Origin of the sequence: Mesobacillus thioparans, from assembly GCF_965138835.1 — a bacterium.
GTDB classification, from domain to species: Bacteria; Bacillota; Bacilli; order Bacillales; family Cytobacillaceae; genus Mesobacillus; species Mesobacillus thioparans.
Map to the genome: position 1 here is coordinate 1 of NZ_CBCSFH010000006.1, position 57,281 is coordinate 57,281.

Below are 57,281 nucleotides of genomic sequence, written 5' to 3' on the forward strand. Positions count from 1 at the left end.
CTTGATTGGTACCCTTATAGAGATGAAGTTGACTACATAAGGGTANCTTTCCNCTTGAATGATGCCCTTATAGAGGCGAAGTTGCTTCTATAAGGGTATCTTTCCTCTTGAATGGTGCCCTTATGAAGCGAAGTTGCTTCTATAAGGGTATCTTTCCGCTTGATTGGTACCCTTATAGAGATGAAGTTGACTACATAAGGGTACCTTTCCGCTTGAATGATGCCCTTATAGAGGTGGAGTTGCTTGCATAAGGGTATCTTTCCGCTTGATTGGTACCCTTATAGAGATGAATTTGACTACATAAGGGTACCTTTCCACTTGAATGATGCCCTTATAGAGGCGAAGTTGCTTGCATAAGGGTATCTTTCTGCTTGAATGGTGCCCTTTAAGAGGCGAAGTTGCTTGCANAAGGGTATCTTTCCTCCTGAATGGTGCCCTTTAAGAGGCGAAGTTGCTTGCATAAGGGTATCTTTCCTCTTGAATGATGCCCTTATAGAGGTGGAGTTGCTTGCATAAGGGTATCTTTCCTCTTGAATGGTGCCCTTATAGAGGTGAAGTTTACTACATAAGGGTATCGGTGCCCCTTATAAAGGTGAAAATGATGACCGCTCATGATGCAACATTACAAGTCAGGACACCATAAACCTAAATAATAAAGCCAGCTCATAAATAAATTGAGCTGGCTCTAGTCTTAATCCTTTTTAACAGGTAATCCTTCTTTTTCCCATGCGGAGAAGCCGCCTTCGAGGTTGAGTACGTCCTTGAAGCCGTTTTTCAGAAGCAGGCTTGTTCCGATTGCGGAGCGTGCGCCTGACTGGCAATGGGCGATGATTTTCTTGTCTTTTGGTACTTCGTCAAGTTTGTCGGTCAGGTTGCCGAGCATCATATGATGGGCACCGGGGATGTGGCCGCTGTCCCATTCGCTCTGGTTGCGGACGTCGATGACGAAGTAGTTTTCGTCTTCCATCAGTTCTTTTGCCTCACTGGCGGTTACTGATTTGTATTCCTCGTGGCTTCCGCCGAGCTCTTTCGGATCGACATACCCTGTTACCTGATCCAGCCCGATTGACTGCAGGGATTTTTTTACTTCCGGCAGTTTTTCCGGATCTGCGATCAATACGATGTCCTGGTTATAGCTTAACAGCCAGCCTGCCCAGTTTGTGAAGGATTTATTGTACGGAATGTTGATTGTTCCTTCAGCATGCCCGTTAGCGAATTCACTTGCCGGCCGGGTATCTACCACTGCAGCATCTCCTGTGTCGGACAGTGCCACTTTAGGGGTTTCCTCGCGTCTGAGCAATTCAGGGCCTTCTTTGTTCAGCTTTTTCATCTGGGCGAAGTATTTCGGAGGCTCCGGCTGTCCGGCTAGCAGCTCCTCAACAAATTGATCCTCTTCTTTGATCTGGAAAGCCCAGTTGAATTTTTTCTCATAACCCAGAGTCGACATCGGGACAGCGCCAAGGGATTTTCCGCATGCGCTTCCTGCTCCGTGTGCTGGCCATACTTGCAGGAAGTCAGACAGCTTTTCCACTTTCCGGAGGGATTCGAACATCTGGCGGGCTCCTGCCATCGAGGTATCCTTGATGCCTGCCGCTTTTTCGAGTAAATCCGGACGGCCGACATCGCCTACAAACAGGAAGTCGCCCGTGAAGATGCCCATCGGTTCATTGGCGCCGCCGCCCTTATCCGTCAGCAGGAATGAGATGCTTTCCGGTGTATGCCCAGGGGTGTGGAGCACTTCAAAATGAATATTCCCGACATTGAAAGTCGATCCCTCAGTCAGCAATTCATGCTCATACTGGTCGACATATTGATACTTCCAGTCCTTATCCCCTTCATCGGAAACATACAGCTTTGCTCCATGGTGGTGGGCAAGCTCCCTTGCTCCTGACAGATAATCCGCATGGATATGGGTTTCAGTTGCGGCAGAGATCGTGAATTCTTCTTTTTTGGCAATATCCAGATAAGGCTGGATATTCCTTGCCGGGTCAATGACGAGCGCCTCGCCCGTCCTCTGGCAGCCGATCAAGTATGACATATGTGCAAGCTGGTCATCAAAAAACGACTTAAAATACATAAGAATTCCTCCTTCATTTTTTAATAGGTTTATGAAGAACATACTCTGTTATACCCCGTACCATATTTTTTAAAAGTCAAAAAAAATACCAGCGCCGGGTGCTGTTTAAAACCCAATATATACCTATATCTGTATTTTACTCTGTTAAAATCTCTTCTTCAAATAAAAGAACCTGCTTCAAAGCGAAAGCAGGTCTAGGTTCTTGCGGTCTTTTTCATCATCAAAATATAGAGAATGATCGAGGCAAAAACGGAAATGGCAGAAGCGATATAGATGCTTCCATATCCAAGCCAGTGGCCAATCTGGCCAAAAGCCATTGCACCGACACCGACACCTAAATCGAAAAAGGAAAAGAAGGTGGCGTTCGCCATCCCTTTCCTGTTCATCGGAGCATCCTGGACAGCCCACGCCTGCAATGCGGGCTGGACGGAACCAAAACCGAATCCATACAGGCCCGCTGCAATGAACATCACCAGGCTGTTCGGCAGCCAGGCCAGGAGGATCATGGCAATCAGGATTAAAAGTGTTCCAGGCAGGAAGACTGCACCATGTCCTTTTTTATCATAAAGCTGGCCGGCAAATGACCTGGACAGCATCAAGGTCATCGCAAAAATGAAAAAGTACCACTCGATCCCGGCGATTCCCTTCTGCGCTGAGTAAAGCGGCAGGAATGAAGCGATGCCTCCAAAGGTGATGGTTATGAACAATAACAGGAAGGACGGCTGCAGGGCAGACTTTTCATATACATCCCATCTGCGCTTCACTGTGTCTTCTTCTGCTTTCTCCGCCTTTTTATAGGTGATCCTCGAAGCTAGGAGGAATGCAGCAAGGCCCAGAACGGCGCTGATTAAAAATAACTGCTTGAATGTGATCGCTGCAGCAAGGGCAAGACCAAGCGTCGGCCCCATCGCGAGTGCAACGTTCCCGGAGAGCCCGAAGTATCCCATTCCTTCTCCTCTGCGCCGAGGCGGAATTAAATCCGTTGCGATCGTACCGGATGCTGTCGTCGAAAATCCCCAGCCAACCCCCTGGATAATCCGCATGAAAAACAGAAAGGCGATTCCGGATGCAAACCCAAACGAGCCGACAGAAATCACGAAGATGACCAGTCCTATCAGGTAAATGAACCCTCTCCCTTTCGTTTCCAGCATCCGGCCGGCAAATGGCCGAACGAGCAATGCTGAAAACGTGAAAATTCCTACGACAAAACCGATCAACTGGTCATTTCCACCCAAATGCTCGACAAATAGCGGAATGGTAGGCAATGTCATTTGAAATCCCAGGAAAATAAAGAAATTTGCCAGGAATATAAACAAGAAATCCTTGCTCCATATTTTTTCAGTGCCCTGATTTTGTTGAGCTCCTTTTGCTGATTGATCCATCTGCTTTCATCCTTTCTGACTTAATTTTTAAGGCACTGTTGCCACTTCTTCCTTTAAAAAGGCTGTTATCGTAAAGATTGTTGTTAAAATCCTAAAGCCGATTTTAACGTGATTATAGTCATTTTATATGTCGGTACTAAGTTTGCAAGCTCTTTTCTCATAATAAGCTTTAATTGCGTGAATAATCTTAGATAATACAATCCTATTTTGTAGGCAATAGCAACAAAGTTGATAAAAGAGCCTTTAAAAAAGAATCGTGTTCAATATTCTGTCAATTTGTTGTTGCGGTTTTGTGAACAGATTCACAATTCTCTCATCTTTCTTTCGGATTCTGATATATTGTAAGTGTAATCAATATTTACTTATTTTTGAAGGGAAGCGATTTAGATGTTAGCGAAATGGTTAAGAGAAAACAATATTGCTGCTGGCCTGTTGACTGTCATAAGGGTATGGCTCGGATATAACTGGATGACTGCTGGTTGGGGAAAATTGACTGGTGAAGGGTTCGATGCTACTGGCTATCTGAAAAATGCGGTTGCCAATCCGGTGAAAGGTCCAGACGGACACATGGTTTATGGATGGTATGTGAACTTCCTTGAAAACTTTGCACTTCCGAATGTCGACCTGTTCAACTTCATCGTTCCGCTTGGTGAATTCCTGATCGGTCTTGGATTGATCCTTGGTTGCTTGACTACTGCTGCTATGTTCTTCGGACTTGTGATGAACTTCAGTTTCTTCCTTGCAGGCACTGTATCTCATAACCCAACTGACATCTTCTTCGGCTTCATCCTTCTGTTCGCTGGCTACAATGCTGGCAAATACGGTTTAGACCGCTGGGTGGTTCCTTTCATCCGCAAGACTGTTTTAAAAAGGGAACCGGAAACTGCACATAAAGCCGTTTAACTTAAAAGTCTGAAAGAGCCTGTGTCATGCAGGCTCTTTTTCTTGGCTTTGAAATCCTTCCTCGTTCAAAATCCTGACAATATGTTATTGCTATTTTGTGAACAGCGTTCTCAAGCACTCATCATAATACAGAAAACCAATATAGTGTAGTGTAATCAAATATCAGTCATTTTGAAGGGAAGCGATTCATATGTTCGCGAATTGGTTAAGGGAAAACAATGTCGCAGCTGGCCTGCTGACAATCATTCGGATCTGGCTTGGATACAACTGGATGACAGCCGGATGGGGAAAATTGACCGGAGAGGGATTTGATGCAACAGGGTATTTAACTAACGCCATTGCCAACCCCGTCAAAGGTCCAGATGGAATTGTTTATGGATGGTATGTATCTTTTCTGGAAAACTTCGCACTTCCAAATGTTGACTTCTTCAACTTCATCGTTCCTGTCGGTGAATTCCTGGTTGGTTTGGGCCTGATTCTCGGCTGTCTGACAACAGCAGCAATGTTCTTCGGATTGATCATGAACTTCAGCTTCTTCCTTGCAGGAACCGTATCCCATAACCCAACAGACATCTTCTTCGGCTTCATCCTCCTGTTCGCAGGGTATAACGCAGGACGATATGGTTTGGACCATTGGGTGATCCCATTCATCCGTAAAACAATCTTTAGGAACAAAGCAGCAACGAAATGAATAAGCAAGCCTCCTGAGTGAACTCAGGAGGCTTTTTTCATTCCATGTCGATGCTCTAATTGGTCTCACATTCACATGACAATGAGTTTGAAGACGGTTAATCCAAGGCCGATCAGGAAGCCGCAAACCGCGCCATTGACCCTGATCCATTGCAGGTCTTTCCCGACATTGTTTTCCATCATGTCAATGAGTGTTTCCGTATCAAGCTTATCCAGGTTTTCTCTGACAAGCTTCCCGATCTTTGAATGGTTCCTTTCAATCAGCCCGGCAATTTTCGCATGCAGCCAGCTTTCGATTGCTGCTACTTTCTCGTCATCCGCTCTGATTTCCTCGATGAATTTTTTCACAAGTGGAGTGATCGTGTCATCCACAAAACTGTCCTTTTCGATAAGCACAATCACACGATCCTTTGACTTGGCCAGGACTCCCTTGATCTGTCCTGTTAAATCCATTTCCTCGACCATTTTATTTTTCCAGGACTGGATTTCAGTCATAAGGGCTTCACGCTCACTGATGCCACCCAGCTCTTTGCGGATTTTATCCAAGATCATGTGGCGGTATCGGTTATCATCCTGCTGCAGGTTTTTCATTCTTTTTAAAATGAATGATTGCAAAATATTGCCGACCTTTTCTTCGGTGATCATATTGCTGAATGATTGAATCGCGAATTTCATGAGACCATCCGCTTCAGTTGTATCGATTGCCTGCTTTCCAAGCTTGCCAAGCACCATTTTCGCTTCAGCCTGTGACGCCCATTTTTCCGTCTCTTGCAGGACATAGTCAAATGCAGCTGAATCATATTGCTTCGCCAGGATATGGTCGGAAGCCTTTTGTAGTAACTCGGAAGAATCCGCCGATAAAAGGAAGCCCTTGATTTCTTGTTCGATGGCTGGAGCAAATCTTTCAACATCCACTTTCCTTGCGACATCCAGACTGAACGCCTGGATACTGTTTTTCACAGATTCAGAGTGAAGCTCCTTCTCGACCGTCTCAAAAATTTTATCCAAAATATGAATCTGCTTGAACTTTTCCATGATGCTTTCTTTCGTGAGCCAGTCATTCTCAAGCATATTGATTAATGCGCGCGTTACTTTATCACGGTTTTTCGGCAAAAGTGCCGTATGCGGAATCGGGATGCCGAGCGGATGCCTGAACAGCGCCGTCACAGCAAACCAGTCAGCGAGTCCGCCGACAAGACCGGCCTCAAAACCGCCCATCAGCAATTTCCCGATCAGCGAATCCTGAAAAGGAATCATCGCGAGGAAACCCGCACCCATAATCGCCAGTGAAATAGCTGCCAAATGTCTAGATCTGTTATTTCGTTTATCCATATATCTCCCTCTGTTACTGTTTGATTGAAACTTGTGTAGTTCTGAAGCTCGCTTCTGTTCCCCATCTTGTATGTGAATTCTGGAAAAGAGCCTCTTCAATATTTTACCCAATTTATAGGGGGGAAAGCTATAAAAAAGGAAAAGTCCCAGGAGCATCGGCTGCTGGGACTTCCTTATTTCACACTCTTACTCCATCCACTCTGGCTTTCCAAAACCTTTGAAATCATTATCGATGATTTTTTCAAACTCATCAGACTCGACGACTTCCTTGATGTCCTTTGTAAATTGGGCATCCTGGTCCTTGGTGTTAATGACGACACGATTGCGATACTGATCAGGCATGTTTTCAAGCTGAAGCGCAGTCAACAGATCCATTTTTGCTGCGAGGGCGAAGTTGCCGGGTACAGCCGACAGGTCAACGCTTTCGACGGCTCTTGGAAGCTGTGCTGCTTCGATTGGCTTGAACTGCAGGTTCTTGACATTATCTTTAACATCTTTTTCAGAAACAGTTAGCGGATCAGCATTAGGATCAAGCTTGATCAGGCCGGCATCCTCAAGGATCAGGAAGGCACGCGCTGCATTGGTTGGATCGTTTGGAATCGCGATGGCCGAACCCTCTGCGACTTCATCCAGTGAATCGAACTTCTTTGAGTAAATCCCCATTGGCGCTGTTGGGACGACAATCACTTCAGACAGCTCAAGATCGTGTTCTTTTGCGAAGTTTTCCATGTACACCTTGTGCTGGAACAGGTTCGCGTCAAGATCCCCTTTTGACAGAGCCAGGTTTGGCTGGATGTAATCGCTGAATTCGACCACTTTCACTTCATACCCTTTTTTCTCAAGCAGAGGCTTGATGCCTTTTGTGACCATATCGCTGTATGGCCCTGATGTCGCTCCGAATGTAACTTGCTTTTTGTCAGCCTTCGCATCGCTGCCTGAGGCTGAGTCACTGCCGCATGCAGCCAACAACCCGATTGATAAAAGTAACAGTAAAGAGAACAATAATTTCTTCATTTTAATAACCCCCAATTTTTATCTTTTGTCTACTAATTTAGCAATCCTGTCGCCGCCAAACTGGATCAGCTGGACAAGGCATATCAGGATAATCACTGTTGTAATCATGATGGTATTGTCGTAACGGTAATAACCGAAACGGATTGCCAGGTCACCGACTCCGCCGCCGCCAACAATCCCCGCCATTGCCGAGTAGGCCACAAGGCTGATGATCGTGATGGTGACACCCTGGACGATTCCCGGCTTCGCCTCCGGAATCAGGACATCCTTGATGATCATCCACGGAGTAGCTCCGGTGGCCACCGCTGCCTCGATGACCCCTTTATCGATTTCGCGCAAGCTTTGCTCGACGATTCTCGCAAAGAACGGAATCGCCGCAACAGACAATGAAACGGATGCGGCTGTCGGCCCGATTGTCGTGCCGGCGATTAAATTCGCAAGCGGCAGCAGGGCGATCAACAGGATGATGAACGGAACCGACCGGATCATATTGACGATGAAACCGGCAATATTTTTAAAAAGCTGGTTTTCAAGGAACAGGCCTTTATCGGTGACAAAAAGAAGAACCCCTGTCGGCAGCCCAACAATGATCGAAACAAGGATGGAGATGCCGACCATATAGATTGTTTCAAAGAATGCCTTATTCAGTTCCGGCAGCAGTGCGACCAGGTTATCAAGCAGCATCTTCAATCACCTCCAGATTTCTTGTCCTTGATGCGATATAGTCAATGGCCCTGTCGATTTCAAGGGTCTCGCCCGAAACTTCCATAATGAAAATCCCTAGTGGGATCTCCTGGATATACTCGATTTTTCCGTGGAGGATGTTTCCCCTCACCTTGAATTTTTGGAATACATCCGAGATGACACCCTGCTCGGCAATCTCGCCCTGGAAATAGATCTTGATCAATTTACCTTCCCGCTCCTTCCTCAGTCTTTCCGGCAATTCGAATTGAAGGATGGAGTTGACGAAATCCTTTGTCAGCGGCTCCTGTGGATTGGCAAAAATATCGTAGACATTTCCCTCTTCGATGATTTTTCCATCCTGCATCACGGCCATCCGGTCGCAAATCGTCTTGACCACTTCCATTTCATGCGTTATAAGCACGATTGTGATTCCTAACTCTCTATTAATCTTTTTAAGTAGAGATAAAATAGAGCGGGTCGTGCTTGGGTCAAGAGCGGAGGTTGCTTCATCGCATAGCAGGACTGATGGATTATTCGCCAGCGCTCTGGCTATGCCAACACGCTGTTTCTGGCCGCCGGACAACTGGGCAGGATAGACGTCTTTCTTGTCGGAAAGCCCCACCATATGTAAAAGCTCTAGCACTCTCTCATTTATCTCTGTTTTCGCAGTGCCGGCAGCTTTTAGCGCAAAAGCGATATTTTCACTGACTGTCTTTGCGCTTACAAGATGGAAATGTTGAAAAATCATCCCAATTTTCAAACGGGCTTTCCTTAGCTCGCCCTTGCTTAAAGAGGTGAGCTCCACGCCATCAATATAAATCTCTCCCGATGTGGGCTTCTCTAGGAGATTAAGGCATCTCAGCAAAGAACTCTTGCCTGCTCCGCTATATCCGACAATCCCGTAAATTTCGCCCTTTTCTACTTTTAACGAAACATCTTCAACACCTGTCACCGATCCCTTTTTCGTTTCATATACCTTGACCAGGCTCTTCACTTCAATCATTTTTGCACCCCCGTTTTCTCTCAATAAAAAAAGCCTCTTTCATTCAAAGAAAGAGGCATCGTAAATATCTATACGACTTATCTTTCAGAATGAAACCATTCTGCAGGAAGTGGCACCTTTCCATAAAGGAGGTTGCCGGACGTCATCGGGCCTAATCCCTCAGTCTCTCTTGATAAGTAACTTATTAAGTTCGTTTCGATAATTGAAATATTAAAACTATCTGATATATTTGTCAACAAAGTTTTTTTCAATGATTTCCATTGAAATCGTTTACACCGTTGTGGCTGTAAGAGAATTTATTTTCAAAAGAAAAACCCTTGTTTAAGCTAAAACAAGGGCTCCATAGACGAGCGCACCAGCGATCACATAGGCCGGGTGCACCTTCAGTTTCTCCATCAGGACGAAGCTGATTCCGCCGATCAGGATGGTCTGTGTCATGCCGACACCTTCATAGGAGGAGAAAAAGAAATCATAGGTCATGACTCCAAGGAGCACGGCAATCACAGGACGGACGATGATTGTCAGCCTTTTGACACGAGGGGAATCCTTGTATTTCATCAGCAGTCCCAGCAGACCGATCATCAGGATCAGCGATGGTGCCACGGCTGCAAACACACCGACAATGGCGCCGAGGATTCCTCCTTCTGAATAGCCAATATACCCGGCCATCTTCGTCGCGATCGGTCCCGGGAGTGCATTGCCCATCGCGAGTACTTCACTGAATTCATTGACCGTCATCCAGTCATATCGGTCGACGACTTCATTTTCAATCAACGGGATCGAGGCAGGACCGCCGCCGTAGCCTAAAATACCGGGAATGAAAAACGCTAAAAATATCTGGAAATAGATCATTTTTGCTCCCCTCCCATTTGTTTTTGTTCAGATGGTGAAGAGTCTTTTTTTAATAAAGCCCCAAGCAGCAGGATGAAAATTAAAATTGCAGGATGTACATTCAGGATTTGGAGCAGCACCAGGCTGGCAATCAGCGCAACAGCTGTCCAAGCCCAGCCAAGCTTCGATTTCCCCGATTTCTTGATGAAGTCCCAGGTCAGGACAGCGAGCATGACGGCAACGACCGGTACGACAGCATCGGCCATTCCTTTTACCCAGGGCTGATCTTTGAATGAATTCAGGGCAGTAAGCAGGAAAATCATCAGGACGATTGTCGGGACCATCGTTGCGGCCAGGGCATTGATCATTCCCACGACTCCGCCCACTCGATAGCCGATATAGCCTGCCATCTTCGTCGCGATCGGACCAGGGAGCGCATTTCCCAAAGCAAGAATATCACCGAACTCATCAGAGTCCATCCATTTATATTTATCTACCACTTCCTTATGTACAAGCGGAATCGATGACGGCCCGCCGCCATAACCAAGGATTCCCACGCGAAAAAATGCCAGGAATAAATCTCTTTGTTTCAAAACTTCACCTTCTCTTCTGTTTTTAGCCGTATGCAGTCGCTTTCTATAATTCTTATTTCTTTTATTTTATTATAGACTCATATATTTGAAACTGCATGTCAAATTCAAGGAATTATATCGTCTTTGGGCAGCATTCACCATTATTTCTGCCATTTCTCAGGCTTTGATTTGCTCCATAATTCAATATTCTGGCGATTTTTTCATTTATTCGATCACATTTTTGATTATTTCGGCCACATTCCCCGATATTCCGACCACTTTTTCAATTAATTCGACCAAGTACCGATTTTGCAATTAATTCTTCGCTTTTCATCCCCATAAAAAAAGTATCACAGCTCCAGGCCATGATACTCTTAAAATCATTTATTAAACTTAAAAATAGAAACTGATTCGTTCAATTCGTTGGTCAGTTTCCTCAACTCTGTTACCTTTTTCGAAAGGTTGCCGAATGCCGTTAATTGTTCCGTTGTGGAAGCTGAAATTTCTTCGCTTCCAGCTGCTGTTTCTTCGACGACAGCACTGATGGATTCAACATTGTGCAGGACCTTTGCTCCCAGCTCCTTGGAGGCTTCCGTTCCTTTCACAAGCTGCACGATTTTTTCCGAGATGCCGCTGACTCTGGCTTCTATATTTTCAAAAGCTGACATTGTCAGGTTCATCGATTCCATTTGCTCATCAGCGATGACGCCGCCTTTGTTCACCGCTTCCCCGATTTCGTCGAGACCCGACTTCAATAGGTTGACCATATCGAAAATTTGCGTTGTGGCCAGGTTTGACTCTTCAGCCAGCTTCCTGACTTCTGATGCAACGACCGCAAATCCTTTTCCAGCCTCTCCAGCCCTTGCCGCTTCGATTGCTGCATTCAATGCAAGCAGATTGGTCTGGGCTGCGATTGCCGAAACGGATTTGGCCATGTCTTCGATTTTTGCAGCATAACCAACAAACTTGCCCGTTGCTGTCTGGATGGAATAGGAAGCCGCTTTGTTTTCTGTAATCAATACTTTTTGCCCCTCAATTGCCTTTCTGCCTTCACCAATCGCTTCCACCGCTTCCTGGCTATATGAGGAAGACTCCTGGCTGTAGTCCAAGTTCAGCATGATTTCTTTATCCATTTCGTCAATCAGCTCAACGGATTGCTGGAGATCTTCCGAGACGGTTTGGGCACCTGCTGATAGCTCATCCGTCGAAACAGCGACCTGATTCGAAATCTCGGTAAGCGCTACATTTTCCTGTTCGATTCCCTCTGCAAAATCTTCTACTTCCTTGCTGGCCCTGTTCACTTTTTGCAGCAAGGACGTCAATTGAGCCGCCATCATGTCGAAGGACTCATTCAAGGTCCCCAGCTCGTCCTTATGCTTATATGGGACTTTTTCAATCATTAAGTTACCCTTGGCGATTTCCTGGGCATTGATGGCAATCTGCTTCAACGGCCTTGTGATCGAGCTCGTCAGCCTGATCCCGATTCCCCCGGCAACAAGAACAAGCAGTATGCTGCCGATGATTGCCGAAAGGATAATGAATTGAATCTGGTTCTTCAAATCCTTCTGAAGATAATCGTAATAATCATTCACCTGGATATTCAAGAGATACAGATCATTCAGGATCCCCTCACTGCGCAGCGATTGCCGCTTCACTTCTGCACTGATTTTATCATCAAGTGCTTTCTCCGCTTCGGACTTGAGTGCATTGAACTTTTCAAAAGCTTTGTCCAACACTTTCTTGCTGTTTTCCTGCTGAATCAATCCCTCTGCCTGAGCAAAAATTTTAGAGGTCTTCTCCATTTTCGCTAATGCATCCTGCCTGTTCCCTTCGGTCGGACTGAAGGAAAAATTGCTAAGCGATTGTTGGGTTGCCGATGTTTCAGCCTCCAGGTTCTGAACGGTCAGCAGTACCTGAACATAATCTTGATTGGATGTCTGGACCATCAGCATTCTGTAAATGATAAAAGAAATCATCACAATTGATAAGCCAATGGCGAGCAATAAATTCAATAGTAATTTCTTTTTGATTGTCATGTCGGTTCCCCCAGTTGCAGCTGTTAATCTAGCTGAATTGAAACTCCATTTGTTGATAATTTATCTTCCAAGTCTTTCAAGGTTTTTTCCTGTTCTGGACTCAGCTTAATGACCCGGATTGGTGCAAGCCCGACACCCTGTTCATTAATGCCCAGTTCGATTTGCCTTGATTTAAGCTTCTTCTCGGATTGGAACTCCTTAACTGCTTCATAAAGTGCGATATCCACATTCTTCAGCATGGAAGTAATAATGGCCTTTTCGGCAAAAAAGTATTGGTCGCTATCTACACCAATCGCAAACTTTTTCCTGGCTTGCGCTTCCTTCAATACACCTACTCCCGTAAAACCTGCCGCAGCATAAAGAACATCTGCACCTTCATCGATCATTCCCGCAGCAATCTTCCCTCCAAGGTCTGCATTGCCAAAATCCTCAGAGTAGGCAACCTTTATCTCAGCATCCGGCTTGACTGCTTTCACACCCTGCTCAAATCCCGATTTGAATTTGCGGATCAGCGGCACATCCGCACCGCCCACAAATCCGACAACCTTTGATTTGGTGGTCATCCCGGCAACCGCGCCGGCGAGGAAGCTGCCCTGTTCTTCTTTAAAAATGATCGATGTGATATTTTCCATTTCTGATACCGAATCGACCAGTATAAACTGTTGTTCTGGATATTTTTTTGCAACTTTTTCCAGATCCTCAAGAACCATAAATCCAAGTCCGATGACAATATCATTTCCGTCCTCCACCAGCTCAGTAAATCCCTTTTCATAGCTGCCTGCTTCCTGCAGCTCCCGATAATCAAAAAGAATATCCAATTCATCCCTTGCTTTTGTCAGTCCGGCAAACGCCGCATCACTAAACGATTGGTCACCAAGTCCGACGTCAGACAACATGATGCCAATCTTCACCCTTTCCTTTGCCTTCAACTCTGTGTTGGCACAGCCCGCAAGTCCCCCTGCGAGTAAAACTGCGATAAAAAGCACATACATAATTCGTTTCATCTTGATGCCCTGCTCCCTTTTCCAGTAAATTTATATGTATTTCATCGGCCACAGCCTATTTTTGTTAATGGTAGAAGAGAAAGTCTATCTTTTATCAATTTTCAAAATAATAAACAAATAAAAAAGCAGGCTGTCATCTCCCAGCCTGCTTCCTGTCATTATTTTATTTTCGTGAATTTGTTCAAGTCGCCATTTTCGCCGAGGACAATCAGGATGTCTTCTGCTCGCAGCGTCTTCTCCGGGTCTGGTGAAATATCGACTTTGTTTGCGGTCTTGACGCCGATTACGGTGATATTGTATTTGGCACGCAGATTGATTTCGATCAGGTTTTTGCCGGCCATGCTCATAGGCAGCTTGATTTCCTCGATGCTGTAGTCATCTGAAAGCTCGATGAAATTCAAGACATTCGGGGATGCCATCAGCTGATGGGCAACCCGTTCACCCATGTCCCGTTCAGGGAAGATGACTTTGTCCGCGCCAACCTTGAACAATACCTGTGCATGGTGTTTATTAAGTGCTTTGGCCACGACATTCGATACGCCCATCTCTTTTAAAATCAGGACGGTGAGGATACTTGCCTGGATGTCGTCTCCTATGGCAACAATGACGGTCTCAAAATTCCTGATGCCAACAGCCCTCAATGTCTGCTCATCAGTCGAATCCCCGATTACTGCATGTGTTACAAACTCTTTATAGTCTTCGATATGCTGCTCACTTTTATCAATCGCCAGTACTTCGTGTCCTTCATGATAAAGGGTGGTGGCAACACTTGATCCGAAGCGCCCCATCCCGATTACTGCATATTGCTTTGCCATAATTATTATCCTCCTACCCAATCATCACTTTTCCAGCTGGATGCCGATAATGAGTTTCTTTTCTTTTTCTTGCCACTGCAAACGCAAGTGTCAATGGACCAACCCGGCCCGCAAACATCGTTATAAGAATCAGGATTTTTCCATATGATGACAGTTCAGGCGTCAAGCCCATCGATAGGCCGACAGTTGAAAAGGCCGATACAGCCTCAAAAAAGAGCATCAAAAAGTCTTTCCCTGGTTCCGTAATCGTCAAAACCATTGTAATCGAACCTACTAAAAATAGCGCAATCAGCGTAACCGTCAGTGCTTTCGAAATAATGCTGTAGTCCACTCGTCTGCCAAAAAAGGTGACATCTTCGCGGCCGCGAATCTGCGACTTGACTGCGCCTAACAGGATGGCGAAGGTAGTAGTCTTGATGCCTCCGCCGGTGGAACCTGGCGATGCACCTATGAACATCAGGAAAATGATCAAAAATAAGGTGGACTGTTTAAGGTCCGGGATATTCAGGGTGTTGGACCCTGCTGTTCTTGGTGTTACGGCCTGGTATAGCGCCCCGAACATTTTACCAGTCATCGACATAGGCTTCAAGGTCGATGGGTTCTTGTATTCAAGAATGAAAATCATCAGCGCGCCTGCGAACACAAGGATACCGGATACGCTGAGGACGATTTTCGAATGCAGCGATAGCCTTCTAGTCCTTCGATATTCATACAGCTCGTTCATGACAATGAAGCCGATGCCGCCAAAGCTGATCAAAGTGATCATCGTGATATTGACGATTGGGTCTGAAGTATATGCGGTAAGCCCTTTGTATCCACCCATTATATCAAATCCGGCATTATTGAAGTTCGAAATCGCGTGAAAAAACCCATAGTAAATGGCTTTTCCTGCAGCCATATTCTGTGAAAATCGCATCGATAGAATGACTCCGCCTGCAATCTCGATTACCGCTGTAAAAAGGAAAATCCGTTTGACAAGCCTGACAATCCCTTCGACCGTCTCGTTATTCAATGACTCCTGGATAATCAGCCTTTCTTTGAACGAAATTCTTTTTCCTAAAATAAATGCAAGCAGTGTGGCAAAGCTCATGAAACCAAGCCCGCCAATCTGGATCATCGACAGGATGATCATTTCCCCAAACTTGGTGAAGGTATCACCTGTGTCGACGACAACAAGGCCTGTTACACAAGTTGCGGATGTTGCCGTAAACAAGGCATCCAATAACGGGAGGCCTCTGCCATCAACTGTGGCGGATGGCAAGGTAAGCAACAATGTCCCCAACAGAATAATCAAGCCGAACCCGAAGACAAGCACTTTTGGCGGGTCCAGACTGAATAACAATTTACTGCGCATGGCCCTTCCCTCTTTCCTTAGTATGAGGAATTATGCGTCTAATATTTCTTGCAGGGACTAATGCTTGATTGGCTCCTGATATAATTGGAGCATCTATAATCATGCAAAACAAAAAAGCCCCCAGAGGCTAAAAGATATCAGCCTTGTGGACTTTTGGATCATCGTCACACAAGCTTCATCTTCCTCTTCTGCAACGCTTGCGAAGTTAGCTGTCGGATTAGGGCTCAGAATAGCCCCGCCTTAAGAATAAGGCTTCACCCCAAGTGGACGTATCCACAAAATTGGTTCCCCCGCTCCTGCCGGATTTAGCGATTTAGAAATATGAAACTCATTCTGTTTTAGGTTCCAGAAATATGAAACTGTTGTAATCATACTCCTCCGCATTTCGGTTGTAAACATGAAAAGGAAGGCAAAAATGACGTATTCCATTCATTTTTTTCCAATAATGACAAAATATCAATGAGTTTCTCACTGAATCGCTGTTTTTCTTTGTTTTACACTCCCGTTAAGTCAGTAACCAATCTGTCCGCCCTTGGGACGCGGTTTATAGTCGGGGAATTAAAGGTAAATAATAGGGTTATCAAAACTGTTTGGAGGTGGTTTCGGATGAAAGCGATGATTATATTGAATCCTTCTTCAGGAAAAGAAAAAGCGAATGATTATGCAGAAAAAATAGAAGAAACCTTGCGAAGCAAATATGAGGAAATAGAGATCAGAAAAACGGAAAAAGAGGGCGATGCCGCTGCATTTGCGACCGAAGCCTGCGTTGGTATGTATGATGCAGTCATAGCTATGGGCGGCGACGGAACAATCAATGAAGCCATCAACGGACTAGCCGAACAAGAACACCGGCCTGCTTTTGGGATCATTCCGCTCGGGACAATCAATGATTTTGCCAGGGCGCTCAATATCCCGTTGGACCCTTATAAAGCAATTTCAATTTTGGAGGAACAAAATCCTCGTCCTGTCGATATCGGCAAGGTTAATGAGTCTTATTTTGCTAATGTTCTTGCCGTTGGAGCGATTGCAGAAGCCTCTTATAATGTGAGCGCCGAACAAAAAACCAGGCTCGGTCCACTGGCTTATTTTATGGAAGGAGCTAAGTCCTTCCTGAATGGTGAAGCGATTGAAATCAGTGTAGAACACGAAGGCGGGAAATGGGAAGGAGAAACCTACCTTTTGCTAACAGCCCTGACAAATTCCGTTGGCGGATTTGAGGCACTTGCTCCTGAAGCAGACGTAAATGACGGTGAATTCCATACATTTATCATCAAAAAGCTATCCATCCCAAAAATCGCTACACTCATCCCTTCCCTTTTAAAAGGAGAATTGGAAGAAAGCAAAGAGGTCGAATATATACGTTCATCCTATCTGAATGTAACCTCCGACAAAGCGCATGTGGTGAATATCGACGGAGAAGAAGGAGAACCGCTGCCGTTCAGTGGAAAAGTCCTCCCGGGTCATCTCGATATTTTTGTGCCATCTAATCAAAAAACCTGAACAGGGACTTCACCCTGGCTCAGGTTTCTTTAAGTCTTATTTTACACTTGAATCAAAGTTATAGAAGAACTTCGCTGTGATGGAGCCATCTGCATTTTCCTTGATGCCGGTTACATGGATACCGGAATCAGCAGGTGTAGCACCGTAACCTTTCCAGAAGTAGTAAGATCCTGTGTGTACATTCCCGGAAACAGGAGTGATCTTGCTGCCAGACTTGAAGAAGTCACCAGCATCACCGCGGTTAAGGTTCTTCTCAAGATCATATTTCCCGTCTGCCTGCAGGACAGATAGGCCGTAGTGAGTTACCACATCGCCATTGCTTGCCGTCTGTGATTGGTTGTACTGGAAGCGCTTGTTCATCCAGTTTTCAACGTTGTTCGGACGGAATCCGGCTGTCTGGTAGAGGTTGATGACATTTTCATCAACATGCCACGCAACTAAACCGTGAGCATCTTTACCCTGACGGACCATACCTTTGTTGAAGCCATCCTGCTGCATGTTTTCAAACAGGAAGTATTCAGTGCCATTCGAACCCGGAACTTCCATCTTGACGATTCCGTTGTCAGCAGTTGCTTTGTTTACAGCTGGTAAAGTGATTTCTTTTACACCACTTTTAGGTGTTACTTCGATTGGATTAGCCCATCCCAGGAAAACCTTTGAGAATGGATCGAAGTGTGTCGGTGAGTTTCCGCCGTACTCAGCTTTATCCGGATAGCGCATCCATGAACCGCCTGCCATCATCGAGTAGTTTCCTACACCTTCTGATGAGTACAGAGTGTCATAGAAATCAGGCAATCCTAAAGCATGTCCAAATTCATGGGCATAAACGCCAGTCTGCACGGGGAATGGACCTGTTTTCGCTTCTTCTTTATACGTGTTAGTCGCTGCATCGAAACCTGCTACGTTACCGCCGATTCCTGGCTGGATGTTGTAGTTGTTCACGACTACGCCATCATAAGTCATATCTTCTTTAACCGTTTTTCCAATCCATTCTGACTGGCTCATGCCAGCATAAACATCTGCAGGCTTTCCAGTTTCATAGTATTTTCCATAGTAAAGCGCGCTGAGCAAGCTCCACTTGTGTGACCAGAACTGTGCCGGGTCACGGCTGTATTCAGCTCCAGTACCTTCATGGATCACGAATACGTTTGGAACTTCGCCATCTTCATCTGCATATTTTGAGAAATCGACTTGATCATCTGCTGCTTTCAACAGGTCACGGATGAATTCGCCAGTATGGGCGTCACCGTTTACGTTGCCAAGCTTGTACACTCCGCCTTCAGCATATGTTCCTTCCTGATCAAGGTAGTAAGACGCTCCCTTAGGAAGCTCAACCCATACAAAGTCGGTATCTTCTTTGCGGACCAGATTGGTTTTTCCGTAACTTGATTCCTTATATGCATTCTGCATCGTTCTGTCTTTTGGAACATCTGGGCCATCATACTTTTTGAATTGCTCCAGTTCATACGGATTGTACTCTTTACCGAAAATGAGGTCTTCGTAGTAATGTGGCGGAACCTGCCCTGGCATGTCGCCAACCGGTTCATCTCCATCCTTATACTTTGCCAGAATGACCAGTACCGGAATGTCGCCATTTGCTTCCTTGTATGCAACATGATTGTCGCCCGGCTGCTGGAATTTCGCACCATTATTTGCGATTTTCTCTGCAGGATCAACCTTTGAAATATCGATTCCTAATTCCTTCGCTCTATCAACAAGCTCAGGAGCAGCACCTACATGGTGAGCAAGGCTTAGTTCATATTTACTTTGCTGCTTAACCGCGTAATCATTTGCATTAACACCCGCAAACACTGCGCTGCCCGCTAAAGCAAGGGATAGTGCCGAAGTTGAAAGGACTTTTAACAATACATTCACTCCCTATTAGAATATTTCCATTTCCTAAATAATATAAAATATTCAGTATATTCTAAATAGGGATAAATGCTTATTTAATAGGTTTTCCGATGTGCCGAAAGGCTTAATTCTATGGTTATTTTTATAAAATTTAACTACATTACCCTAATAAACCATTTAAAAGATTACTTCTACTTATCTTAAGTTTTTACTGCTTATGACAACTTTTTTTAGCCCTACCTGACTTTTGACAGATTGGAGATATTCATCATGAAAGCTGTCAAAATAACGCTGCTTTCTTGGCAACTATGAGCCTTTCCTCTTGAAACCTGTCAAAATAACCAACGCTCGTCCAAAAAAAAAATAAAAAGACTCCGCCACAGCGGAGTCTTTACGATAAATGAATTTTAAAGGATATCCATCCAGATTTTGATTGCTGTACCAAGGATTAGTACTGCGAGGATGTATTGAAGAATCTTTGTGTTTACTTTTTTACCAGCGTTTGCACCTAATGGTGAGGCGATCAGACTTGCCACAACCATGATCATTGCTGGCACGAAATCTACTTGGCCAGTGGCAATCTTACCTACTGTTGAACCGATAGATGAAATGAATGTGATTGCCAGTGAAGTGGCGATCGTCATCCTTGTTGGGATTTTCAAGACGACGAGCATGATCGGTACCAGCAGGAATGCTCCCGCTGCACCAACGATACCGGCGCCAACACCTACGATCAAAGCGAAGAATGCGGCAAGCCATTTGTTGAATGTTACCTGGTCGAGCGGGATGTCATCGACGTTTTTCTTAGGGATGAACATCATGACGGCTGCAATCAATGCAAGGATACCGTATACAAGGTTGATGCCGCCTTCAGACATGAAACGGGAACCGTAGCTTCCGATCAAGGAACCAACAAGGATTGAGGATCCCATGTAAATGATCAATGTCTTGTTCAGGTATCCGCCTTTACGATAAGCCCAGACACCACCGATGGTCGCGAAGAAAACCTGGACCGCGCTGATCCCTGAAACCTCATGGGCGCTGAATGCTGCAAGGCCGAACAATGGCGGAATGTATAATAGCATAGGGTATTTAATGATTGAACCGCCAATTCCAACCATCCCGGATATATAAGAACCGATAAAACCAATTAAAAATATAACGATAATAAATGATAAATCCATCAGGTTTCCCCCTTAATTTAAATAACTGAACTCTATAATCTTTATAACCACAAGAAAAGGGAGACAAGCTCTCCCTTCGTTCAATTAGGCCTTCTTCATCCAGAACTTGAACACACCGTTTTCTTCTTCGTGCTTCAGTAGTTCGTTTCCAGTTGATTGTGCCCAGGCTGCAAGATCTTTTACAGCGCCTTTATCAGTTGTATGGATTTCAAGTACGTCTCCGGATTGAAGATCAGTGATTGCCTTCTTTGTTTTTACGATTGGCATTGGACAAGCTAGTCCTTTTGCGTCTAATACTTTTGCTACGTTCATGTAAAAATCCTCCTTGGTTGTATAAAAAGTTGTATTTTCCGGGGAGCAAAGCCCCCCCTTGCCTGATTTATCTTACCGCACAGCGGTTTGGTCCAATTTCCATTTCTCTTTGTTTTTCATCGTCTGGGCTGATTTTACCCATATTTGTTTCACGGATTTCCTGATATGCATTTGGCTGCGGTGGCAGGTTCTCCGTTACAAGTCTGCGGAATTCAGCCTCATCTTCGATATTCAAACCGTGGTTCTTTGCAAAAAGAGTACCTAATTTTTCAGATACGCTGCCATCTTCGTTCAGCTCTTCGATGATCATGAAGTGTGCTGGAAGAACAACCAGTTCATCAGAAAGCTGCTTGTAGCGATTGTATAGTGAGTTTCTTAAATCTGCTACCCAGTCTTCCGCTTTACCAGCCAGGTCAGGACGTCCAATTGAGTCAATGAATAGTATATCTCCTGACAGAAGATATTTTTCATCTACCACAAATGAAGTGGAACCGATTGTGTGGCCTGGTGTGTAAAGCGCGTTGATGTCGATGTTCGTTTCACCAATTTTAACGTTATTGCCATCTTCTAGAGGCTGATAGTTGAATGTTACTTCGTCAGCATCTTTTGGAGGTAGCCAATATGTTGCTCCTGTTGCTTCGGCAATTTTCCTGCCGCCGGAAATGTGGTCTGCGTGCAGGTGAGTATCGAATACATGCTTGATTTCAACGCCAAGCTCCTTAGCGAAGTCAAGGTATACATCTGTCATTCTTGTAGCGTCAATCAAAGCAGCTTCACCGTTTGAAACAACTGCATAAGATAGGCAGCCTTTGCCGATACGGACGAACTGGTACATAGATCCGCCATCATTAAGCTCTCCAACCTTAACTGGCTCAAGGTGTTCGCTCCATGCTTTCATTCCGCCTTGAAGATAAGATACTTCGCGGCCAGCTTCGTCAAGCATTTCAGCGACCATCACTGAAGAACCTTCTTTTGCGCAGACAACAAGTACTTCTTTGTCAGTTGGCACTTGATCAAGGATTTCTTCTACTCCATCCAGAAGATCGAAGTATGGGATGTTAAGGTATTCGAAGTTCTCGCCTTCGATTTTCCAGTCATTGAAGTCGCTCTCGTTACGGACATCAAGGATGAATAATGGTTCTTTATCGAATACTTTCTTTGTTACTTCTTTAGACGTCATTGCTTTCATAATCTATTGTACCTCCCTGGGTATGATTTTTTCTAAAAAAAATAATTACTGTACTTTCGTTTCAGTTGGGCCATTCCATTCAGACATGCCTGGTACGACGTTCCAAACCTTATCGAAGCCTTTGCTTGCAAGTGTCTGTGAAGCTATGTCACTTCTGTTCCCTGTACGGCAGACAACAAGGATGGTCTTCGATTTATCTAGTTCTTCAATTCGGTTTTCAAGATCGCCGAAAGGAATCGAGACGGCATTTGGAATATGTCCAAAGGCATATTCAGCTGGTTCCCTTACATCAAGGACTAGAACATCTTCGTTTGCTTCAAGCTTCTTCAGAACCTCTTCGTTGGAAACAATGTTCTCGAATTTGGTTTCTTCCTGCTCTTCACCTGAACCGCCTTTGCGGATGTAGTGCTTAAGAACATCGCCTTCTTCAATCGTTCCAAGGTACTGGTTGCCTGAGCTCTTGGACCAGGCCTGGATATCTGCCCTAGAACCTTTATCCGTTGCAAGCACTTCTAAAACCTCGCCCGGATTCAAATTATTGATTGCCTTCTTTGTCCTGACGATTGGCATCGGGCACGCAAGGCCTTTTGCATCGACAGTTGCATTCGTTTTTACAGTTTCCATTTATTGACCTCCAATTATAGTATCAATTGGCTGTTATGACCTTGTACAGCCGGTCTATTAGATGAACAGGTTGACGTTGCCGTTTTCCGCATCAGCCAGATACGCTGCTACCCCAGCAAATTCGACACCTTCCATAATTTCTTCTTGTGTAAGACCAAATAAGTCTACAGTCATTTGACAGGCAACAAGCTTTACGTCCTGTTCCTTGGCCATTTCGATCAAATCCGGAAGCGGCATTGCATTATGCTTCTTCATGACGTCCTTGATCATTTTTGGTCCGAAGCCAGCGTAGTTCATCTTGGATAATCCCAATTTGTTCTCGCCTCTTGGCATCATCTTGGCAAACATCTTTTCAATGAAACCTTTGTCTGCCTGGATTGGCTCATCCTTCCTTAAGGCATTCAAACCCCAGAAGGTGTGGAAGATTGTCACCTCATGATCATAAGCCGCTGCGCCATTGGCAATGATGTAGGCTGCCATGACCTTGTCATAATCCCCACTGAATAAAATGATTGTCGTTTTTTTCTGTTCTCCCATTATCTAACTCCCTCTCTTTAATTACGGTAATGGGTATTTTAGACGGCAAAAAAATATAATATCTTTTCTAACGTGATTACAGTGTTAAATACCTCACAGGGTATATCTTATAAAATATTCATCCCATTGTCAACCGTAATTATGAATTTTTTATGTCTTTTTTCATCCGAGAATGTATTAAGCCGAGAAAAACCGCAGCCAACACGGATATAACCATCATATGCACCGCTCAGCAAAAGTTGATAAGAGATTCCATAGATATATTAAAAAAACAAAATGGATGTCGGTTTTGCTATGCGTTTCTATTTATATAGAAGAAATTAGTTTTTTGGTATAAAAATGAAGATACAATTTGAAAGGATTTTTAAATCATCAGAAGAAAATAAATGCGGAAAAATAAAAAAAAAAATCAAAGCCTGGCATGAAAAATCTTTAAATTAGCAGATTGTAAAGATTGTGCTCCAGGCTTTTTAGTCTTCGTCAAGCATTCTATATTTAACAGTTTCATCGTATAGACCGTTTTTCTTGCTCCATGCCCAAATCATCCCAGCAGAAGCGGTGAAGGCGATCATGACGATAAGTAAAATCCATGCTCCCGGTGCCATTTCTACACCTCCTTTTATATTATCATCATCACTATCGAATTACTCTAACAGAAATTCCGGAAACCGTCCAGAGTATATTTAAGGGGTTGTAAAATAAAAACCATCGGATTACAATGTGGTCAAATAATGAAGGAGGTACAAAAATGGACCATCAATCCCTTGGCTTTTTCTTCGATCTCTTCTATTACATCGGAGTGCCCATCCTGATTATCTTCATCCTTGATACACTTCGTAAAAAGAATAATAAAAATGAAGAACAAAACTAAAACTTCCCCAACAGAGCGAATGAAACTCGCTCTGTTTTTTTTTGCCATAAATGTTAAAAAGGGCTCATTTTTACCAGCTAGACAGCTAGTATAAAACAATTGGATAACACTATAAAAAAGTTGAATAACTTTATTTCTTATTGGGATGTATCATGTAACATAGCAGATTGTGAAGAAATTGTGAAATTTATGTGGTTATTTTATGAACAAGGGAGTGTCAAAATGTTTACAGACGAAAAATGGAGTTCTTCGAAGAATTGGTTCATTGCTGCTGTTTTCTGGATCATCATCGGCATGAGCATGGGACTTCTTACTGCAACAAAACAAATCTGGCCAGAATTGTTGAACAATCGCTGGACAACTTACGGACATATTCGTTCGGCCCACGTCATGCTCGTCATCTATGCGTGGTTATCAATGGCTTATGTAGGATCGATGTTCTACATGATTCCCAAGCTCGCCAAAACTACCGTTTATAGCGAAAAGCTGGGGAATTTTTCACTAGTATTTTATAACATTGTCATTTTGGAAGGTTTCTTCGCATTGCTATTCGGACAGACTTCTGTCATCGAGTACGGAGAATTCCCTCTCTGGGTTGACGTCCAGCTTCTTGTCGCAATTGGACTTGTAGCTTATAACCTTTTCAAGACGGTTGGACAAAGGACAGAAAAAATGCTTTATGTCAGCCTTTGGTATTTCCTCGGCTCATTGCTGTGGCTGCCGTTGACATGGATTGTCGGAAACTTCCCGCCACAATGGATTCCAAGTGGCGTACAGCAAGGGTTGATGGGCTGGTTCCTTGGACATAACGCAATCGGCCTCTGGATGACAACAGTCGGTGTCGGACAGATTTATTACCTGCTGCCAAAGCTGACAGGACGTCCGCTTTACAGCCACCAGCTATCCATGATCGGATTCTGGGCAATCGCTACCTTCTATGTATGGAATGGTCCTCACCATTTGATGAATGGCCCAATTCCTAGCTGGATCTCAAAAGCAGGTGTCATTCCATCAATCGTTCTATTAATCCCGGTTTGGGCCGTTTTGGCTAACTTCTGGGGAACGATGAAAGGTTCATGGTCACAGACAAGGACGAGCGTGCCGCTTCGTTTCACGATGGCCGGTACGATTTTTTACCTGTTCGCTTGCCTGCAGGGACCACTGCAAGCTCTGCCATCTGTAAGTTCAGTCATTAAATTTACACACTGGACAGTCGGTCATGCGCATATGGGACCATTCGGCGCATTTTCTTTCACATCGTTCGCAGCAATCTACTACATCCTGCCAAAGATCGTAGGACGTGAAATGTTCAGCAAGAGAGCAATGGAAGCACACTTCTGGTTCTCTACTGTCGGTTTCCTTGTCTTCGCATTCTCTTTATGGATCGCTGGTGTCGTCCAGGGATTCGCATGGATCGAAGGCGTGCCATTCCTGCAGACTGTAATAATGATGGAACCATACGTACAAGGCCGCGCAATTGGCGGAACTATGATGTATGTAGCTCAGTTCTTCTTGGCATGGAATATGTATAAGACTATTAAACTTGCAAAACTTGAGAAAAAACAGCAAGCACAGCAGCAAGCTGCTACTGCTTAATGAGGAGGGAACACGTTGGAACGTAAACCATCAGCTGTACTAATCGTTGCATTGATTTTATGGATGTTCGGTGTAGCCGGAACGGTCATCCTTCCCCTCTTTGACAATGAAATCAACTCTGCGACTGCAAGCGGTGAACTCCGCAACTATCCAGAGGATTCTGCTGAAGCAAGAGGAAGAGACATCTATATCCAAAACGGCTGCCAGACATGCCACACACAATTTGTCAGGGCATTGCCAGCTGATACGAACCAAAACCTTGGACCAGTATCAAAGGGCGGCGACTACAAATATGATTTGCCACATCTTTTAGGTTCTAATCGTACTGGCCCGGATTTAATGTGGGTTGGCCTGAAGTATAACGAAGACTGGCAGCGCCAGCACTTGATTGATCCTCAATCAACAAGCCCAGGTTCTATCATGCCATCCTTCGATTACCTGACCAATCAGGAACTCGATGACCTTGTCGCTTACTTGATGGGCCTCAAGCCAACAGAAGAAAGATTGGAAGAGTACCAGAAAGAGCGTGAAGAAGCAAAATCAACAAACAATAACTAAAATCCATTAAATGCTCATTGCCTTGAATCCCAGCGATTTAAGGTGATGAGTCCCTATAACAGCATTTAAAGGCAGGTGTAAAACATGAAAAAAGAATATCAGCAACATGATAGCAAAGATGAGGATATTGTCTCCGGTATTAAAATTGAACACAATAAGGTGCCGAAACTCCTGGTAGCTGTATTTTATGTTGTGGCCATCTGGGCGATTGGCTATGCGATCTTCATGCCTGGAAAGCTTGCAGTCGAACCTGCGGCGGCTCCACAGGATAACAAGGGAGAGCTTATTTTCACAGGAACATGCCTGAACTGCCATGCTACTGGTGCTGCCCCTGACTTGAAGGGTGTTACGGACAGGATGTCGGAAGAAGACATTAAAAATGTCATCAAAAAAGGCCGCAACACGATGCCTGCAATTGGACACCTTTACACAGAAAAAGAGATCGACAAGGTTTATGAATATTTAGAGGATTACAGATAAGGAAAGGAGGATTTACGTGGGTAAAACAATAACTAGATGGGCATTTTTCATCATTATTTTCACACTGCCGTTCTGGAACGGTTTCCGGATGGACATCGACAATGAAAAGCTTTACTTGTTCGGCTTCCAATTATCCTACGAAGCTGGCTATTTATTTTTCGTTTTCTTATTCTTGTTCCTGATGGCTTTCCTTGCACTGTCAATGATCGTGTACAGGGCTTTTTGCCAGTATGCATGCCCGCATAATACCTTCAGCATGCTTTTGAACAAAATTGAAGCGAAGCTGGGTGACAAAGGCAAAGCAGTTACATTCCTGCTCGCTTTGGTTGTCAGCATCTTCATGGCTTACTCGACTGTGAGTTACTTCTATAACCCGATGACAGTCTGGGATTCACTCGCCAACTTCAAAATGGATAAATACTTCTTCCTTGTCACTTCCACGGCGGCTCTATACACAGCGCTGTCTTACAAGGCAAGAAACTCTTTTTGCAAGGTCTGCCCATACGGACTTGCCCAGGGCATATCACGTGTGGATGACAAAACAAAATGGCTTACACATCCTGGAGTATGGATCACATGGGGTACAACAACTGCCCTTGTACTTGTCCTGCTTGTTGGATGGTTCTAGTCAAATTTCAAAGCGAGGTGAAAACATATATGAAAAAGATCTTGAAACTATCTGCATTCGCTTTACTGGCCGTCTCACTTACAGCATGTTCAGAGGCCGCAGTCAAGGATACATCACTTGATGATAAAAACAGCAAGGAACTTCCTCCACTCCATGAGGACTATTCTTCTAACTGGTGGAAAGATCAGCCGAACGGAAACGCAGATCCCAATACGAAGTGGGATGGCGAAGGCTGGATCCTGTCATCCAACGAAGTTAGTAATGGTGTTGCCATTGCTGATATCAAAACCGGAAATCCGGTGAAGTATATTCAAACTTCCGGCACACCGCACCATGTTCATTTAAATAAGGACCAAACATGGGCTTTTGCCACCCAGCGTTACGGAACAAGCGTACTCGCTATCAACATGGAAACACTCGAGGACCATAATATCGATTTCCCTGGCTTCGACAGCGATCCAGCCCCTCAGCACCTGACTTTTTCAAGAGATGGAAAATACGCCTTCACCTCTTTGAATGCAGTCGGCGCAGTAGGCATGATCGATGCTGAAAAAGCCAAGCTTATTAAAGTCTTTAAAGATGTAGGTAAAAAGCCAAGGGATATGAATGTCACCCCTGACGGAAAGAAATTGTTTGTCAGCCTTCAGGCGGAACCTTACATCACTGTCATTGACATCGAAACTGGTGAAATGAGACATCTTGAAAGAACTGAAACGGACTATGGAAAAGGAACAGGCTCCGGACTTGATATGTCAAACGATGGAAAGTTTGTCGCCGTTTCCAATACAGCTGATGATGAAGTCGCGATTTACGACTCTGAATCAGAGAAGCTTCTCAAGAAAATCGGGGATATCCCTAAACCAGTTAATGTAAGCTTCATGGGTAACACTCATATTCTTGCGACTGGCAACCGTAATGATGGATCCATCTCGATTATGGATGCAGAAAAATTACAGCTCCTTAAGACGATTAAAACAGGCCCAGGAACAAATATTCCTTATCTCGGTCCGGACGGATACTGGTACACTTCCCAGAATGGTGCAGGCTATCTGACTGTAATGGACCCTGAAGACAACTTTAAGATCGTAAGGAAAATCTGGGGTGTCCAGAATATCCACTGGCTGAACTGGAGTCCGGATGGCAGCATGATGTTCGGATCCAACTGGGGTGACAAGACGCTCACAAAGATCGACTTGACGAAGAAGAAAGACTTCAGAACCACCATCCAAGTTGGGTTGAACCCTAATGGAATCGCGATCAAGTCAAATGTTCCAAAAGAGCAGCTAGTAAAATACCAAAAAGAAATCAATGCAGAAGAAGCAAACCGGATCAAGAAAGCTTCAACCCTCATCTTCCCCGATGCAAGGGATATCAACGAAGAAGCCTTCCTTGGCACTTGCCTGCAGTGCCACGATATCGGACGGATCATGAGAAACAACAGTAAAGGCCCTGAAGCATGGACTTCTGTTGTTGACCGGATGAAGGGGAACGGAGCAAAGATGAACGATGAACAAAGACAGCAAATCATCGATTACCTTGCTTCTGACCAGCACAAGTCACTCTCTATTCAAACCGAACTAGAGGCTGAACTTGCGAAAGAGAAGAAGGATAAAGAATAACAAAGAACAAAAAGCGCAAGCGCCTCGTTCAGCCCCGACAAGCGCTGGAGGGCCGACCGGTGAAGTCGTTCTTTGACTTCATTGGGCGGACCGAAGCGACTCGAGGGGCTAGGCGCTGGAGCTGGATTAAGATAACCTATTTAGTTATCCATAACGAAATTATTTTAATAATTTCTTAATCAATGAAAAATCCTAATGCCCTCTTTAACAGGAAGCATTAGGATTTTCATCTAGATTTCTTATATGGTCCCATACTCGTTCATGGAGGACTGACTTGAACTGCTTATCCTTCCTCAACAGGTAGAATGGGCGGAAACGCTCCCTGTCCTTGAACGGACTGACAATTAGCTGCCTGGATTGGACCTCGGGACAAATGGCAAGCTTTGAAAAGACGGCGACGCCAAGGCCACTCTTGACCCCTTCCTTGATGAGTGTGTTGCTGTTATAAACAAGGACGGATTGCGGTTCGATGTTCAGACCTTTCCATAAGTCCAGCGTTGCCTGTCTCATCGCGCAGCCTGGTTCACGGATCAGCCACGTCATCTCTTCAAGCATGGCAGGATCCTGGTTTTCAGGATTGACTCTGAGCTGCGGGGACACGCCAAGAACGAGCAAATCATCAAAGAATTCATGGGAAATAAAATCATATCGTCCAGCTTGTCCCTCAACAAGAGCAAGGTCAATTTCGGATGCATAAAGCAAATCTGTTATTTCGACGGATGTTCCGATTGTGACCTGGATCTGATGGCTTGCAATATCAGGATTCAATTTAATGATATCCTGGATCATTTTGGATATGAGGCATTCACCAATTGTATTGCTGCAGCCAATCTTGATTGTTTCACTGGTATTTCCTTCAGCCAGGAGGTTTTCCAGTTTCTCATTTAATGCCAGGAGCTGCTGCCCATGCTCATACAGTGTTTTACCTGCCTCTGAAAGCTTTATTTTACGGTTGGCCCGGATGAACAGCTGCTTATTATAGTAGGTCTCCAACTGGCTGATCTGATGGCTGACTGCTGGCTGGGAAAGGTTCAGCATCTTACCTGCCTGGGAGAAGCTCTCATATCTTGCCGCTGCTATGAATGTCTTAAGATGTTCCAGATTCAATATGATCGCACCCCTTTACTAATAGATTGGAGGGAAAAAAATGAAGAAATTAGATATCGCCGTTACAGTCATCGTATTATCAGTATTCATTTTCGGTTTAATGTACTTCACCAAAGATGATTCCATTAGCTATCGCGATGTTAAATTCGAAATCGCCTCAATGGTCATTTTATCTACTGTATCCCTGTTCACTTATTTCGGCATCAGACGAAACTTGAATCATTAATTGGCATTATACCATACAGGGTTTAGATGTGTAGATAAACTTTAAGAATGAAACCTGGGAGACTTCCTGGGTTTTATTTTTTTTATTCAGACAGTATACTAACAAGCGAGCGGGATTATGATTTCTTTCGGCATCACAGAGAAAAAAATTGAAAGTCACACTCAGTCATTATACAATAAATCCATGTATATACCAACAGGGGTATAAAAGGAGTTCTTTCTTCATTAATCCTTAACAAAGAAAAGCCAATATAGTTGATAGAAAAGGAGTGATCATGAATATGTCAGATATAGGTTTATTTTTTGCTTTTACCGCGGGGATCCTATCGTTTTTCTCCCCTTGCGTTTTCCCTCTCCTACCTGCTTACATAACTCATTTGACAGGAGGTAAGATTGAGGGGTCAAAGGTCGCTGTCGATCGGGCTACGCTTTTTACCCGTTCATTCGGATTCATCATTGGCTTTAGCCTGATTTTCACGATCATGGGAGCTTCGGCATCGTTCCTCGGACAGGTTTTCGCCAATTACAGAACGATCGTTATGCAGATTGCCGGTTTGCTGATCATCATTTTCGGCTTGCAGATGGCCGGCTTGCTGAATATAAAATTCTTGATGATGGAAAAAAAGGTTCATTCCGAAACGAAATCGAAAGGCGTTTTCAGTTCTGTATTCCTTGGCATGGCGTTTGCGAGCGGATGGTCACCGTGTGTCGGGTTGGCTCTATCCTCAATCCTGCTGCTGGCAAGCTCGTCCGATACTTTATATCAGGGAATGTATCTGCTGACCTCTTACTCTCTTGGAATGGCTGTGCCTTTCCTGGTCATTTCTTTCGTCATTTCCTACTCACTGAAAGCCATCAAGAAGATCAATAAATACTTATCAAAGCTCGCTTTTGTAAATGGTATGATCATGGTAGGCATGGGCTTTCTCGTTCTGTCGGGCCAGATGCAGAAAATCAGTGCATGGCTGTCAGCATACAGTTTATTCCAATTCTGATCATAACAGGATCCATTTTAATGCCTGAAGGAGTGACCTATTTTTGTGAAGAAAGAACTGATCGGCAAAAGTGTATTGGTAGTTGAAGACGATCCGAAAATAAGGACGCTTGTCAAAATCTATTTAACGAATGAGGGCTATGAGGTTCTCGAAGCGGACAATGGAATTGACGCCCAGGAAATGATTGAAAAATATGATCCCTGCATCCTTATCCTTGACCTGATGCTTCCTGGCAAAAGCGGTGAAGAAATATGCCGCTGGCTGCGGAACGATCTGGAAAGCATGATGCCTGTCATCATGCTGACTGCAAAGGCTTCTGAAAAGAGCCGGATCGAGGGGTTCAATCTTGGCGCTGATGATTATGTGGTAAAACCATTCAGTCCGGCTGAGCTTATGGTTCGGATTCAAGCAGTGCTGAGAAGGACGGCAAGCAGATGCGGGAAGCTGACCTTTACCGGGCTGACCCTCAAACCGGCAAAAGGACAGGCATTGGTTGATGGCGAACCACTGGATTTGACCAATTTTGAATTCAGGCTTCTCCATATGTTCATGCAGCATCCTGGACAGATCCTTTCGCGGACGCAAATACTTGATACCATCTATGAAAATAATGAAAAGGCCGTGACGGAGCGGACAATCGATGTCCATATCAAGAATCTCCGTGAAAAAATCAAAGAAAAAACGCCGAAGGATTATATTCAGACAGTAAGAGGAATGGGGTATAAATTTGCGGCGAATTAAAAGCATCGCGAACTTGTTAGTATCCAAGCTGGTTGCGGTCAACAGCGTCGTCATCCTTCTTGTCATCATGCTGGCCGGGATATCGGTGAAAGATTATGCCTGCTTCCTCGTCAATCATGAACAGGTGACCGGCCAGCAGCTCGTTGAAACACTGAATTCATTCCTGATCAAAGTGAGTGTCATCGCTTTTATCGCGGCAGGTCTTTTGCATTACTTTTCCGTGAAAAGAATCGTCAAACCCGTTAAAGCAATGGCGGCCGCGGCTAACCAGGTGAAAGCAGGTACGATTCCTTCGAAGATTGATGTGCCGGCAAGCGGGGAACTCGGGGAACTGGTCAAAAACTTCAACAGCATGACCGAAACCCTTTCGCTTGTCCAAAAAAGGCGCGAAGAAATGTTAAGGGATATCGCCCATGAATTAAGGACGCCGCTGACGAATATCAATGGGTATCTTGAGGCCCTTCAAAATGGTGTCTTGGAAGGCGATCAGGAACTGTTCGGTTCCCTTCTCGATGAGTCCAGACGAATTACAAGGATTGTCGATTTGATCGCTGAGCTAGATGCGTGGAGTCAGGAGTCCCATCTTCCCGAAAAGCAATTTGAGGCAATCGATATGAAACAAGTATTGGCTGAATCGCTTGCAGCGTTCCACCTGAAGCTGTCGAGCAGGTTCGAGACATTCAACCAGCAGATCGAAAACGGTCCCGTCCTGGGCCATAAAGATGGCTTGAAGCAAGTCCTCTCGAATCTGCTGCAAAATATCATCGATTATGACACCGGCGGACACCTATCCATACAGGGACGTCGTGATGGTGCAGACTATAGAGTAACTTTTTCCCATGAAGGTGCTTATATCGATTCGGAAAATAAAGAGCTTATTTTCGAACGTTTTTACAGGCTTGAAGAATCCCGAAGCACAAAAGCGGAAGGGGCCGGTCTCGGACTGGCGATCGCAAAGAGTATCATCGACGCTCACCAGGGGCAAATAGGACTTGATACAGATGGGCATAATCACTCATTTTGGATCAGGCTCCCTCTCCATGACGTTTCTTAATCAATCCTTAACAATACGATTACATACTGGACTGTAAAAGTAGTTTTCGAATTCAAAGGAGCGATTTACATGCAATTTACTTATTATAATGAGAAACTGATCGGAGAAATGGAATATGGTTTCCTGCCGATATCTCCGAATGCAGAACTTGGATACAGGCCTATGGAACTGTTTGTATCCTCATTGACCGGCTGCAGTACTGCGGTGCTGGCAAATATTCTTGTCAAAAAGAGAATAGACTATAAAAGAATCGACGTAAACGTATCAGCAGTCAGGAACCCGGATGAAGCAAACCGGATTGAACGATTGACATTCGAGGCTGCCGTCCAGACTGATTCATTGGATAAGGAGAAACAAGCTGAGAAGATGTCCGCCCTTGTCCTGAAAAATTGCGGCATGATCCAATCTGTCATTGGAAGCATCGACATCCGCTATCAGATTGAATTCACGCCAGACCAGCCCAAAAAAGGTGATGTTGCTTGAATTATATAACGATTGGCAGATTCACGCTGCCGGCAGACTTGCTTGCCGCGTTTGCTGCCATATTTATCGGGGCCCTGATCTACCGGGCCAGGGAAAAAAAGAGCATTGGTGATTGGTATTGGAACAGCTTCTTCATTTACATAGCCATCTATAAGTTAAGCTATGCCGTTTTCAATTTCAAGATGTTCATTGATACCCCCTTCTCCCTCCTTTATTTTAACGGTGGCACAGAAGGCCAGACCCTTGGTTTCGCAGGCATTGCAGCCTATTTATTTTGGGTTGAAAGGAAAAAGGACAACACGGTCAATGTGAAGGAATATCTGCGGGCTTATTTCCTTTTCTTTTTGCTCTATTGGACCGGGCTATTCGCATTTTCAGAGGAGTTCCTAGCTGCTGGCATACAGGCACTCCTGGCGGTAATCTTTGCAGCGTTTTATTTTAAAAGAGTGGAGCTATCGAAGGAATATGCTATATTATTCTTGATGCTAGAAGCACTCGTTCTCAGTCTTTTTTCGAATTTGCTTTCAGCAGAAAACCTGCTGATCTTTGCACTTGGAATTTATCTGCTAGTATTTCAGCGTTTTAATAAGGAGGAATCACCGCATTGAACAAAAATCTTTTATCATTCGCGATATTGGCACTGGCTGTCGTCATTTTGGTCGTGAACATCTGGAAACCAGGCTCGACTGAAGGCGAAAAGAAAACAACAGCCCCTTCGGAAGAATCGGTCGAAACTACTGAGGATATCCCGGGTGCCAAGCTGTCTTCTTTGAAAGAAGGCGCAGAGGCACCTGAGCTGGAATTGAAGACCCTGGAGGGAGAGACAATCAAACTGTCGGATTACCGCGGCAAAAGGGTGATCTTGAACTTCTGGGCAACATGGTGTCCTCCATGCAAGGCTGAAATGCCCCATATGCAAAATTTCTATGAAGACTACCACGATCAAGGCGTTGAAATCCTCGCAGTCAATCTGACGAGCATGGATAAAGGTGTAGATGAAGTCCAGAAATTTGTTGATGAATACGGTTTAACCTTTACCATTCCTTTGGATGAGGAAGGAACCGCAGGAACAACCTATCAGGCATTCACCATCCCAACCAGCTACATCCTCGATGAAAACGGCGTGATCACCAAGAAAATCGTCGGACCGATGGATGAGAAAATGATGAAGGAACTCACAGGGGTTAAATAGGAAAAGTCACGGCATAGACCGTGACTTTTTTGATGTTTTACTGAAGGTGCTTCTTCTTTAATGGACATTTTGTTGCCGCATGGCCAGCGAATTGTCCATTAAACCCTCTTTCTTGGACATTTTGATGCCGCTCCGCCTTCGAAATGTCCATTAAACCCTCTTTCTTGGACATTTTGATCCTGCAACGCCTTCGAAATGTCCATTAAACCCTCTTTCTTGGACATTTTGATGCCGCTCCGCCCTCGAAATGTCCATTAAACCCTCTTTTTTGGACATTTTNATCCTGCCACGCCCTCGAAATGTCCATTAATTTCTCTTTCTTGGACATTTTGATGCCGCTCCGCCCTCGAAATGTCCATTAAACCCTCTTTCTTGGACATTTTGATGCCGCATGGCCAGCGAATTGTCCATTAAATCTTCTTTCTTGGACATTTTGCCCCTGCCGCGTCCGCGAAATGTCCATTAAAATCTCTTTCTTGGACATATTGACCCTGCAACGTCCGTGAATTGTCCATTAAACAAAAGCGGTCTAGATGCTCAGGATTTTCGGTTCTCCTTCGGCTTTGAATGCTCCGTTTTCATTTAGGTATTGCTTAATAACATCGACCGCCTGGACGCCGTGATAGGTTTTATTGCTTTCTGCACCTTTGAACAGCTGTTTCCCGCCGCCGGCGATTTTGTATTTCTTTTTCAGGTCGAGTTCCTTGCCGCCAACGAGCAGCTTCTGGATTCTGTTGCCTTCGGGGTTGTACGGCTTGAATGCCATGAACAGGCCAGAGGATCTCAGTATATATCCGCCCTTTTGCTTGAAAGGATCCCTGGAGAATACCATCTCCAGATTCTTCTCGAGGGCATTCATCAGCTGTTCACCACTCATCTTCAGCGTGAACATTTCAGGATTTGTCGGGATGATGGTATGCAGATCGTATTCGGTTATGTCCCCTGGCTGAACAGGTGTACCATAACGCCAACCATGGGAAAACGCCAAATCGCAGTCATCTAATACATGCAGATAAGCGTCGGTGATCAGCTGGTCCATCGGTGCTTCGTTCAGGGTCATCCTGTGTAAAATCGACTCCGTCCTGCCTACGACATTTTCCCGCTCCTTCCTGTAAGGCTCGAGGATACCGGCAATGATACCTTCCATTTCCTCATCCACAGGAAAGCTCTCATCGATTGTTACCAGTTCATACTGATAATCCTCTATTTTTCCCCCTTCAAGCTGGATATCCAGCTTTCCCAGAAAAGAAGCACTGGATCCAGCCTGAACGACCAGTGCACCATTCACGGTGATTGGTTGTTCAATCCGGTCATGGCTGTGACCGGATAAAATGAGATCAATACCATCTACCATGGTTGCCAGTTCAACATCGAGCGGGAGACCCATATGGCTCAGCAGCACAATCAGATCCACCTTGTCTTTTAACTCTTCTACACAACTACTGGCCTCTTCCACCCCTTTTGTGAACGAAAGGCCTTTAGAAAAGCTTTCAGGCATGGTCTCCTCGACATATGGATAAGTCAGTCCAATGACTCCTATCTTGACGCCATTCAATTCTTTAATCATATAAGGCTTTAAAAAGGATTGATTGGAATCCTGATCCTTTACGTTACAAGCAACAGCAGGGAAAGGCAGAGCATCCGCCAGGGAAGATAATTGCTCTTTTCCGTAGGCGAAATCCCAATTTCCCGGAACCCAGCCATCCAGTGCCATCTTTTGCAATGCCGGAATCAGCGCTTCGCCTTTTGAAGCAACCAGAGGGAGTGTCCCATGAAAGAGATCGCCGCCATCAAGGACTAAGACATTGTCATTTTGCGATTTCAATTCCTGGATGTACTTTGAAATCCTCGGGAAACCGCCTATTTTCCGGAGTTCGGCCTGGTTTTCTTTCCAGAATAGTTCGTGATGAAAATCCATGCTTCCATGAGTGTCGTTTTGCTGGATGATCGTCAATTTGGTCATAGTATCCTCCTTTTAATCGATGATTTCAATTCAAATTAATTCAAAGCTTTTTCCGTAAACGTCCTGATTGCATGATGCTTATGGAAAAAGCCTTGTTATTAAAAAGGAGTACCCTCTTCGTAAGGTACTCCTTTCTTCAACTATCTCACTGCGCATCGGTTCGGGCCGATTTCCATTTCCTGCTGTTCTTCGATGTCGGGGTTGATTTTGCCCATATTCATCTGCCTGATTTCCTGGTAGGAGTTAGGCTGAGGCGGAAGATTCTCGGTGACTGTCTTCCTAAACGTCTCTTCGCTGTCGATTTGCAAACCATGGTTCTCGGCGTAAAGCACGCCAAGCTTTTCGGAAACGCTGCCGTCATCATTCATTTCATTGATTCCCATGTAGTGAGCTGGAAGGACGAGCAATTCATCAGCGAGTTCTTTATAGCGCTTGTATAAAGTATTCCTCAAGTCGCCTACCCAGTCCTGAGCCAATCCGGCCAGGTCAGGGCGTCCGCTTGAGTCGATGAACAGAATGTCGCCAGTCAGCAAATATTCATCATCAATGATGAACGACGTACTACCGATTGTATGGCCCGGTGAGTACAAAGCCTGGATCACGGTGTTTCCAACCTTGATTTCATTGCCATCCTGAAGAGGTTCAAAATCGAAGGTCACTTCTTCTGCATCTTTCGGTGGAAGATAGTATTTAGCACCCACTTTATCAGCAAGTTTCTTGCCGCCAGAAATATGGTCAGCATGAAGATGTGTATCAAGCAGGGCAACAAGTTTGAAGCCTTTGCCTGACATGAATTCTTCATACTGCTCGATCATCCGGTTGGTATCGATGATCGCGGCCTCGCCATTCGACTCGACCAGGTAGGAAAGACAGCCTTTGCCAATTCGGACGAATTGATAAAGTGATCCGCCATTTTTCAGGTCACCGATCTTAACAGGCTCTAAATGTTCGCTCCAGGCCTTCATGCCGCCTTCAATGGAGTAGACGTTCGTATAGCCTGCCTCTTCGATTTGTTCCGCCACAAATTCAGACGAACCGCCTTTTGCACAGACAACGTAAATTTCCTGATTCTTAGGCAGGACATCCTTTACCGGATCCACGCCTTCAAGCAGGTCAAAGTACGGGGTATTATGGACTTTTACATTACGGCCTTCGATTTTCCAATCATCGAAATCACCGGTATTTCTAGTATCAAGGATAAACAGGTCTTCATGGCTAATGACTTTTCGAGCTAATTCTTTTGCTGTGATTGTCTGTACCATTTCATTCCTCCTGTTTTAAGTTGATTCTTAGAATGTCAAAGTAATGTCTGCATCGCTTGCGAAGTGAAGGAATGAAGCGGCTCCGCCAACGTCAATGCCGTCTACGAACTGGTCTTTTTCAAGGGACATAACGTCCATTGTCATCTGGCAGGCAATCATTTTGACTCCCATTTCAGCTGCCATTTCAACAAGCTGCTCAACTGGAGGAACGTTTTCTCTTGCGAATCCTTCCTGGAAGTGCTCAGTTCCTGCTGGCATAGGTAGTTGCTTATGCGCTTCCTTATGGATCAGGTTAAGCCCTTCAAATGTGAAGAAAATTCCTACTTCTGCGTCTGTTGCTGCTGCTGCAGTCGCGATATTGAATACTTTATATGCATCGAACATTCCGCCGTTAGAGGCGATGATAGCTACTTTCATTGTTTGGTTCCCCCTTATTTTTCAACTGATGTTTCTGTAGGTCCTGTCCAGTCCTTCATTCCTGAAACAACATTTATTGTTTTCTTGAATCCTTTTTCAGCAAGCTTCTTCGCTGCCATATCACTTCTTGATCCGGAGCGGCATATGATATAGACATCCTCTTCAGGATCCAATTCATTGAATCGCTGCTCTAGTTCCCCAAGAGGAATTGATTTTGCATTCGGAATATGGCCAAAAGCATATTCAGCAGATTCCCTTACATCGAGAACCGTTATCTTCTCTTCGCCTTCCAGTTTTGTCAGCACTTCTTCAAGTGTGGCTGTATGTGGGTGTGGCGATACATTGTTCAGTTCATCTTCACTCGCTTTACGCACATAATGCTTCAGCACATCTCCATCCGTGATTGTACCGAGGTATTGATTGCCTGTACTTTGAGCCCATGCTTTAAGATCTGTTGTAGATCCTTTGTCAGTCGCCTGCACTTCAATAACCTGTCCAGGTTCCATCTCATTCATGGATTTCTTCGTTTTGACAATCGGCATCGGGCACGCAAGTCCTTTTGCGTCCAGTACTTTATCCGCAGAAATTGACATAGTAATCCCCCTTCCTAAAGTTTAGTATTTATGAATTCGCGGAATCCATACTGCAAAAAACTCCCCTAGTTTATATACCTCCCACGGTAAAAACTATGCGTATATTGTAAATAAAATAAAAAAAAAACAGCAACCATTTTGTTTTGCTGCAGGCAGTTGCTGATTCTTTGTCAGATGATGCTTGATACAGACACTTTGTTGGTAAACTTCACCCTACATCCCACGTTTTCTTTTCTTCTTTGTGAAATAATAGTAGCAGACACCTGCCACTACCACCCCGGCTGCCATTGCCAGCTGGTACTCTGTTTTCCAGCCCAGCAGAGTGTTGACCGAATAGGCCTCGATGAAGAGTGCAGGGATTTTCCCGATTGTACTCGATATCATGAAAGCAGGAGTTCCCATTTTGCTGTATGAAGCAGCAAGCGTCACCAACCCAGAAGGGGCGAATGGGAATAGCCGCAATAAAAGGACCAGGACAAACGCTTCTGTTCCAGCAGTGCTCTTAAGCCGCTCCAATCCTGGTATCGTTTTTCGAGGATTGATTTTCCGTCCCAGTTTCTTTACCCCTTTTCGGTATAGAAAAAAGCTGATGATTGCCCCGGCGGCTTCTCCGATGATCGAAAGGACAAGTCCGCCACTAAAACCAAAGTATATAATGTTGGCAGCCGTCACAAAGGCGCTCGGTAAGACCCCAAGTATCGAAATGATCACACTGACACACAGGCTGATTAGTATTGCGGCCCATACCGGCTGCCCAGATAAAGTTTCTAATAATGTCATTTAAGCCTCCGAAAAAAATCCGTTGGTTTTGTCATCGCTTCTGCAATGCACCCTACTTGGTCTATTCTAACCGAAGTTTTGCAGAAAAACATGAAAGATCCCGGAGTTTCATCCCCATTAAAAAACAACCTGACCAAATCGGCCCAGGCTGTTCTAGAAATCCTTATACTAATACTTCGCCATAACTATGCTGTGACGGCAGGTCTGCCAGGTTTGTCCCGTTCTGCGAGTGCTGGGATGGCAAATCAGCAATGCTGGTACCGCTCTGTGAATGCTGTGAAGGGAGATCTGCTGTCATTGATTCTTCGTATGCATGCTGTGTCGGCAGGTCGGCTGTGATAACACCATCGACTGAATGCTGTGATGGCAAATCGGCTAGGATAACACCATCGACTGAGTGCTGTGAAGGCAGGTCGGCTACGATGACTCCATCGACTGAATGCTGTGACGGCAAATCCGCTATGAGATTTCCACTTTGTGAGTGTTGTGACGGCAAATCCGCCAGGCTCCTATCTCCATGACCCAAACCTGACACACCTGCAAAAAATGCAGCAAAAATGGTCAGCACTATTGTTCTCTTCATTTTTTTACCTCCTCTGCCTCCGAATAAAAAGGCGTGATGCGTATCAGCAATATTTCAATAATTTTTCCATTTCAGTACTTACTAAACTAGCAAACTTGTCATTTTGCTGCAGTTTGAATATCATGATTGCTTTTTCCAGATATTCTTTACCTTTGTTTTCTTTACCCAATTTAATGAAATTCATGCCTGTTTGGTAATAAAGTTCTCCAAATAAATACATATTTTCTTCATATATACAATTATCGATTCCTTTGCTGCAGTAGATGAGTGACTCCTCATACTTTTCCTGCTTTGACAGTGCCTGTGCAAGGCCGTACAGAATCCTTAGCCAGATGCTTGAGTCCTGGACTTGAGGCAGCTCTGTCAGTTGATTCAAGGCATTTCTGAAAAGATTGACAGCCGTGTCCAGGTCCCCGCTATCCTTCTCGATGATGGCCATACTGGTCAAAATCTCAATTTCGCGCTCGGTCATCAAAGCCTGTTCCTTATGGGTCATGGCAAGGGCCTGCTCCAGCAACGTGATGGATTTCTGCTTATCTTCTTCAAGGTAGTAGGTACAGATTCCCTCGTGCCAGATTAAAAATTGATTGAAAGACGTATGCTTGAAAAGCGGATTATCCTGTTCCTTCTGGATGATTTCATTAATGGCGGCATAATCACGCTCTCGTTTATATTTCTTGATCAATTCCGTGACAGCGATTGCATAATTGTATGTATCTGTTGAAGCGATATCGAAAAAATGGTTAAGCTCTACTTCAAGCCTTGAGGCCATTTTATATAATTGATCAATTGTTGGATATTTCTCTTCTTGTTCAAATTGAATGATATCTTCTTCAGAACATATCCCTGCAGCCAACTGTGCCTCAGTCAATCCCTTGAAAATTCTTGAAGACTTAAGTATCTTTCCGAAGTTATATCCAACCAGGCTCATCCCTACACCCCATTTTAACGTGATTATTTTATTATATATTATCATAGTGTTCGTAAAATTTAAAAATTTGTACCAGCCTAATCTGGCTGGCACATTCATTGATAGGAAAAGTAATGGAGTGCAATGCATGCCAAAGACAGAAGGATGACGACGATTGATCCAATCTTGTTTTTTTGACGCCAGAGGGTTATACCCAATAAGAAATAATACAAAATGATCAAAGCAATGGCGATCCACATAATCAATACCATCTAATCCCTCACCTCTTCCAGCTTAGGCAGTTTCGTCTGTCGCCCAAATTCACCAAACCGGATGGAGACATTCACCTTCACCTCTGCATCTGGATAGGTGTGCATCCAGTCAAATTCCCTGAATTTCCGCAGAGTCGCAAACTGCTTCCTTATCGGTATGGATAAATCGAATGTATCTCCTTTTAATTCTTGCTGACTGTAGACAATAAAATCATTGAAATTTTTTTCTACCTCAGCAGTGAGCGACCTTTTGAGCTCCTTTACCTTATCGCGATTCTTTGCGTAATTGATCATACTTGGGTCGCTGTATACTTCTATGAATAAAGGGACTTCAATTTCAATTTTCGGCCGGCCCTTTCCGGTGATCAGTTTAAATTTATTGTTTCTTTTCTGTGATATTCTTAAGGATATTTTATACCTCTCGTCGAAAGGATCCTTAACAGCAGTCAGGATATCCTCGGTTGTCCATGTATTGTCTAACAGACTCGATATCCTTGTCTCTTCTCCGGTTATTTTGCCAACCATCATTCCTTCTTTGAAGACAGCAGATCCAATAAATTGAGCATTGGTTGTCGTGCCTTCCACTTGAATCTCACCCGCCATCAGGTCATCGTCGGTGGTTTGCAGTTCATCTTTGCCCACTTTTTTGGTGGTAGCGTAGATCGCCAGAAATAAATCGGCATCGCTCTCGGTGACCCGGAAAAAACTATTCAAGTCAGCTTCAGGAAGCATGCCAGTTTCCTGGCCCCTTTCGATCATCAATTCTAAAAATTTATGTGGCCTTGTTTCAATTCTCGGGTGATTATTTCTTATAAAATCAGCTGCATCCTCCCGGGTGACAATGAATTGTGTGCTTCGCTTAATTTCCCGATCCTTGGTTGCACTGTAGATGACCCTGATAAAATCCGGGTCTCTGGCTAATTCTTCTGATACGATAAGCACCTGAAGCAGGTCATAGGATATTTCCTTCGCCACCACCGTATTGGCTGTATTGCGCGATGAAATGAAATCATCGGCAACCAAAGTCACGATTTCCTGAGGCGGCTCATTCGCTCCTCCCGAAGTCTGCTGAGAACCCACCTCCGGATTTGCAATCAGGTATGTGACTCTGACCTTTCCCTCTGCTTTATGCTTATCAAGTCCTATACCAATGACATATGCCTTATCATCCAGTTCCTTATGGTCCCAGCATCCCGACAGGCTCAAGGTTAAGACGACCAGGACCGTAGCTTTAATTATTATAGAGTGAATTTTCATTCTTAAAATCCCCCCGTATTTTCGCCACTACCCACATTAACGGCGGCAGCATCATAAAAGCAGGACTCAAGATGACAAGGATTTTTTCCCTCAGCGAGTAAAGAGTGATCGATGGAGCATCCGGTGTCAATCCAATCAGCAAAATAATGGTCGCGATCAAAGGAATGAGATACTCAAACTCCTTGATCTTTAGAACGCCTCCCAGGAATATGGCGATTAGATATAGATAAAACGAAAACCGTATAAAAGTTGCGACCAGCCAAAAGGGAAAGAATAAGGTTTCTACATTTGCCAGGAATCCTATTTGAATATATCTGATCGTTTCATGGAAAGGATAGTTCAACATTTCCGCAGTCGTATAGTCAAATAAAGCAACAAACCCCACAAGCGCCAGGCTCAATTCAATTGTTAAGAACCCCAGACTGATAAGGGTGCCTTTTTTCATATCCTTGTATGAGGAGACGACAGGCATGATCAGTGCCAGAAAGAAAAAATCAACAAAAATTGAAACATTTTTCACAGAAGCTTTTGCCACTTCGAGCGGCCCTTCACCCCAAAACGGGAAAAGATAACCTATTGTCCCTTCGCGAAAAGTAAAAATCAGCGCGATGAATAACGTGATCTTAATGTAAGGCAGCAAAAGCCAGGATACAGAGCCAATCTGTTCTATGCCCCTCTTTGCTCCATATGCGCAAATAACCATTAAGATGATGTAAAGGATGATGGCTGGTGTTTTCGTAAAATACATCGTGCCTATTATGTCAACGTATGTACCTGAATCTGCAATCACTGCTGCTGTCCCGCCGATTATCAACAATACAGATAGAATATTCCCTAAGAGTTTTCCGAAAAGGTGCAATAAGATTTCATGCAGATTTTTGCCTTTATGAACTGAGTACACTTTTATCAATAAGAGGATCGGTACAAGTGAAAGAATGCCAATCAGCAGCGTTGCTATCCACCCGGCATTTTTGGCATTTCCATAAATGATCGCAGGGGTGTCGTCACTCAACTTCGCTCCAATGGTCAACGAGATAATAGCGAAATATTCTTTTATGCCAATTTTCCCCTTATCCTGTTTCATCGGCTATTCTCCATTAGTCTTTTTTTGTAAATCTGTACTTTTCAGGAAGCCTGGCCTTAATAGTTCATTTTTCGTAAGCCTGCGGAAGATCGTATCCTTCGATGACTTGAAATTTGGTGACATAGGCGCTAAATACGGCACGCCAAATGACTTAATTGAGACCATATAGAATAGGCCTCCGACAAACATTGCAGTCATACCATAAATCCCCATCATCGCGGCACTCAGGATAAATAGAAAGCGCATCAGTCTGACGGCGAAGTTCAGGCTTATATCACTGACTGCAAACGAGCTGAGACCACCCAGTGCCACAACAATAATGACAATTGGACTGATGATATTCGCCTCAACGGCTGCCTGTCCAAGGATAAGAGCTCCTACAATTCCGATGGTCGGACCTATTGGACTGGGCACGCGCAGACCTGCTTCCCTGATCAATTCGAATGCCAACTCCATGATCAAAATTTCTATCACCGCAGGGAAAGGAACCTTTTCCCGTGATGCGGCAATTGCCAGGAGCAAGTCTGGGGGAATCATTTCAGCATGGAAAGTGGTAATCGATATGTAAATAGCAGATGTGAAAATCGTGATAAAAAGGGCTGTCATTCTTAATGCCCTCGTAAAGTTCCCATAAAAGAACCTAAGATAGTGATCCTCAGGAGTGTGAAAGAAAGACCAGAATGTCGCAGGGAGAACGAGACTATCTGGTGAGTTGTCCATTAAGAGGACGATATAGCCATCTTCTAAAAAAGAGGCTGCCCTGTCTGGCCTCTCTGTCGAAAGCATGCTAGGAAATAACGAATAATTCCGTTCCTCAATATATTCCTCAAGCAGCGATAAGTTCTGGATGGCATTGACTTCAAGGCTCCCCAATCGTTTCTTGATGTTGTCAATCAGCTTATCATTGGCCAGACCGCGAATGTAAAGAATGTACACATCATTATGTGAACGCTGCGAAACTTCGATGACTTCCACCATCAGGTTCTCATTTTTGATTTTCTTCCTGAGCAATGAGATATTGACTACGGCTTTTTCATTAAAAGCCTCTTTCGGACCTTTGATCAAGATCTCACTGTCAGGCTTTTCGACGGCCCTGCTTTGGAAATCAGGACAATCAAGAATGTAGCCCCTTGCTTCTCCATCCAGCAGGAGCAGGGCATTTCCTTTATTGACATCCTTTACGGCATCCTTGAATACTCCAATTTCATGTACCATCTGGATGGAAATGACATCCTTCACCTTTTTGTTTGCCGATTTGTTTTCCGCGAGGGGCTTGAGGATATTTTCTTCAATACTCTTAACATCTGAGATCGTGCTGATGAAGATGAGGGCAGCATTTTTCCCAAAGCCCTCAAGGTACATTTCACGTAACTTTATATCCTTGTTGTCGGGAATGCTGTACAGTTTCCTGATCACCGAAAGATTGTCTTCAAGATTCGCTGAGATCTTCTGGTCTTTTAGGGCAGTCTGTTCTCCCGTTAGCTTGTCCGCTGAGGGAGAAGGTTGTTTTTGCTGTTTCTTGAACAGCGTAAGCATTTCCTTTAACATATTGAATCTACTCCCTGCCAGTGCGGTTGGCTTATTTCCTTTTCTTAACTTTTACTAAACTCCTATGTTTTATGAGTTTTAACCATATAAAAAGCTCAGGAAGTTTCCTGAGCTGCTCAATCCTTATTCTTTTTCCGTGCTGCCAGCAAATAGACGGCACCCGCTCCTAGGGCAATGATGCTGAGGGGGATTATGTACGGCCTGGCTACGTCCTTGATACCTGACCAGTTTTCACCAAGGACAATGCCGAGATAAAGGAAAAATACAGTCCAAGGAATCATCGCAGCCACCGTATAAAACGTGAACTTTATGGCTGACATACCCGCAATCCCGGCCGGTATCGAGATTGCATGCCTTACCACAGGAATGAATCTTGCTGAAAAAATCACACCTGCTCCATATTGTTCAAACCATCTTTCCGATACTTCAAGATGGTGCTTGTTGATCAATAAGAACTTCCCGTATTTCTCCAACACCGGACGCCCACCCAAATAACCGAGCCAGTACAGGAATAGCTGCGCAAGCGTCCCGCCGATCGTTCCCGCAACAACTGCCCCTGCAAAACCGATGGTCCCATTGGAAATCATATATCCTCCATATCCAAGGACAATCTCACTCGGGATGACCTCAAGCATCAATCCTAGGGCAATCCCAAAGTATCCAAGGCCCGACAGCCAGTCCAAAGCATTCATCATGAAATCATGCATATCTTTCACTCCAATTCAATTGCTGCTTCTCTTCCATAATATATTGGACAATGTACAAGTTTATCTCTATTTTACACCTGAACCTAAAAAAGAACCTGCCATTTAGACAGATTCTTTGAAAGGGAAACGTCAGCCGCGCCAACCGCCTCTCAGCAGTACCCTCAAGCCGATGAAGATGATAACGAAAGCGAAAAGTACAATAACAATGACACCTATAATGACGAAAATGCCTCCAGACAGACTCATCAGCATCGGTCCGAATTGGATCAATGCCCAGCCAGCGACCATACAAGCAAGAAATAACAAGATATTGGAGCCCCAGTTTAATGACATAAAGATAACGCCTCCTTTCTTCTCACTAACCATATTACGTGAGGGAGAAGATTCGGTACGGGCTAATGAACTATTGGCGATTTTTTGTGTAAGGCTGTTTTCAGAAAGATTGTTGTTAAAATCCTAAAGCCGATTTTAACGTGTAATAGCTATTTTGTATGTCGGTACTAAGTTTGCAAGCTCTTTTCTCAGCATAAGCATTAATTATGTGAATAATCTTAGGTGGTTCCATTCTATCTTTTAAAGGATAGCAACAAAGTTTGAGAAAAGAGCCTTGTGTAAAAGTGATATTGCTCGACAACAATAGAATTACATAAATTTTCCTAAGTCCGTTTTTCGGCAGGAAAATAGGGAAAAGTAATAATTGCTTTCTTACATACAAAAAAACTGAAAGAGGAGGAATCTAAATGACGAATCAGTTATATTTCCGCTTTGTCAGGCTGCCGATTCTCGCAAGAATCCTGGTGATTGCAGCGTTGATGATTTTCCTGTTTGGATCGGCCATTCATTTCATAGAGCCCAAAAACTTCCCAACCGTTTTTGATGGGGTCTGGTGGGCCATCATCACAGCATCGACAGTTGGATACGGAGACTATTACCCTGTTTCTACTGCAGGAAGATTGACAGCCATGTTCCTGCTCCTCGTGGGTACTGGATTTTTATCATCCTATTTCATTCACCTGTCAGCAGCAACGGTTACCAAACAAAATGCATACACGGAGGGAAGAGTTGGGTTTAAAGGGAGCGGCCATATCATCATCATCGGCTGGAACGAAAGGTCCCGCACGATCATCAGGTCCCTCATTAAATCCGAATCCGTCGTCCTGGTTGACGACACGCTCGGCTCAAATCCAATCAGAGAAGGCAATGTACATTTTATCCGGGGAAGGGCCAACAAGGATGAAACTCTATTGAATGCCCGTATTTCAACAGCCAGAAAAGTGATTATCACATCAGACCAGAACCTGGATGAACTGCAGGCTGATATGAATACTATTCTGACACTGCTGGCCATCAAAGGGCTGAATCCTGACATTCGCTGCATCGCAGAGATCCAGACAAGCGAACAGATCAATAACGCAAGGCGGGCCGGGGCAGATGAGCTGATCCCCGCAAATGCTTTGACCAGTGCGGTCCTTATGAACAGCATCGCTTCCGCGGACGTCGTGGATCCTCTATTGGATTTGTTAGGCGAATTAAATGGCAAACGATTAACTTATATTGAGGCGGAAACCACTCTGATGGACAAGAAGTTCGAGGAAGCCAGCAGCTTTTTGCTGAGGGAACGGAATATTATCCTGATTGGAATAAAAAGAGGGGATGACATAATCGTCAACCCCACAAGGAACATCAAGATTAAATTCGATGATCAGCTTCTCTCCATCTCGAGCGGTTAATAAGGCAATAAAGCAGCCTCCGCCTCGCGGACAAGCGACTTCCCAACCTCAATGTACTTTTCCGGAAAACTTGCATCCTTATCTACCGGTTCCTGGAACTGGTTGAAGGATGCGCTGGCATTCCCGACCTCCGCATGGTCATCAAGGCCTCGCTGGTATTTATGGGACAGCAGGAATGGGCGCTGCAATTGTACAGTGCAGCCTTTCGAATCCAGCTGGCCATCGATCGCCTTGAACGGAAGACGCAAAAATTGGTAGCCCACTTCGTCATCAATTTTGTAATCGAAGGCTCCATGGTCATAATCCCAGTTTCCCCCAACGGAATACCCCAGCGGTTTAAGCAGCTGTTCCAGTTTATATAGATCAAAATGTTTGCCCTCAAGCTCAGATTGTATCTCGATCAATGGTTTGTCCGCCTTTCCAAATGTTTTTGCTTAGTTTTAACCAAAATAGCACATTTAATGAGTGGTGGAAGTTTGGATAAGCCAGGTATCCGGGACTGAGGCACATGAGGGAGCTGTGTTTAATGGCTATTATGGCGAAAATATGATTTTATTGGCGGTTTTCACAACTTTTTTGGCGAAAATTTATTTTTATTGGCGATTTCCACATGTTTATTGGCGAAAATCAAAATTTATTGGCGAACTGGAAATTCCGGGCCATATTTTCCATTTCAAAACAAAAAGGAGTACCCCAGAGGATACTCCTTTTTCATTGTTATTTAAGTCGCTTTTCCAATTCAGCTTTCTTTTCTTCGAAGCCTGGTTTACCAAGCAGTGCGAACATGTTCACTTTATACGCTTCCACGCCCGGCTGGTCGAATGGGTTAACGCCAAGCAGGTAGCCGCTCATCGCGCATGCTTTTTCAAAGAAGTATACCAGGTATCCGAATGTATACTCATCAAGCTGAGGAATCTCCACAACCAGATTTGGCACGCCTCCATCAGTGTGGGCAAGCATTGTTCCTTGGAATGCTTTATTATTCACGAAATCAACTGTCTTGCCTGCAAGATAGTTCAAGCCGTCAAGATCGCTTTCAGCTTCTTCTATTGTCAGTTCATGGCGAGGCTTTTCAACCTTGATGATCGTCTCGAACAAATCGCGGCGTCCTTCCTGCACATACTGTCCCATTGAGTGAAGGTCTGTCGAGAAGTTCGCAGATGAAGGATAGATTCCCTTCTGGTCTTTTCCTTCACTTTCGCCGAACAGCTGCTTCCACCATTCAGAGAAGTACTGAAGGGATGGCTCATAGTTGATCAGCATTTCGATTGTTTTACCTTTATTGTAAAGCGCGTTACGAACAGCAGCGTACTGGTACGCAGGGTTTTCTTCAAGCTCGGATTTGCCGAAATCTTCCCTTGCCTGTGCCGCACCTTTCATCATTTCTTCAATATTCGAACCGCTGACAGCGATCGGCAGCAAGCCTACTGCAGTCAGAACAGAATAGCGCCCGCCGACATCATCTGGAATCACGAATGATTCATAGCCTTCTTCGTCTGCAAGAGTCTTCAATGCACCGCGAGCTTTGTCTGTAGTCGCGTAGATGCGCTTGCGTGCTTCTTCCACACCATACTTCTCCTCAAGCATCTTGCGGAAAATGCGGAAAGCAATCGCAGGCTCGGTAGTTGTACCAGACTTTGAAATCACATTGACCGAGAAGTCTTTTCCTTCCAGAAGGTCCATCACATCTGTCATGTAAGTCGAACTGATGTTATTGCCGATAAAAATGACCTGCGGAGTGTTGCGCTTTTCCTTTGGAAGAGCGTTATAGAAGCTGTGCTGCAAAAATTCAAGTGCCGCACGCGCTCCAAGATAAGAGCCGCCAATCCCGACAACAAGCAGGACATCAGAATCGCTCTTGATCTTTTCCGCTGACTTCTGGATGCGGGAAAATTCTTCTTTATCATAGTCTACAGGCAGGTCGATCCAGCCTAAAAAGTCGCTGCCCGCACCTGTTTTCTCATGCAATGAATGATGGGCTACTTTTACAAAATCCCTTAAGTATGTAACTTCGTGTTCACCAAAAAAGCTTAACGCCTTTGAGTAATCAAAACGAACATGTGTCATGTCTGATCCTCCATTATTTTATATTCTCTATCACTTTAACCAAATGAAACTCAATAATCAAGAAACACCCCCAAATGTAAGCGTGCCCAATTGTGAAATTTTAAGTAAACTTTAAAATCGGGCACTCCTGCTGTTTTTGTTTATCCAAAGTAAACAGAAAAGTAACTCCCTCATTATGGAAGCTGCTTGGCTTTAACGATCAATCTGTGCGTTGCCGTATCAATCGGTGTGCAGGTAATGAGCATCAAAGTCTTTTCATCTTTGCTGCCGCTTAATACAGAAACATCTTGAGGTTTTACTACAAGAGTTTCATAAACTTTATATTGGAATGTTCCGTTTTGCCCCCTTACAGTAACAACATCCCCTGCGCCGATTTCATCAAGGCGGTTAAACATTCTTCCATACGATCGGCTTCGGTGGGCAGCGATCGCGCTGTTTCCCGGATTACCAGGAAGGGAAGTTCCATTCAGCAGGCCTGCACCAACATCAAGGTTACCCTGAGAGGCGCCATAGAGAATGGGTAAACGCAAATTGATTTTATCTATTTCAATTACCCCAACCATAGAGGACTTGTTGCGTTCTGACTGTTTCTTTGTTGAGTCACTATCGGTGCCCGGCTGTTCTTCATTGACCGCTTGATTGTTTGTTTGATCTACTTGATCCTCCTCTTTCACTTCGAAAACTTCATTAAGCTCATCCAGACTCTCTTTTGCATCTTCTTTATTAAAAGTGATATCAGCTGCTTCAGCTTCAAATGTTTTTGCTTCCCACTCATTCATTAACTTCTCCTGCTGATAATCTGTATATAAATTTGATATGGAAGGATATAAAAACAGAATCACTCCGGATATTATGAACATTAAGGACAGTACTTTTTTCATTTTGCACACTCCATTTTTAAGATAATAAGTCAAAAGAAAGAGGGGAATCTCTTCCCCCCTATCCTTTAGTTCCTGATGGGCTTTCTCATTCTTAATCCTGTACCTGCTGCCATAAGCAGGAATCCTACAATATAAAACATCATTTTGCTGCTTTCGCCCGTTTTTGGGAGTACTTTTCCGGACCAATTCTGATTATTGTCTCCTCCAGAATTGTTTTGATTATGACCAACTTTCCATGTTTCTTCATCCACGTCAGTATCACGTTCATGATCAACGCCTGTTTCATCATCAACACCCAGGACTGCTTCATCAATCTCCAATTGAATAACCTGATCCTTCAACTCAAAAGAGAGCGAGTTTAGCGCAATAAATTTGGTTGTTCCATCCTCAAACTCAAGTTCAATTCCCTTGATATCTGTAACAGCTAAACCATTGGCAAAGTTTAGTTTCCATAGGTTGTTAATCCGAGTGAGTTGAATTCTCTCTCCACTATCCATTAACAAGGTCAGGTTGACGATTGTTTCAATATCCATCCTAAAGTTGATATAAAGTTCTTTTACAATTTGAATAACTTCCGGAGATTCTCCACCTTGATCGGGGCCTTCGTTGTTATCTCCCGTTCCATCCCCTGGTGTTTCCTTGTTATCCTCCTCTGGTACTGTGCAGTCCTCAATCCAATAATTAATGGATCCTTCTGCTTCTACTCCTACTCTGATGTCTTCAACTTTATAGATTCTTTCAGCTCCTGATTCAAATACAAGCTTAAATTCCGTGATATCATCCTTTACAAATTCGCCTTCATCTTTGAGCTTATAGAGCGGGGATTTCCCTGGATTGGACATTTCTTCCCATTCACCATTTAATTTAACAAAAACACTCTCAACTGGAGCAGTACAGTTTTTTAGATGCAGATGGATTTCGGTGCTTTTATTGCCATTTTCTTCACCATGATCTTTTCCATTACCGTCTCCTGGTTCTTCCGTGCCTTCACCCGGGTTTTCAGTCCCATCTCCTGGGTTCTCTTCTCCATCACCGGGTTCTAAAGTTCCATCCCCAGGTTCTTCAGAATTGTCTTCTTCATCAATAGAACAGCTTTCAAGCCAATAGTTAATCGATCCTTCCGCTTCTGTTCCTACTCTAACTTCATCCATTGAAAAGGTTTGTACAGTCCCTGTCTCAAAAGTAAGCCTGAATGCAGTGATGTCACCCTTTACAAACTCACCGCCATCTTTCAGTTTATAAAGTGGCGAGTTACCTGGGTTGGACATAACATTCCAAACACCATTTAACTCAACCTCTACTTTTTCAACATCTTCTGTACAGTTTTTCAGGTGCAGGTGGATTTCTGTGCTCTTATTGGCATTCACTTTAGTGCCTTCACCAGAATCCTTGTCATCCTTGTCTGAACTATTGGTTTCTTCATTAGTAGATTCAACATTTTTGTCTTGATTTGAACCATCGTTGGCTGCTTGATCCGAAGTATCTTTTTCTTCTTGGTTGGACTCATCAGTTGCTCCTTGATCCGAAGTATCTTTTTCTTCTTGGTTGGACTCATCAGTTGCTGCTTGTTTTGACTCATCATTTTCTTCTTGAGTTGATTCGTCATTCGCTGCCTGGTTTGTGTCACTGTTTTCTTCTTGAGTTGATTCATCATTACCTGCTTCGTTTGTATCACTGTTGTCTTCTGCTTGATTTGCTTCATCGACTTCAATATTAAGATTTACATCTTCATCCTTATCTAGCGACGCACCTTCATTCTCATTTGCGAGTGCTGGTATTGTCAGTGAAAATAACATTAGGAATGCAATTGAGACTGCTGATATTTTTTTCATAATAGTTGTTTTCAATTTCTCGTCCCCTTTTTTGTGTTATTAAAAATTCGCTTAACAAATAGACTGAATATTCAGATATTTAAATTGATAAGTAGCCTCCTTTCCGAGAGAATTCACCAATAAAATTGGACAAAAAAAGCCGCCCGGAATGATTCTTTTCCATGGCGGCTGGACTGTCATAGCTGCAATTTCGCAACCTTAGACTCCTGGCTTTGCGTCCCTGCTTTTCAACAGGTTTGCTATTGGCATGAATGATGTTTTTTGCTTATGTAAAATATTCCTGGGCTTCCTTGTCTTACATTTTAAGAATTACCACAGTTATCTAGCAGCTTAAACATAAAGACCTATAAAATTTATTGGTAAATTTTTCTCCATTTGCATTAATCCACCGTCAAAAGGGATATTTTCAGGATTTATTCGCTTTTTTGCAGAAGAATGAATATGATTTTTGTCCCAATACAAAGACAAAGGACCCAGGATTCATTCCCGGGTCCTTAACTGTTTCAGTTTTACAATGACATACGATAGATTTCGACTACGTCATCTTTGTTCATTTTTGCAAAGTTGCCAAATTCTCCGTTCGCCATTGCTTTATCTGCCATCAAGTCAAGCTTGCTGTCGTCAATGTCATAATCAGCGAGTCGGGACGGTGCTCCGATGCTGTTCCAGAATTCGCGAAGCTTTTCGATTCCTTCCAGTCCAGCCTCTTCGTCCGTCTTGCCTTCTGTGTTCACGCCGAATACTCTGACAGCCATTTTCTTGAATCGCTCTGGCTTTACCTTGAGGTTGTGCTTCATCCAATTCGGGAACAGGATCGCAAGGCCGCCTCCGTGAGGGATATCGTATACAGCAGATACAGCGTGTTCGATATTATGGGTAGCCCAGTCACCGCGGTAGCCCATATTCAGGATGCCATTCAGGGCCATCGTTCCGGCGTAAAGGATTGTTGCACGGTATTCATAGTTCTCCAGGTCATCAAGCAGCTTTGGAGCTGTCTCCATCACTGTCAGAAGCAAAGATTCACACATGCGGTCCTGGAATTCCGTGTTCTCAGTTAAGTGGAAATAGTGCTCGAAAACATGTGACATCATATCAACAATGCCGTAAATCGTCTGGTTCTTCGGCACTGAAAAAGTGTTCACAGGATCAAGAATCGAAAATTTTGGGAATGTTACCGGGCTTCCCCATCCGTACTTTTCATTCGTTTCCCAGTTCGTGATGACAGAACCGGCATTCATTTCTGAGCCTGTAGCTGCCAAAGTGAGCACCGTTCCAAACTGAAGAGCTTCTGAAGCAAAAGCTTTCTTGGTAACCAGGTCCCATGCATCGCCATCATATTTTGCTCCGGCGGCGATTGCCTTCGTGCAGTCGATGACGCTGCCTCCGCCTACTGCCAGAAGGAATTCAATGCCTTCTTCCTTGCAGATTTTTACGCCCTTATGGACAGTCGACAAACGGGGATTCGGTTCCACACCGGAAAGCTCGAATACTTCCGCTCCAGTTTCTTTAAGCGTGCTCATCACAGAATCATAAAGCCCATTGCGCTTAATGCTCCCGCCGCCATAAACCATCAGGACTTTCTTTCCATATTGGGGAACTTCATTTTTTAGTTCCTCTAGCTGGCCTTTGCCAAAAATCAGTTTTGTTGGATTGTAAAATGTAAAGTTGTCCATTTGATTCACCTTCCTCTAGGGCTTATTATGTTCTTTTTCAAAACGCATTGCAAAAAATATACTCTCTTAATGTTCTCTAATGTGCTGAAAAAAGTTACAACCTTTTTTTGTCGGGTAGGTAATAAATAGACGACGGATGAATATTTCATGCCGTGCTGAAACAATCTATAAACGAACAAATTTATTTTAAGGAGGAAATATCCATGAGCGGTATTCAACGTGCAGCACTTGTTCTTACCATAATCGGGGCCATTAACTGGGGCTTAGTCGGATTCTTCCAATTTGATCTTGTGGCAGCAATTTTCGGCGGCCAGGATGCAGCATTGTCAAGAATCGTCTACGGACTAGTAGGGCTTGCTGGCTTAATTAACATTGGACTTCTTTTCGCACCAAGCGAAAGAGAGGAAAGAGCAGCAGAACCGCGCGCTACCCGTTAAAACCAAAAACCCGCCAAACAGGCGGGTTTTTATCATTTTAAGATAAGACTTTCTTGATTCGTTCGATGGCCCAGTCCAGTTCTTCCTGGCTGATGACCAGCGGCGGTGCAAAACGGATGACTGTATCATGCGTTTCCTTGCATAGCAGGCTTTCTTCTTTCAATTCTTCACAATATTTGCGTGCAGGTTCTGTCAGCTCAACCCCGATGAACAGACCGCGGCCGCGGATTTCCTTGATGATTGGGTTGTCGATTTCGCGAAGCTTGCCGACAAAATATTCTCCAAGCTCCAGCGAACGGTCGGCAAGTTTCTCATCAATCAGCACATCAAGAGACGCGATGGAAACAGCACATGCCATCGGATTGCCCCCAAAAGTCGATCCGTGTGAGCCCGGGTTAAAAACACCCAGCACATCATGATCAGCTACAACACAGGAAATCGGAAATACCCCGCCGCCAAGTGCTTTTCCGAGAATATACATGTCAGGCTCGATGTCTTCCCATTCGCATGCGAACATCTTTCCGGACCTTGCCAGGCCAGCCTGGATTTCATCGGCAATAAATAATACATTGTTATCTTTACATACATCAAAAGCTTCCTTCATGAAGCCTTCAGGAGGGATCACGATACCAGCCTCGCCCTGGATCGGTTCAATCAGGAACGCTGCAGTATTTGGTGTGATGGCTTCCTTCAGGGCTTCCAGGTCACCGTATGGTATCAACTTGATTCCTGGCAGCATCGGCCCGAAGCCGCGCTTGTATTCTTCCTCAGAAGATAACGAAACAGCAGTCATCGTCCGGCCATGGAAGTTTCCGATACATGCAATGATTTCAGCCTGGTTCTCTGCAACCCCTTTGACATCATAGGCCCAGCGGCGAGCAGCCTTCACAGCCGTTTCCACTGCCTCAGCACCTGTGTTCATCGGCAAGGCCATTTCTTTGTTCGTCAGCTTGCAAATCTTCTCATACCACGGCCCAAGCTGGTCATTGTGGAATGCCCTTGAAGTGAGCGTCACGCGATCAGCCTGGTCCTTTAGCGCCTGGATGATTTTCGGGTGACGGTGACCCTGGTTGACAGCAGAATAAGCACTAAGCATGTCCATGTATTTATTGCCTTCTGGATCCTCAACCCAAACTCCCTCAGCCTTCGCAATAACGATTGGCAGCGGATGATAGTTATTCGCACCATATTTTTGAGTCTGTTCAATCAGTGAACTCGTTTTTGTAGACATGAACCTTCCTCCGTTCCAATGAAAAAATTGGTTAGACAATCATATTGTAACCTGTAAGCTCTTTCATTTTAACCCCCTAAAAGAGAGAATAGCAGAAAGATTCCTTGATTCTTTTACCAATGAGGGACTTTTCTCCTTTCATGTTGGATTTCTGTCCGTCATGGCACCAATCAGGTATATTGGTGCACCGTTTTCCCAGTTACTGGTGTTCCAGAGCACCAATCGGCTTTATTAATTCACCGTTTCCCAGTTATTGGTGTTTCGGAGCACCAATCGACTTTATTGATGCACTGTTTTACCAGTTATTGGTGTTTCAGAGCACCAATCGGCTTTATTGGTGCACCGTTTTCCCAGTTACTGGTGTTTTAGGGCACCAATCGGCTTTATTGGTGCACCGTTTTACCAATTATTGGTGTTTCATGGCATCAATCAGCTTTATTGGTGCTCTGTTTTCCCAGTTTCTGGTGTTTTAGGGCACCAATCAGCTTTATTGGTGCTCTGTTTTCCCAGTTTCTGGTGTTTTAGGGCACCAATCGGCTTTATTGGTGCACCGTTTTACCAGTTTCTGGTTTTCCGGAGCTCCAATCGACTTTATTGGTGCACCGTTTTACCAGTTTCTGGTTTTCCGGAGCTCCAATCGACTTTATTGGTGCACCGTTTTACCAGTTTATGGTGTTTCAGGGCACCAATCAGCTTTATTGATGCTCTGTTTTCCCAGTTACTGGTGTTTTAGGGCACCAATCAGCTTTATTGGTGTACTGTTTTCCCAGTTTCTGGTGTTTAGGGGCTCCAATTAGCTTTATTGGTGTACTGTTTTCCCAGTTATTGGAGTTTCTGAGCACCAATCAGCTTTCTTAGTGACCCTTTGTGCCTGTCAGACTAAAATAAAAAAACCGGACGCAATGTCCGGTTCCTCGTTAAAACTTATTTTTTAGCCATATCTGACTGGTTGATCCACTCTTGAAGCTTATCCTTCAACGTGTTGAAGCCTTGAGCTGAGTCGTCCTGGTGCTGAACTACAGCCGCTGGACGCTTGCTGCGTGGCTTTTTAGCGCGTTGTGGCTGTTCTGGTGCTTCTTCAGTAGCACGGATAGATAAACCAATTTTTCCAGCAGCTTCATCAATTGACAAAACTTTCACTTTCACTTCATCGCCAACTGTAAGGTGCTCGTTAACATCCTTAACATAACCGTGTGTGATTTCTGAAATATGCACAAGACCTTGTGTATTTTCATCTAATGCTACGAAAGCGCCGTATGGCTGGATTCCTGTTACTTTACCTGTTAAAACGCTGCCTACTTGAATATTTTCTGACATGGAAACACTCCTAAATATTGTTTTATTTTATCCCATTAATACGCAATTAAAAATTATATCATATTCTGTAGCATTTATCAAAAAGAATAAGTTAATTCAATATGAGTGTTTCCATATCAGCTTATTGGAATGGCAAATATTGTACTTTCCAGAAACCATCCTCCTGGACCATCTGGAAGACTGGGCCATCTGGCCGGTCGTTGTAATGAAGCTGGATACCGATCACTTTTTCCGGATCATCCGCCGGGTGGTAAAGAGAAGCGAACTCATACCCTTTTAACGTCTTGCTCA

General features: G+C 44.3%; 59 protein-coding genes and 3 riboswitches (1 of these 62 running past the window's edge). Of the genes, 18 read left to right on the forward strand and 41 right to left on the reverse strand.

From position 1 onward, the window contains the following. Positions 1-691: 691 nt before the first annotated feature. Positions 692-2,077, reverse strand: coding sequence for an MBL fold metallo-hydrolase (locus ACNAZ4_RS11270; protein WP_415814501.1), 1,386 nt, complete (start codon positions 2,075-2,077; stop codon positions 692-694). A gap of 194 nt (positions 2,078-2,271) precedes the next feature. Then, the gene (locus ACNAZ4_RS11275) at positions 2,272-3,459 is read right to left on the reverse strand and encodes an MFS transporter (RefSeq protein WP_415814502.1); all 1,188 of its coding nucleotides are present in this window, start codon (positions 3,457-3,459) and stop codon (positions 2,272-2,274) included. Positions 3,460-3,846: 387 nt separating this feature from the next. Between ACNAZ4_RS11275 and ACNAZ4_RS11280 the strand changes: the two genes are divergently transcribed. Both ACNAZ4_RS11280 and ACNAZ4_RS11285 read left to right on the forward strand, forming a co-directional pair. Further along, the gene (locus ACNAZ4_RS11280; RefSeq protein ID WP_415814503.1) at positions 3,847-4,362 is read left to right on the forward strand and encodes a DoxX family protein; all 516 of its coding nucleotides are present in this window, start codon (positions 3,847-3,849) and stop codon (positions 4,360-4,362) included. 190 nt (positions 4,363-4,552) lie between these two features. Next, positions 4,553-5,053: a DoxX family protein gene (locus ACNAZ4_RS11285; RefSeq protein ID WP_415814505.1), complete on the forward strand. Its 501-nt coding sequence runs from the start codon at positions 4,553-4,555 to the stop codon at positions 5,051-5,053. Between the two features lie 71 nt (positions 5,054-5,124). Here ACNAZ4_RS11285 and ACNAZ4_RS11290 read toward each other — a convergent pair whose 3' ends face one another. From ACNAZ4_RS11290 to ACNAZ4_RS11335, 10 genes are all read right to left on the reverse strand, one after another. Further along, positions 5,125-6,384, reverse strand: coding sequence for a DUF445 domain-containing protein (locus ACNAZ4_RS11290; protein ID WP_415814506.1), 1,260 nt, complete (start codon positions 6,382-6,384; stop codon positions 5,125-5,127). 186 nt (positions 6,385-6,570) lie between these two features. Then, positions 6,571-7,398, reverse strand: coding sequence for a MetQ/NlpA family ABC transporter substrate-binding protein (locus tag ACNAZ4_RS11295; RefSeq protein WP_415814508.1), 828 nt, complete (start codon positions 7,396-7,398; stop codon positions 6,571-6,573). Between the two features lie 18 nt (positions 7,399-7,416). Beyond that, a complete protein-coding gene (locus ACNAZ4_RS11300; RefSeq protein WP_415814509.1) occupies positions 7,417-8,082 on the reverse strand; it encodes a methionine ABC transporter permease in 666 nt (221 codons plus the stop codon). Further along, a complete protein-coding gene (locus tag ACNAZ4_RS11305; RefSeq protein WP_415814510.1) occupies positions 8,072-9,085 on the reverse strand; it encodes a methionine ABC transporter ATP-binding protein in 1,014 nt (337 codons plus the stop codon). Before ACNAZ4_RS11305 ends, ACNAZ4_RS11300 begins: the two co-directional genes overlap by 11 nt. 74 nt (positions 9,086-9,159) lie before the next feature. Continuing rightward, a riboswitch (SAM riboswitch) is annotated at positions 9,160-9,264 on the reverse strand. A gap of 142 nt (positions 9,265-9,406) precedes the next feature. Then, positions 9,407-9,937 (reverse strand): chromate transporter, encoded by a 531-nt coding sequence (locus ACNAZ4_RS11310; RefSeq protein WP_415814512.1) that lies wholly within the window; start codon positions 9,935-9,937, stop codon positions 9,407-9,409. Beyond that, the gene (locus ACNAZ4_RS11315; RefSeq protein ID WP_415814513.1) at positions 9,934-10,509 is read right to left on the reverse strand and encodes a chromate transporter; all 576 of its coding nucleotides are present in this window, start codon (positions 10,507-10,509) and stop codon (positions 9,934-9,936) included. Before ACNAZ4_RS11315 ends, ACNAZ4_RS11310 begins: the two co-directional genes overlap by 4 nt. Before the next feature lie 359 nt (positions 10,510-10,868). Then, a complete protein-coding gene (locus ACNAZ4_RS11320) occupies positions 10,869-12,524 on the reverse strand; it encodes a methyl-accepting chemotaxis protein (RefSeq protein ID WP_415814515.1) in 1,656 nt (551 codons plus the stop codon). Between the two features lie 23 nt (positions 12,525-12,547). Beyond that, the gene (locus ACNAZ4_RS11325; protein WP_415814516.1) at positions 12,548-13,528 is read right to left on the reverse strand and encodes a BMP family lipoprotein; all 981 of its coding nucleotides are present in this window, start codon (positions 13,526-13,528) and stop codon (positions 12,548-12,550) included. A gap of 158 nt (positions 13,529-13,686) precedes the next feature. Then, on the reverse strand, positions 13,687-14,343 hold the full coding sequence (locus ACNAZ4_RS11330) for a potassium channel family protein (RefSeq protein WP_415814517.1): 657 nt from the start codon (positions 14,341-14,343) through the stop codon (positions 13,687-13,689). 13 nt (positions 14,344-14,356) lie between these two features. Next, positions 14,357-15,697 (reverse strand): TrkH family potassium uptake protein, encoded by a 1,341-nt coding sequence (locus ACNAZ4_RS11335; RefSeq protein ID WP_415814519.1) that lies wholly within the window; start codon positions 15,695-15,697, stop codon positions 14,357-14,359. 178 nt (positions 15,698-15,875) lie between these two features. After that, positions 15,876-16,018, reverse strand: a riboswitch (cyclic di-AMP (ydaO/yuaA leader). A 285-nt stretch (positions 16,019-16,303) separates the two neighbouring features. Between ACNAZ4_RS11335 and ACNAZ4_RS11340 the strand changes: the two genes are divergently transcribed. Further along, entirely contained in the window at positions 16,304-17,197 is an 894-nt protein-coding gene (locus tag ACNAZ4_RS11340; RefSeq protein ID WP_415814521.1) for a diacylglycerol/lipid kinase family protein, read from the forward strand. A 36-nt stretch (positions 17,198-17,233) separates the two neighbouring features. Here ACNAZ4_RS11340 and ACNAZ4_RS11345 read toward each other — a convergent pair whose 3' ends face one another. The 7 genes from ACNAZ4_RS11345 to ACNAZ4_RS11375 all read right to left on the reverse strand — a co-directional run bounded on the left by ACNAZ4_RS11345 (position 17,234) and on the right by ACNAZ4_RS11375 (position 23,502). Further along, positions 17,234-19,063 carry a M6 family metalloprotease domain-containing protein gene (locus tag ACNAZ4_RS11345; RefSeq protein ID WP_415814522.1) on the reverse strand — a complete coding sequence of 610 codons (1,830 nt, stop codon included), beginning with the start codon at positions 19,061-19,063 and terminating at the stop codon, positions 17,234-17,236. A gap of 395 nt (positions 19,064-19,458) precedes the next feature. After that, positions 19,459-20,235 carry a sulfite exporter TauE/SafE family protein gene (locus ACNAZ4_RS11350; protein WP_415814523.1) on the reverse strand — a complete coding sequence of 259 codons (777 nt, stop codon included), beginning with the start codon at positions 20,233-20,235 and terminating at the stop codon, positions 19,459-19,461. 84 nt (positions 20,236-20,319) lie between these two features. After that, positions 20,320-20,547, reverse strand: coding sequence for a sulfurtransferase TusA family protein (locus ACNAZ4_RS11355; protein ID WP_144478685.1), 228 nt, complete (start codon positions 20,545-20,547; stop codon positions 20,320-20,322). 67 nt (positions 20,548-20,614) lie between these two features. Then, positions 20,615-21,736, reverse strand: coding sequence for an MBL fold metallo-hydrolase (locus tag ACNAZ4_RS11360; RefSeq protein ID WP_415814524.1), 1,122 nt, complete (start codon positions 21,734-21,736; stop codon positions 20,615-20,617). 45 nt (positions 21,737-21,781) lie between these two features. Further along, on the reverse strand, positions 21,782-22,360 hold the full coding sequence (locus ACNAZ4_RS11365; protein WP_415814525.1) for a sulfurtransferase TusA family protein: 579 nt from the start codon (positions 22,358-22,360) through the stop codon (positions 21,782-21,784). Between the two features lie 57 nt (positions 22,361-22,417). Continuing rightward, complete coding sequence (locus tag ACNAZ4_RS11370; protein WP_415814526.1) at positions 22,418-22,897, reverse strand: DsrE/DsrF/DrsH-like family protein; 480 nt, start codon at positions 22,895-22,897, stop codon at positions 22,418-22,420. Positions 22,898-23,367: 470 nt separating this feature from the next. After that, positions 23,368-23,502 (reverse strand): hypothetical protein, encoded by a 135-nt coding sequence (locus tag ACNAZ4_RS11375; RefSeq protein ID WP_415814528.1) that lies wholly within the window; start codon positions 23,500-23,502, stop codon positions 23,368-23,370. A gap of 143 nt (positions 23,503-23,645) precedes the next feature. On the opposite strand from ACNAZ4_RS11375, the gene ACNAZ4_RS11380 reads away from it, so the two are divergent. From ACNAZ4_RS11380 to ACNAZ4_RS11405, 6 genes are all read left to right on the forward strand, one after another. Then, positions 23,646-23,768, forward strand: coding sequence for a hypothetical protein (locus tag ACNAZ4_RS11380; RefSeq protein ID WP_415814529.1), 123 nt, complete (start codon positions 23,646-23,648; stop codon positions 23,766-23,768). Positions 23,769-23,990: 222 nt separating this feature from the next. Continuing rightward, complete coding sequence (locus ACNAZ4_RS11385) at positions 23,991-25,364, forward strand: cbb3-type cytochrome c oxidase subunit I (protein WP_415814530.1); 1,374 nt, start codon at positions 23,991-23,993, stop codon at positions 25,362-25,364. A gap of 15 nt (positions 25,365-25,379) precedes the next feature. Then, complete coding sequence (locus ACNAZ4_RS11390; RefSeq protein WP_415814531.1) at positions 25,380-25,922, forward strand: cbb3-type cytochrome c oxidase subunit II; 543 nt, start codon at positions 25,380-25,382, stop codon at positions 25,920-25,922. Between the two features lie 84 nt (positions 25,923-26,006). Further along, entirely contained in the window at positions 26,007-26,402 is a 396-nt protein-coding gene (locus tag ACNAZ4_RS11395; RefSeq protein WP_415814533.1) for a c-type cytochrome, read from the forward strand. A gap of 16 nt (positions 26,403-26,418) precedes the next feature. Next, the gene (locus ACNAZ4_RS11400) at positions 26,419-27,030 is read left to right on the forward strand and encodes a 4Fe-4S binding protein (protein ID WP_415814535.1); all 612 of its coding nucleotides are present in this window, start codon (positions 26,419-26,421) and stop codon (positions 27,028-27,030) included. 29 nt (positions 27,031-27,059) lie between these two features. Continuing rightward, positions 27,060-28,649 carry a beta-propeller fold lactonase family protein gene (locus ACNAZ4_RS11405; RefSeq protein WP_415814536.1) on the forward strand — a complete coding sequence of 530 codons (1,590 nt, stop codon included), beginning with the start codon at positions 27,060-27,062 and terminating at the stop codon, positions 28,647-28,649. Positions 28,650-28,853: 204 nt separating this feature from the next. On the opposite strand, the gene ACNAZ4_RS11410 is transcribed toward ACNAZ4_RS11405, so the two are convergent. Next, positions 28,854-29,756 (reverse strand): LysR family transcriptional regulator, encoded by a 903-nt coding sequence (locus tag ACNAZ4_RS11410; RefSeq protein ID WP_415814538.1) that lies wholly within the window; start codon positions 29,754-29,756, stop codon positions 28,854-28,856. Positions 29,757-29,796: 40 nt separating this feature from the next. Here ACNAZ4_RS11410 and ACNAZ4_RS11415 point away from each other — a divergent pair, with 40 nt between their 5' ends. From ACNAZ4_RS11415 to ACNAZ4_RS11445, 7 genes are all read left to right on the forward strand, one after another. After that, the gene (locus ACNAZ4_RS11415) at positions 29,797-29,982 is read left to right on the forward strand and encodes a hypothetical protein (RefSeq protein WP_283904073.1); all 186 of its coding nucleotides are present in this window, start codon (positions 29,797-29,799) and stop codon (positions 29,980-29,982) included. Between the two features lie 274 nt (positions 29,983-30,256). Beyond that, complete coding sequence (locus tag ACNAZ4_RS11420) at positions 30,257-30,976, forward strand: cytochrome c biogenesis CcdA family protein (protein WP_415814539.1); 720 nt, start codon at positions 30,257-30,259, stop codon at positions 30,974-30,976. Between the two features lie 45 nt (positions 30,977-31,021). Beyond that, a complete protein-coding gene (locus tag ACNAZ4_RS11425) occupies positions 31,022-31,717 on the forward strand; it encodes a response regulator transcription factor (RefSeq protein ID WP_415814540.1) in 696 nt (231 codons plus the stop codon). Continuing rightward, positions 31,704-32,771, forward strand: coding sequence for a HAMP domain-containing sensor histidine kinase (locus ACNAZ4_RS11430; RefSeq protein WP_415814541.1), 1,068 nt, complete (start codon positions 31,704-31,706; stop codon positions 32,769-32,771). The genes ACNAZ4_RS11425 and ACNAZ4_RS11430 overlap by 14 nt, the downstream gene beginning before the upstream one ends. 69 nt (positions 32,772-32,840) lie before the next feature. Beyond that, positions 32,841-33,254 carry an OsmC family protein gene (locus ACNAZ4_RS11435; protein WP_415814542.1) on the forward strand — a complete coding sequence of 138 codons (414 nt, stop codon included), beginning with the start codon at positions 32,841-32,843 and terminating at the stop codon, positions 33,252-33,254. Next, complete coding sequence (locus tag ACNAZ4_RS11440; RefSeq protein WP_415814543.1) at positions 33,251-33,862, forward strand: hypothetical protein; 612 nt, start codon at positions 33,251-33,253, stop codon at positions 33,860-33,862. The genes ACNAZ4_RS11435 and ACNAZ4_RS11440 overlap by 4 nt, the downstream gene beginning before the upstream one ends. Next, positions 33,859-34,446, forward strand: coding sequence for a peroxiredoxin family protein (locus ACNAZ4_RS11445; protein WP_415814544.1), 588 nt, complete (start codon positions 33,859-33,861; stop codon positions 34,444-34,446). Before ACNAZ4_RS11440 ends, ACNAZ4_RS11445 begins: the two co-directional genes overlap by 4 nt. 529 nt (positions 34,447-34,975) lie before the next feature. Here ACNAZ4_RS11445 and ACNAZ4_RS11450 read toward each other — a convergent pair. The 13 genes from ACNAZ4_RS11450 to ACNAZ4_RS11510 form a co-directional block, all read right to left on the reverse strand. Further along, positions 34,976-36,409: a bifunctional metallophosphatase/5'-nucleotidase gene (locus tag ACNAZ4_RS11450; RefSeq protein ID WP_415814545.1), complete on the reverse strand. Its 1,434-nt coding sequence runs from the start codon at positions 36,407-36,409 to the stop codon at positions 34,976-34,978. Positions 36,410-36,549: 140 nt separating this feature from the next. Continuing rightward, positions 36,550-37,671: an MBL fold metallo-hydrolase gene (locus tag ACNAZ4_RS11455; RefSeq protein WP_415814547.1), complete on the reverse strand. Its 1,122-nt coding sequence runs from the start codon at positions 37,669-37,671 to the stop codon at positions 36,550-36,552. A gap of 27 nt (positions 37,672-37,698) precedes the next feature. Beyond that, positions 37,699-38,088 (reverse strand): DsrE/DsrF/DrsH-like family protein, encoded by a 390-nt coding sequence (locus ACNAZ4_RS11460; RefSeq protein WP_041964856.1) that lies wholly within the window; start codon positions 38,086-38,088, stop codon positions 37,699-37,701. A gap of 14 nt (positions 38,089-38,102) precedes the next feature. Then, a complete protein-coding gene (locus ACNAZ4_RS11465) occupies positions 38,103-38,681 on the reverse strand; it encodes a sulfurtransferase TusA family protein (protein WP_415814549.1) in 579 nt (192 codons plus the stop codon). A gap of 213 nt (positions 38,682-38,894) precedes the next feature. After that, on the reverse strand, positions 38,895-39,461 hold the full coding sequence (locus tag ACNAZ4_RS11470; RefSeq protein ID WP_415814551.1) for a TVP38/TMEM64 family protein: 567 nt from the start codon (positions 39,459-39,461) through the stop codon (positions 38,895-38,897). A 163-nt stretch (positions 39,462-39,624) separates the two neighbouring features. Further along, positions 39,625-40,044 carry a hypothetical protein gene (locus ACNAZ4_RS11475; RefSeq protein ID WP_415814552.1) on the reverse strand — a complete coding sequence of 140 codons (420 nt, stop codon included), beginning with the start codon at positions 40,042-40,044 and terminating at the stop codon, positions 39,625-39,627. 43 nt (positions 40,045-40,087) lie between these two features. Continuing rightward, on the reverse strand, positions 40,088-40,975 hold the full coding sequence (locus ACNAZ4_RS11480) for a helix-turn-helix domain-containing protein (RefSeq protein WP_415814553.1): 888 nt from the start codon (positions 40,973-40,975) through the stop codon (positions 40,088-40,090). Positions 40,976-41,070: 95 nt separating this feature from the next. Then, positions 41,071-41,226 carry a hypothetical protein gene (locus tag ACNAZ4_RS11485; protein ID WP_415814554.1) on the reverse strand — a complete coding sequence of 52 codons (156 nt, stop codon included), beginning with the start codon at positions 41,224-41,226 and terminating at the stop codon, positions 41,071-41,073. Further along, the gene (locus ACNAZ4_RS11490) at positions 41,227-42,483 is read right to left on the reverse strand and encodes a Ger(x)C family spore germination protein (protein ID WP_415814556.1); all 1,257 of its coding nucleotides are present in this window, start codon (positions 42,481-42,483) and stop codon (positions 41,227-41,229) included. After that, a complete protein-coding gene (locus ACNAZ4_RS11495; RefSeq protein ID WP_415814557.1) occupies positions 42,458-43,567 on the reverse strand; it encodes a GerAB/ArcD/ProY family transporter in 1,110 nt (369 codons plus the stop codon). The genes ACNAZ4_RS11490 and ACNAZ4_RS11495 overlap by 26 nt, the downstream gene beginning before the upstream one ends. 3 nt (positions 43,568-43,570) lie before the next feature. Continuing rightward, a complete protein-coding gene (locus tag ACNAZ4_RS11500) occupies positions 43,571-45,115 on the reverse strand; it encodes a spore germination protein (protein WP_415814559.1) in 1,545 nt (514 codons plus the stop codon). 116 nt (positions 45,116-45,231) lie between these two features. Next, a complete protein-coding gene (gene uptA, locus ACNAZ4_RS11505) occupies positions 45,232-45,822 on the reverse strand; it encodes an undecaprenyl phosphate transporter UptA (RefSeq protein ID WP_415814561.1) in 591 nt (196 codons plus the stop codon). Positions 45,823-45,951: 129 nt separating this feature from the next. Next, the gene (locus ACNAZ4_RS11510; protein ID WP_415814562.1) at positions 45,952-46,155 is read right to left on the reverse strand and encodes a hypothetical protein; all 204 of its coding nucleotides are present in this window, start codon (positions 46,153-46,155) and stop codon (positions 45,952-45,954) included. Between the two features lie 407 nt (positions 46,156-46,562). On the opposite strand from ACNAZ4_RS11510, the gene ACNAZ4_RS11515 reads away from it, so the two are divergent. Continuing rightward, entirely contained in the window at positions 46,563-47,552 is a 990-nt protein-coding gene (locus ACNAZ4_RS11515) for a potassium channel family protein (protein ID WP_415814563.1), read from the forward strand. Here the strand turns inward: ACNAZ4_RS11515 and ACNAZ4_RS11520 are convergent. The 5 genes from ACNAZ4_RS11520 to ACNAZ4_RS11540 all read right to left on the reverse strand — a co-directional run bounded on the left by ACNAZ4_RS11520 (position 47,549) and on the right by ACNAZ4_RS11540 (position 54,005). Beyond that, entirely contained in the window at positions 47,549-47,956 is a 408-nt protein-coding gene (locus tag ACNAZ4_RS11520; protein WP_415814564.1) for a YugN-like family protein, read from the reverse strand. The genes ACNAZ4_RS11515 and ACNAZ4_RS11520 overlap by 4 nt on opposite strands. Positions 47,957-48,269: 313 nt before the next feature. Beyond that, positions 48,270-49,619, reverse strand: a complete 1,350-nt coding sequence (locus ACNAZ4_RS11525) for a glucose-6-phosphate isomerase (protein WP_415814565.1) — start codon at positions 49,617-49,619, stop codon at positions 48,270-48,272. 173 nt (positions 49,620-49,792) lie between these two features. After that, positions 49,793-50,500: a class D sortase gene (locus ACNAZ4_RS11530; protein ID WP_415814566.1), complete on the reverse strand. Its 708-nt coding sequence runs from the start codon at positions 50,498-50,500 to the stop codon at positions 49,793-49,795. A gap of 65 nt (positions 50,501-50,565) precedes the next feature. After that, positions 50,566-52,347, reverse strand: a complete 1,782-nt coding sequence (locus ACNAZ4_RS11535) for an LPXTG cell wall anchor domain-containing protein (protein ID WP_415814568.1) — start codon at positions 52,345-52,347, stop codon at positions 50,566-50,568. A 145-nt stretch (positions 52,348-52,492) separates the two neighbouring features. Further along, positions 52,493-52,583, reverse strand: a riboswitch (cyclic di-GMP riboswitch). A gap of 258 nt (positions 52,584-52,841) precedes the next feature. Further along, entirely contained in the window at positions 52,842-54,005 is a 1,164-nt protein-coding gene (locus ACNAZ4_RS11540) for an iron-containing alcohol dehydrogenase (protein ID WP_415814570.1), read from the reverse strand. Positions 54,006-54,208: 203 nt separating this feature from the next. Here ACNAZ4_RS11540 and ACNAZ4_RS11545 point away from each other — a divergent pair, with 203 nt between their 5' ends. After that, positions 54,209-54,442: a DUF378 domain-containing protein gene (locus tag ACNAZ4_RS11545; RefSeq protein WP_415814571.1), complete on the forward strand. Its 234-nt coding sequence runs from the start codon at positions 54,209-54,211 to the stop codon at positions 54,440-54,442. Between the two features lie 37 nt (positions 54,443-54,479). Here ACNAZ4_RS11545 and ACNAZ4_RS11550 read toward each other — a convergent pair whose 3' ends face one another. The 3 genes from ACNAZ4_RS11550 to ACNAZ4_RS11560 all read right to left on the reverse strand — a co-directional run. Next, positions 54,480-55,673, reverse strand: coding sequence for an ornithine--oxo-acid transaminase (locus ACNAZ4_RS11550; protein ID WP_415814573.1), 1,194 nt, complete (start codon positions 55,671-55,673; stop codon positions 54,480-54,482). 924 nt (positions 55,674-56,597) lie between these two features. Further along, positions 56,598-56,990 (reverse strand): S1 domain-containing post-transcriptional regulator GSP13, encoded by a 393-nt coding sequence (gene yugI / locus ACNAZ4_RS11555; protein ID WP_167834649.1) that lies wholly within the window; start codon positions 56,988-56,990, stop codon positions 56,598-56,600. A gap of 121 nt (positions 56,991-57,111) precedes the next feature. Further along, a protein-coding gene (locus ACNAZ4_RS11560; protein ID WP_415814574.1) for a hypothetical protein crosses the window boundary here: on the reverse strand, positions 57,112-57,281 show its end. It continues 1,516 nt past the right edge of the window; only the last 170 of its 1,686 coding nucleotides appear in the window; its start codon lies off the right edge, out of view; it ends in the stop codon at positions 57,112-57,114.

Bases quoted from the DNA above. Each gene is read 5' to 3' on its own strand.
- ACNAZ4_RS11270 (WP_415814501.1), bottom strand. From the start codon at position 2,077: ATGTATTTTAAGTCGTTTTTTGATGACCAGCTTGCACATATGTCATAC.
- ACNAZ4_RS11275 (WP_415814502.1), bottom strand. From the start codon at position 3,459: ATGGATCAATCAGCAAAAGGAGCTCAACAAAATCAGGGCACTGAAAAA.
- ACNAZ4_RS11280 (WP_415814503.1), top strand. From the start codon at position 3,847: ATGTTAGCGAAATGGTTAAGAGAAAACAATATTGCTGCTGGCCTGTTG.
- ACNAZ4_RS11285 (WP_415814505.1), top strand. From the start codon at position 4,553: ATGTTCGCGAATTGGTTAAGGGAAAACAATGTCGCAGCTGGCCTGCTG.
- ACNAZ4_RS11290 (WP_415814506.1), bottom strand. From the start codon at position 6,384: ATGGATAAACGAAATAACAGATCTAGACATTTGGCAGCTATTTCACTG.
- ACNAZ4_RS11295 (WP_415814508.1), bottom strand. From the start codon at position 7,398: ATGAAGAAATTATTGTTCTCTTTACTGTTACTTTTATCAATCGGGTTG.
- ACNAZ4_RS11300 (WP_415814509.1), bottom strand. From the start codon at position 8,082: ATGCTGCTTGATAACCTGGTCGCACTGCTGCCGGAACTGAATAAGGCA.
- ACNAZ4_RS11305 (WP_415814510.1), bottom strand. From the start codon at position 9,085: ATGATTGAAGTGAAGAGCCTGGTCAAGGTATATGAAACGAAAAAGGGA.
- ACNAZ4_RS11310 (WP_415814512.1), bottom strand. From the start codon at position 9,937: ATGATCTATTTCCAGATATTTTTAGCGTTTTTCATTCCCGGTATTTTA.
- ACNAZ4_RS11320 (WP_415814515.1), bottom strand. From the start codon at position 12,524: ATGACAATCAAAAAGAAATTACTATTGAATTTATTGCTCGCCATTGGC.
- ACNAZ4_RS11325 (WP_415814516.1), bottom strand. From the start codon at position 13,528: ATGAAACGAATTATGTATGTGCTTTTTATCGCAGTTTTACTCGCAGGG.
- ACNAZ4_RS11330 (WP_415814517.1), bottom strand. From the start codon at position 14,343: ATGGCAAAGCAATATGCAGTAATCGGGATGGGGCGCTTCGGATCAAGT.
- ACNAZ4_RS11335 (WP_415814519.1), bottom strand. From the start codon at position 15,697: ATGCGCAGTAAATTGTTATTCAGTCTGGACCCGCCAAAAGTGCTTGTC.
- ACNAZ4_RS11340 (WP_415814521.1), top strand. From the start codon at position 16,304: ATGAAAGCGATGATTATATTGAATCCTTCTTCAGGAAAAGAAAAAGCG.
- ACNAZ4_RS11350 (WP_415814523.1), bottom strand. From the start codon at position 20,235: ATGGATTTATCATTTATTATCGTTATATTTTTAATTGGTTTTATCGGT.
- ACNAZ4_RS11355 (WP_144478685.1), bottom strand. From the start codon at position 20,547: ATGAACGTAGCAAAAGTATTAGACGCAAAAGGACTAGCTTGTCCAATG.
- ACNAZ4_RS11360 (WP_415814524.1), bottom strand. From the start codon at position 21,736: ATGAAAGCAATGACGTCTAAAGAAGTAACAAAGAAAGTATTCGATAAA.
- ACNAZ4_RS11365 (WP_415814525.1), bottom strand. From the start codon at position 22,360: ATGGAAACTGTAAAAACGAATGCAACTGTCGATGCAAAAGGCCTTGCG.
- ACNAZ4_RS11370 (WP_415814526.1), bottom strand. From the start codon at position 22,897: ATGGGAGAACAGAAAAAAACGACAATCATTTTATTCAGTGGGGATTAT.
- ACNAZ4_RS11375 (WP_415814528.1), bottom strand. From the start codon at position 23,502: ATGGCACCGGGAGCATGGATTTTACTTATCGTCATGATCGCCTTCACC.
- ACNAZ4_RS11380 (WP_415814529.1), top strand. From the start codon at position 23,646: ATGGACCATCAATCCCTTGGCTTTTTCTTCGATCTCTTCTATTACATC.
- ACNAZ4_RS11385 (WP_415814530.1), top strand. From the start codon at position 23,991: ATGTTTACAGACGAAAAATGGAGTTCTTCGAAGAATTGGTTCATTGCT.
- ACNAZ4_RS11395 (WP_415814533.1), top strand. From the start codon at position 26,007: ATGAAAAAAGAATATCAGCAACATGATAGCAAAGATGAGGATATTGTC.
- ACNAZ4_RS11405 (WP_415814536.1), top strand. From the start codon at position 27,060: ATGAAAAAGATCTTGAAACTATCTGCATTCGCTTTACTGGCCGTCTCA.
- ACNAZ4_RS11415 (WP_283904073.1), top strand. From the start codon at position 29,797: ATGAAGAAATTAGATATCGCCGTTACAGTCATCGTATTATCAGTATTC.
- ACNAZ4_RS11420 (WP_415814539.1), top strand. From the start codon at position 30,257: ATGAATATGTCAGATATAGGTTTATTTTTTGCTTTTACCGCGGGGATC.
- ACNAZ4_RS11435 (WP_415814542.1), top strand. From the start codon at position 32,841: ATGCAATTTACTTATTATAATGAGAAACTGATCGGAGAAATGGAATAT.
- ACNAZ4_RS11450 (WP_415814545.1), bottom strand. From the start codon at position 36,409: ATGACCAAATTGACGATCATCCAGCAAAACGACACTCATGGAAGCATG.
- ACNAZ4_RS11455 (WP_415814547.1), bottom strand. From the start codon at position 37,671: ATGGTACAGACAATCACAGCAAAAGAATTAGCTCGAAAAGTCATTAGC.
- ACNAZ4_RS11460 (WP_041964856.1), bottom strand. From the start codon at position 38,088: ATGAAAGTAGCTATCATCGCCTCTAACGGCGGAATGTTCGATGCATAT.
- ACNAZ4_RS11465 (WP_415814549.1), bottom strand. From the start codon at position 38,681: ATGTCAATTTCTGCGGATAAAGTACTGGACGCAAAAGGACTTGCGTGC.
- ACNAZ4_RS11470 (WP_415814551.1), bottom strand. From the start codon at position 39,461: ATGACATTATTAGAAACTTTATCTGGGCAGCCGGTATGGGCCGCAATA.
- ACNAZ4_RS11475 (WP_415814552.1), bottom strand. From the start codon at position 40,044: ATGAAGAGAACAATAGTGCTGACCATTTTTGCTGCATTTTTTGCAGGT.
- ACNAZ4_RS11480 (WP_415814553.1), bottom strand. From the start codon at position 40,975: ATGAGCCTGGTTGGATATAACTTCGGAAAGATACTTAAGTCTTCAAGA.
- ACNAZ4_RS11485 (WP_415814554.1), bottom strand. From the start codon at position 41,226: ATGGTATTGATTATGTGGATCGCCATTGCTTTGATCATTTTGTATTAT.
- ACNAZ4_RS11490 (WP_415814556.1), bottom strand. From the start codon at position 42,483: ATGAAAATTCACTCTATAATAATTAAAGCTACGGTCCTGGTCGTCTTA.
- ACNAZ4_RS11495 (WP_415814557.1), bottom strand. From the start codon at position 43,567: ATGAAACAGGATAAGGGGAAAATTGGCATAAAAGAATATTTCGCTATT.
- ACNAZ4_RS11500 (WP_415814559.1), bottom strand. From the start codon at position 45,115: ATGTTAAAGGAAATGCTTACGCTGTTCAAGAAACAGCAAAAACAACCT.
- uptA (WP_415814561.1), bottom strand. From the start codon at position 45,822: ATGCATGATTTCATGATGAATGCTTTGGACTGGCTGTCGGGCCTTGGA.
- ACNAZ4_RS11510 (WP_415814562.1), bottom strand. From the start codon at position 46,155: ATGTCATTAAACTGGGGCTCCAATATCTTGTTATTTCTTGCTTGTATG.
- ACNAZ4_RS11515 (WP_415814563.1), top strand. From the start codon at position 46,563: ATGACGAATCAGTTATATTTCCGCTTTGTCAGGCTGCCGATTCTCGCA.
- ACNAZ4_RS11525 (WP_415814565.1), bottom strand. From the start codon at position 49,619: ATGACACATGTTCGTTTTGATTACTCAAAGGCGTTAAGCTTTTTTGGT.
- ACNAZ4_RS11530 (WP_415814566.1), bottom strand. From the start codon at position 50,500: ATGAAAAAAGTACTGTCCTTAATGTTCATAATATCCGGAGTGATTCTG.
- ACNAZ4_RS11540 (WP_415814570.1), bottom strand. From the start codon at position 54,005: ATGGACAACTTTACATTTTACAATCCAACAAAACTGATTTTTGGCAAA.
- ACNAZ4_RS11545 (WP_415814571.1), top strand. From the start codon at position 54,209: ATGAGCGGTATTCAACGTGCAGCACTTGTTCTTACCATAATCGGGGCC.
- ACNAZ4_RS11550 (WP_415814573.1), bottom strand. From the start codon at position 55,673: ATGTCTACAAAAACGAGTTCACTGATTGAACAGACTCAAAAATATGGT.
- yugI (WP_167834649.1), bottom strand. From the start codon at position 56,990: ATGTCAGAAAATATTCAAGTAGGCAGCGTTTTAACAGGTAAAGTAACA.